Consider the following 55,985-nt stretch of genomic DNA (forward strand, 5'->3'; position numbering starts at 1 on the left):
TCCCCCATCAAGCCTGCGAGGGGCAGGCGTACGAAAGGGAACTCATCATGGCGACGGTTGACGGGAAGACGACGGCTCCGGATTCGCGCAATATCGTGCAGGGCGACGGCGGCGACGTCGACAAGATCGCGGGCGGCAGCGGCAACGACATCATGCAGGGCAACGCCGAGTTCAACCAATATTACGGCGGCGCCGGCAACGACACGTTCAAGATCATGGCGCATGTCGCTCAGTCGCAGGGCACCCATGTCGGCCAGTCGACGCTCTTCGCGGACCAGTTCGCCTATATCACCGACTTCCAGGGTGCGGGCGTCGCCGGCGGCGATTTCGTCGCATTCGACGGCTTCGACGGCAACACGCTGACGATGGAGCACAAGGGTGTGAGCGGCACCTCGGGCGCGACGCTGTATTATTATTCGGTCGAGGACTTCCAGGGCCACACCTACAATTTCATCATCAATTCGCTCAACGGCAAGGAGCTCGGCAAGGGCGACTTCGGCTTCTACAACGTGCCCAGCTTCATGCCGGTCTGATCGGCCTGGCACCGCGCAAACGAACGACGGCGGTCGAGGCAGATGCCTCGGCCGCCGCTTTCGTCTGGCCGTGTCCGGGGCGGCAGGCGGTGGTGCGCCCGCCTGCCGCGCCGCTCACTTCTTGCCGGACGCGTCGGTCACGGCCTCGCCGGCGGACTTCATGTCCTTGCCGGCACCGCTGACCGTGTTGCACGCCGACAAGGCGAGCATGACGCCCAGTCCGGCGGTCAGCATGATCCTGTTCTTCATGGCCATCTCCTCGATGAAAAAGGGGTGCGGCGGGCCGGATACGCTGGCCCGCCGCGGGCACTCAGCGCAGCCGGCGACGGGTCGCCGTCGACGCGCCAAAGGCGGACGCACCGGCGCCGACCAGCAGCGCGAGCACGAGAATGAACGAGGTGCTGGCCGCAGCGCCGGCGGCCTTGTCGGTCGCGGACTTCGCGGTGGCGATCGTGTCCTGCTTGGCGGCCTGGAAATCGGCCTTCGCGCGGGTCACCTGCGCCTGCGCCTCGGGACGGCTGATCTTGCGCTGCGCCGCGACCACGTCGACGATCCGGCTCTCGGCGCGGGCACCGGCCTCGCCGCCCCGCGCGAGCGCGGGCAGCTGGCGCGCGATCTCGCTCTGCGCCTGCTCCGGCGTCATCTGCGCCGGGTCCTGCGGCGCGTCGGACAGATAGGCGGCGGCCTCGCGGCGCACGTCGCCGGCATCGACGCCCGCGACCTGCGCGACCTGCGGCGCGGCGGCGCCGACGGTTGAACCGGCCGCACTCGCCACCGCACCCACGGTACGGAACGCGCCGCCGATGATCCCGCCCACCGCCGACGTCAGCAGGTACAGGGTCAGCATCAGCGTGACGCCCCACACCACCAGCCCGTGGACCAATGCGTCGAAGCGGTCGGTCACGCCCGACACGCGCGCCGCGGTATAGCCGCCCGCCCCCAGCGCCACGATCGTGGTGATGAGCCAGTAGATGCCCGCCCCGATCCCGAATCCGGCTGCGCCCGGCGTCGTCCCCTCGACCGGATCGACCATCGACAGGCCGATGCCCGTGCCCAGGATCCCCATCAGCAGCTGGACCGCCACCGCGATCACCACGCCGGCAAAGATCGCGCCCCACGACACGCGCTTCCCTGCGCGAACGATCACGCCATCCTCCACCGGCATCGTGCCGGCATGTAAGCTCGTCGCCATATTCACTCCTGTTTTTTGATGTTGCGGGATGGGTCGTCCCGGTCGGCCGCACGCTGCGCGCGTCGGCCGGCGTCCACCGCCGCGTCGTCGCCGATCAGCTTCCCGATCGTCTCGTACGCGGCCCCCTTCGCCCGGCGCTTCCCGGCGTCGGAATCCTTGCCCTGGCGCTTCGTCATGCCGGTACCGTCCGTTGAGCGATCGCCACCCCTTCGCCATCGAACCCGCGTGCGCGCGCCCAGGCGGCGGCGGCGGTGCGCCGGTTCACGCCGATCTTCGAATAGATCCGCGCGACATGGTTGCGCACGGTATTGCCCGACACGCCCAGCGCCCGCGCGATGCTCTTGTCGTCCAGCCCGCGGCAGATCAGCCCCAGCACCTCGCGCTCGCGCGCGGTCAGGTCGTCGAGGCCCGGCCCGCCATCGTCCGGCTGCGGCGCGCGCAGCCGCGCCAGCTTGTCCATGATCGACCGGCTGAACCAGCTGGTGTCCTTCATCACCGCCTCGATCGCCTCGACCAGTTCCAGCTCGGTCGACTTGCGCTGCGTGATGTCCTGCCATGCCCACAGCACGCAGGTGTCCTCCCCGAGCATGATCGACTCGGTGGAGACGAGGCAGTCGACCATGGCGCCCTCCTTGGTCTTCAGCCGCGCCTCGAACGCGCGCAGGTCATGTCCCTGTTCGATCGCGCGCTCGATCTCGGCGCGGACCGTATCGTCCGCCCACAGCGCCACGTCCTCCAGCGAGCGTCCGATGATCTCGGTCGACCGATAGCCGGTCAGCTGGGCGAAGCTGGCGTTGACGTCGCACAGCAGATGCCCGTCGCGCGCACCGATCGCCATCGGCACCGGCGCCATGCGGAAGGTACGGGTGAACCGCTCCTCGCTATGGCGCAGCGCCGCCTCCGCCTTCCGCCGCGGCTCCAGATCGGCGAAGGTGAACAGGATGCACGCCTGATCGCCCAGCTCGATCGGCTGGCCCGCGACGATCACCAGCTTGGTGCCGCCGTCCGGCAGCTCCAGCTCGGCCTCCATCTGCGGGATCGTCCGGCCCTCGGCCAGCCGCTCCTTCGCCAGCTCGCGCCGTTCGGCCTGGCGCAGGACGTCGACGTCGTACACCGTCTTGCACAATATCTGATCGCGGGCGTGCCCGGTCATGTCGAGAAAGCCCTGATTGACCTTCACGAACCGCAGGTCGGACAGGCGACAGATGACCGCCGGCGCCGGATTGGCGTTGAACGACTGTTCGAACCGCTCCTCCGCCTGATAGCGCGCGGTGACGTCCTGGATGACGAGGACGACGCACGAGGGCGCGTCCTCGTCCCCGTCGTTCAGCACCAGACTGCGAACCTGATGGACCCAGCGCGGCTCGACCTCGCCCGCCAGCGTGACCTCGACGACCACCTCCGAAAACGCGTCACCCGCGACGACGCGTTCGATCGGATAATCGTCCGCCTCCAGCCGGTGGTTGTTGCGATACCGCAGCTGGAAGCGCGCACGATAATCGTCGACCGTCGCCCCCAGTGCCTCCAGCCGGTCCACCCCGTGCATCGCGAGCGCGGCGTCGTTCGCCCAGAGCAGGCTCTGGTCAGGGTCGATCAGGATGACGCCCTCGTCCAGCCCGGCAACGATCTGTTGCAGGTGGCGCAGGTCGGCGGTTTCCCGCAGGGTTTTCAGCGAGGTGGCCACGCCGGGTCCGTTCAGCCGCGGCGCCCGTGGATCAGCCACCCGATCGCATAGCCCACGATCGCAGCGCCCACGGCCATGACCACCCCTTCGTTGCCGCGTACCGCCTCACGCGCGTCGCGTGCGACATCGGCGGAGCGATCCGCCGCCTTCGATGCGGTACGGGCGGTGCGCTCGCGCGCTTCCTCGATCAGGCTGGGGGTCGCATCGGCGACGTCGCCCGCGATCGACTGCGCCCGACCGAACAGGTTCTCCGCGCCGCCCGCGACCTGATCGACGACACCGGCGACCTGCCAGTCGCGGCTGTCGACCAAGTCGCCGACCGCCTTCTCGACCTTGCCGCCGACGTAGCGCGCGCCACCATGCAGCTCATGCTTGTTCATGCTGTCCTCCGAAACTGCCGGGAGCACCGCCGCGACGACGGCGACCGCCGACCGGCCACCGCGCCGCTCGGACGGACCGGACACCGGACGTGCCTCCCATTCGACCGATCGCGCCATGCGACCGGCTCGGCGACAAGAACCTGCGGTAGATTAGGTGGTTCCTGGTATCTTTGCCGGACCTGCTAGTCCCGATCTACCAGGGCGCGTGCGGCCTTGGCCGCGTACAGCTGCGCGAAGCGCGTGTGGATCACGCGTTGCGGCTCGTTCTCGGCCCGGAGCGCCTGCTGCGTATGCGACGCGGCGCGGGCGCTGAAATACGCTTGTTCGTCCTCCGACGAACGGTCGATCGGCTCGTCCATCCCGCACGGCTACGCCGCGCGCGGCGCGGGCGATATGGTGCAGATGCACCGGGCAGCGGGTACAAATGAAAAGGGGCGGCTTGCGCCGCCCCTCGTTTTCCACTCATTCTCCGCAGCGGAGAATGGCGCGCCCGGAACGATTCGAACGTCCGACCCTCAGATTCGTAGTCTGATGCTCTATCCAGCTGAGCTACGGGCGCCCTGTGGAGCGGCGCTGTTAGACGGCGAATCGCAGGGGCGCAAGAGCGTTGCGTCGATTTTTTACGCGGCCTACGAAAACGGCATGACGCGCCGTTCGCTCCCCCTCGCCGCCCTGACCGTGATGCTTGCCGGATGCTCGGCGGACACGACCGGCTATCCTTCGCTGGCCCCGCGCCCGGCGGAAACGATCGGGTTCGAGGAACCCTCGACCCCGCCACCTGCGCCGCCACGCGCCGATCCGGCGCTGGATGCGCGGATCGCCTCGGCGACGACGGCGCAGGCATCGGCCGCGCGCGCGTTCGATGCGGGCGCCACGCGGGCGGAGGCGCTCGCGACGGCGGCGCGCGGCGTCGCGGTGGGCAGCGACCGCTGGCTCGACGCGCAGGCCGCGCTCGCGGAGCTGGATTCGCTGCGCGCCGCATACGGCGACACGATCGCCCCGCTGGAGGATCTGGCGGCCGAGCGCGCCGCCGCGCTGCAGCCCGCCTATCCTGCGCTGGACCAGGCGCTGGAGGCGGCCCGCGCTACCTCGGCCGCGCAGACGCGACGGATCGATGCGATCGCCGCGATGCTGAAACCGGCCTGAGCGATCAGAACCGCAGCAGCGGCAGGATCGTCGCGGCGTCGTCGGTCCACGGCGCGAACCCCGCTCGCCCGCGCAGCGGCTTCCATTTGCCGCCGTCCAGCGCGATCAGCGCATAGCTTTCGGGATCGCGCGTCATCACGATCCACAGTGACGGCGAGGCCGATTCGTCGAGGGTCGAGGGCCGGTGGTTGAGCACCATCGCCTGCCACCCCCCTGCCTTCGCCGCGGCGGCGACCACGGGGCGCAGGTCGATGAAGCGGTTCGAGATGTGCACCGCCAATACGCCGCGCGGCGACAGCACGCGGGCGTAGCCGGCGAACGCCTCGCGCGTCAGCAGGTGCATCGGCACCGCGTCGGAGGAAAAGGCGTCGAGCGCGAGCACGTCGAGGCTTCCCGGAGCATGCCGGTCGAGCGACAGCCGCGCATCGCCCAGCACGACCCGCGCATCCGGCGCGCAGCGCGACAGGAAGGTGAAGCGCCGCTCGCGCGACAGCGTCGCCATCGCGGGATCGATCTCGTAGAAGGTCCAGCGCTGCCCGGGCTGTGCATAGCAGGCCAGCGTCCCCGTCCCCAGCCCGACGACGCCGATCCGCGCCTGCGCGCCGAACAGCGCCGGCGCCGCCAGCATCGCGCGCCCCACCCCGGAGCCGGGCGTGTAATAGGTCGTGGGCGTCCGCTCGCGCGCCGCGCTGCCGGTCAGCTGCACGCCGTGCAAAGTGGTCCCGTGGATGAGCGTGCGCCGCGCCGGCTCGTCCACGAGCGTATAGACGCCGAAATAGCTGCGCAGCCGTGCGCCCGGCTCCATCGACAGCGACAGCGAGCGCGCGCCGCCGAACAACAGCAGCGCGCTTCCCAGCACCAGCATGTACGGCAGCCGCGCGCCCAGCGTCGCCAGCCCCAGCACCGCCAGGATCACGAAGGTCGCGGTCGTATGCCGCACGATCCGCAACCCGCCCGGCTCCGCGGCATAGATCGCCAGCGTCACCGCCAGCGCCAGCACCGTCACCGCGACCGCCGCCGCCCTCGTCCCCGGGCGATGCCACCACGCGCGCAGCCCCGCGGTCAAATAGGTCTGCGGCACCAGCAGGCCCGCGCCCAGCACCAGCAGCGGATATTCCCACGTCCAGTCGAACAGCGCCGGTGCGATCAGCCCCGCGAACACCCCGCCCAGCGCGCCGCCCGTCGACATCGCGAGATAGAAGCCGGTCAGCCGCGCCGGCTCCGGGCGCAGCCGGTACAGCCGCGTATGGAGCGCGACGGACACCATGAACAGCAGCACCAGCGACATGACCACGGTCAGCGTCGGCGTCTCGGTGAAGCCGCCCATCATGATCCCGCCGAACAGCAGGATCGTGACCGGCGCGGCGGTGGTCAGCGTATCCGCCAGCGCGCGGCGCGCGGCGAACGCGATCGAGAAGCTGAGCAGATACAGCGCGAGCGGGATCACCCACAGCAGCGGCATCGCGACCAGGTCGGTACTGATGAAGGTCGACGTCGCCAGCATCAGTCCGGACGGCACCAGCCCCAGCGCGATCCACAGCCCCACGCGCCCGCGTGTCGGCGCCGGCTCGCGCGCCTGCTCCTTCGTCGGGACCGCGCCGCCCGGCAGCAGCAGCACGGCGAGCGCGGTCAGGACGACCAGCAGCAGATAGCCCGCGCTCCACAGCCAGCGCTGCTGCGGCACCGCCAGCGATGGCTCGACCAGCAGCGGAAAGGCGATGAGCCCGGCGAAGCTCCCCAGATTGGACGCGGCATACAGCGGATAGGGGTCGCCCCCGGGGCGGACGACCGCGAACCAGCGCTGCACCAGCGGTGCCTGCGCCGATACGGCGAAGAACAGCGGTCCGATCGACAGCGCGAACAGCCACGGGACCCACAGCGCGGGCTCGGCCTCCGGCGGCAGCGCCCGATCGCTCAGCCCGATCGGCAGGAACGCGCAGGCGAGGAGCAGCAGCGCGACATGGACCTGCCCCTGCCACCGCGGCGGCAACCGGCCCAGCGCATGGGCATAGGCATAGCCCCCCAGCAACAGCGCCTGATAGACCAGCATCGCGGAGTTCCACACCGCGGGCGCGCCGCCCAGCCGCGGCAGCGCGATGCGCGCGATCATCGGCTGGACCAGGAAGAGCAGGAACGATCCCGCCAGGATCGTCAGCACGAACAGCGGCCGTACCGCGCGCCCCTCAGACATGCGCCGGCCGCGCGATGGCGTAGCGGATCTGATGGTGCAGCGGATGGCCCGCCGCGTGATCGGGATGCCCGAAGTCGCCGCCGCGCAACCGCTCCATGCCCAGCCGCTCCATCAGCGCGCGACTGCGGCGATTGGCGGGAACCGTGACCGCGACGATAGCGGGGACGGAGAGATGCTCCCACGCCCATTTCAGCGTGGCGCGCGCCGCCTCGCCCGCCAGCCCCTGCCCCCAGGCGCCGCGCGCGAGGCGCCAGCCCACCTCCACCTGTCCGTCGATCGGGGGCGTCCCCGGCATCAGCCCGCAAAAGCCGATGAAGGCGTTATCCGCCCGCCGCTCCAGCGCCCAGAAGGAATGGCCGCGATTCCCGTGGATCGCGTTCATGCGCCGTCGCACGCGGACACATTCCTCGATCGACATCGGCGGGCCGAGGTAGCGCATGACCTCTTGGTCCTGCCCCATCGCGTGAAAGGGCAGGATGTCGTCGCGGCGCCAGCGGCGCAGGACGAGGCGGTCGGTGACGATCACGCCGGACGATCGATCGTATAGACGATCATCGCGCCGATCGGATCGTCCGCGGCGAAGCTCGGGTGGGTGAAGCCCAGCTCCGGCCGGTGCCGCATCCCCAGCCGCTCCATCAGCCCCCAGGAGCGCGTGTTGCCGCGGTTGGTCCACGCCGCGATCCGCCGCCGCGCCGTATGCGCCCAGCCCCAGGCGATGCTCGCCTCCGCCGCCTCACGCGCGATTCCCTGCCCCCACCAGCGCTCGCCGATGCGCCAGCCGATCTCCAGCTCATCGGGCACCGGGGTTCCGGCGTGCCCGCCGATCCGCAGGCCGCAAATGCCCGCCAGCGCGCCGCCGCGGGCCTCGACCGCCCACATGCAATGGCCGTCGCGCGCCTGGTTCGCCATCTGCGCGTCGATCAGCGCCGCGACCGCCGGCGCCTCGGCGACGCCGCCGAAATGCTCCATCATCGCGGGCGTGTTGACGAGCGCGACGAACGCCGGCTTGTCCGCCTCCACCCAGGGGCGAAGGATCAGCCGTTCCGTCTCGATCATCGCGCCGCCAGCAGCCGCGCGGCATGAGCCGCATGATAGGTCAGCACGCCCGAACAGCCCGCGCGCTTGAATGCCAGCAGCGTTTCCAGAACCATCGCGTCGCGGTCCGCCGCGCCCGCCGCCACCGCCGCCTCGATCATCGCATATTCGCCCGACACCTGATAAGCGAAGACAGGTACTTCGAAGCGATCCTTCACGCGCCGCACGATGTCGAGATACGGCAGCCCCGGCTTCACCATCACGCTGTCCGCCCCCTCCGCCAGGTCCAGCGCGACCTCGCGCAGCGCTTCCTCGGCATTGGCCGGGTCCATCTGATACGTCGTCTTGTCGCCCTTCAGCAGCCCGCGGCTGCCGACCGCGTCGCGGAAGGGACCATAGAAGGCGCTGGCGTACTTCGCGGCATAGGACATGATCTGGACATTGGCATGGCCATCGCGTTCGAGTGCCGTGCGGATCAACCCGACGCGCCCGTCCATCATGTCGCTGGGGGCGATGATGTCCGCCCCCGCGCGCGCCTGGTTCAGGCTCTGCTCGATCAGCACCGCGACCGTGGCGTCGTTCATCACATAGCCAGCGGCATCGATCAGCCCGTCGTGCCCGTGCGCGGTATAGGGATCGAGCGCGACGTCGGTCAGCACGCCGATCTCCGGTACCGCCGCCTTGATCGCGCGGATCGCGCGGCACATCAGATTGTCGGGGTTCAGCGCCTCCGCGCCGTCGTCGCTGCGCCGCTCGCGCTGGGTATTGGGGAACAGCGCCAGACAGGCGATGCCCAGTGCGTGCGCCTCGCGCGCGCGCGCCACGACCAGATCGACCGACCAGCGCGAGACGCCGGGCAAGGTCGCGATCGGCTCCTCCACGCCCTCGCCCTCGGTCACGAACAACGGCCAGATCAGGTCCGCCGCGGTCAGCACGTTCTCTGCGTGCAGGCGGCGGCTCCAGCCGTGCGCGCGGGTACGGCGCAGGCGCAATGCGGGGTAAGCGGCGGTCATGCCACGGCGTGTCCCGCATCGCGCCGCGGCATGCAAGCATTACGACCAAGCGTTACGGCAGCGGAACGCAACCTCGTGCGTTCAGCGTGCATGACCGAGATCACCCGCGCCGCCATGATCGTGAACGCCAGGTCGCGAAAGGGGCGCAAGCTGTTCCGCCGTGCCTGCCAGCGGCTGCGCGACCTGCCGTTCAAGGTCGATGCCTATGCGGTGAAGAACCCCGCGCACCTCGACCGGACCGTGCGCAAGGCGCTGGAGAAGGGGCCGCAGCTGGTGATCCTGGGCGGCGGCGACGGCACGATCAGCGGGCTGGTCGACCTGCTGGTCGGGCATGACGTCATCCTGGGCGTGCTGCCGCTGGGCACCGCGAACAGCTTCGCGCGCACGCTCGGCCTGCCGCTCGACGTCGACGGCGCGATCGACGTGTTCGCGACCGGCGAGCCCAAGCGGATCGATCTGGGCATGATCGACGAGGATTATTTCGCCAATTGCGCCGCCATGGGGCTCAGCCCGCAGATCGCGGAGACCGTACCCCACCGGCTGAAGAAGGTGCTGGGGCGCGTCGGCTATCTCGGCTGGGCGGGGTATCAGCTGGGCCGGTTCAAGCCGTTCACGCTCTTCGTCGACGATGGCACCGGCGAAAAGAAGCTGCGCGTGGTGGAGGTCCGCATCTCCAACGGGCCGTATCATGGCGGCACCTGGCTGGTCGACGACGCATCGGTCACCTCCGGCAGGATCGTGGTGCAGGCGGTGCGCGGCCATTACAAGCGGCGGCTGGTGAAGAACTGGTTCTTCAGCTTCCTGGGTCGCGACGAGCGCCATCACGACACGGTCAGCTTCTCCGGCACGTCGATCAGGGTCCGCACCGACCCGCCCCTCCCGATCTCGATCGACGGCGAGGTTCTGGCGCACACCCCGGTCACCGCCCATGTCGCCGCCGGCGTGATCGAGGTGATGGTCCCGCGGGGCACCTAGTTCCGCCTCTTTTACCCCGCCGGCTTCACCGTGCCGGCCGGCTCGATATCGGCATGACTGCGCTCCTCGCACTCATGCCCCCGGGGCACTACCAGCGCGCCCCGCCGCCAGCCGCCGTGCGCGTAATAGAGCGCCGCCAGCGTCACCGTCGTCGCGGAGCCCGCGGGAAAGCTCCACCACAGCGCATCCACCCCCAGCATCGGCCGAAGCAGCACCGCGATCCCCAGCCGCACCGGGAACATCGACAGGAACAGGATCGCCAGCGGCCCCCACACCGCGCCGTTCGCGCGTACCGTGCCGAACAGCACCATCGTCGCACCGAACAGCACGAAGCCCCATGTCGCGATGACGTTGATATGCTGCGCGATCGGCAGCACCGCGCTGCTTTCCGGCACGAACAGCATCAGCAGCGGCCGGTCGAAGATCAGCGCGACGGCGATCACCGACCCGGTGATGACGACGTTGAACAGGATGCCCGACCGCGTGATCGCGCTCACCCGGTCCCAGCGGCGCGCGCCGATATTCTGCGCCGCCATCGCGCTGACCGCCGCGCCGATCGCCATCGCCGGCATCTGGACATAGGTCCACAATTGCTGCGTGATGCCATAGGCGGCGGTCACGTCGACGCCGTTGCGGTTGACCAGCCCCACCATCGCCAGCCCGGCGCCAGAAATGACGAGCATCTGCGCCCCGATCGGCAGCCCCTTGGCCAGGATCGTTCCCACCAGCGCGCGATCGGGAACGATGTAGCCGATCTCGCGCCCCGCCAGTCGCAGCGGCAGGTCGCGCCAGCGGATGTAGAGGACCAGCGCCCCGCAGGCGACGACATTGGCGATCAGCGTCGCCAGTGCGGACCCGGCGATGCCCAGTTCCGGCGTCGGGCCGACGCCTGCGATCAGGATCGGGTTCAGCCCCGCGTCCAGCACCACCGACACGCCCATGAACCACAGCGGCGTCAGCGAATCGCCGATCCCGCGCAGCCCCATGAACATCAGCACCAGCAGCATCGACGCCGGCAGCCCCAGGAAGATGACGCGCAGATACGTCAGCGCCTCGTCATACGCCCGCCCGGGGGTGGCCAGAGCGGTGAGGATCTGCGGCGCGAAGACGTATCCGAGCACCGCGGTCAGCGCCGATCCGATCAGCACCAGCCCGATCGCGGAGCCGAACGCGCGCTTGGCGCCGTCGTGATCGTGCCGCCCCCAGCTCTGCCCGACCAGGATCGTCGCCGCCATGCCGAAGCCGAAGACCATGCCGAACATCAGGAACATGATGATGTTGGCGTTGCTGGTCGCCGCCAGCGCATCCTCCCCCAGGAAACGCCCGACCCAGATCGTGTTGATCGACCCGTTGAGCGACTGGAGGATGTTCGACCCCAGCGTCGGCAGCGCGAAGGCGAGCAGCGTGGGACCGATCGGCCCCACCGTCAGGTCGCGCTGGCCGCGATGCTGCGGCGGGGCGGCGGAGGCCACTTCATCGGACATGCGCGCTTCATCCCCCCGGCGGCCGGTTTGTTCCCGATGTGACGGAAGATGCGCGCGAGGGACAGCCCCCTACCCTCATGCTGTTACCAGTTCCCCGGCGAAGGCCGGGACCTTCGAAGCAGTCTCCACCGTGCTCCTGCGCAGGCAGGAGCACGGGGTTGCAGGTCCCACAAGGCGTTGTTCTGCCTGGCTCTGGGCTCCTGCCTGCGCAGGAGCACGGCAACCCTCGAAGGGGTCCAGCCTCCGCAAAGAAACGGGCGAAACACCCTCACCCCAGCCGCGCCAGCGCCGCCGCGAACCGTTCCGCATCCGCCGCCTTTTCGGCGTGATCCGCGCGCGCCTTCTCGACCGCCTCGGGCTTCGCGCGCTCGACGAAGCTCGCATTGCCCAACCGCCCGGCCAGCGCATCGCGCTCCTTCTGCGCCGCCGCCAGCGACTTCGTCAGCCGCGCGCGCTCGGCGTCGAGGTCGATCACCCCGTCCAGCGCCAGCGCGAACGTCTCCGCGCCCCACAGGATCGGTGCGCGCGCGCCGTTGGCCTCGCCCGGCGTCAGCGTGACGCGCGCGAGCCGCTCGACGTAGGAGGCCACCGCCTCCGGCACCGCGCCCGCGCCGGTGTGCAGCGCGATCTTCGCGCCAGGCGGCACGTTCAGCTCCGCGCGGGCGGCGCGCACCGCCTCGACCAGCTCGATCAGCCGCTCGACCTCGCGCGTCGCCGCCGGATCGAGCGCGCGCGCGTCCGGCATCGGCCACTGCCCGACGATCAGGTCGTGGCTCCGCGGCGCGAGGGCATGCCACAATTCCTCGGTGATGAAGGGCATGAACGGATGCAGCAGCACCAGGATCTGGTCGAGCACCCAGCCCGCCACCGCCTTCGTCTCGGCGTCGATATTCCCCTTGATGAGCTCCAGATACCAGTCGCAGAACCGGCTCCACACGAACTGGTAGATCGCGTTCGCCGCCGCATCGAAGCGATAGTCGGCCAGCGCCAGGTCGACGGCCTGCACCGTCGCCACCGTCTCCGCGACGATCCACTTGTTGACCGACAGCGTCGCGGCGGGCGGCTCCAGCGTATCCGACCCGCCGATGCCGTTGGCCTGCGCGAAGCGGCTGGCGTTCCACAGCTTCGTCGCGAAGTTACGATAGCCCTCGACCCGCCTCTCATCCATCTTGATGTCGCGGCCCTGGCTTTCCATCGCCGCCATGAAGAAGCGCAGCGCGTCCGCGCCATATTGGTCGATCAGCCCCAGCGGATCGACCGTATTGCCCTTGGACTTGGACATCTTCGCCCCGTCCGCCGCGCGCACCAGCCCGTGCAGGTAGAGCGTGCGGAACGGCACGTCCTTCATGAAGTGCAGCCCCTGCATCATCATCCGCGCATCCCAGAAAAACAGGATGTCGAACCCGGAGATGAGCACGTCGTTGGGATAGCGCCCGCCCAGCGTCGGGTCGCCGTTCTCCGGCCAGCCCATCGTAGCGAACGGCCACAAGGCGCTGGAAAACCAGGTATCGAGCACGTCGGGGTCCTGCGTCAGCGTGACGCCCTCGCCCGCCAGTTCCTGCGCTTCCTCCGCCGTCTCCGCGACGAACACGCTGCCGTCCTCGGCGAACCACGCCGGTATGCGGTGCCCCCACCAAAGCTGCCGTGACACGCACCACGGCTGGATGTTCTCCATCCAGTTGAAATACGTCTTCTCCCACGTCTTCGGCACGACCTGCACCGCGCCGGAGCGCACCGCCTCGATCGCTGGCTTCGCCAGCGTCGCGGCATCGACATACCATTGGTCGGTCAGCCACGGCTCGATCACCACGCCGGATCGGTCGCCGTACGGCGTCTGGATCGTGCGCGGCTCGGCATCATGCTCGACGCCGTCCGTGTCGACATGCGGGATCAGCACGCCGTCGCGCTTGAGCCGGGCGACCACCGCCTTGCGCGCCTCCGCGACGGGCAGGGCGAGGAGATCGTCGGGGATCAGCCCGTCCGCGGTCTGGACCACCTGCGCCTTGGCATCGAGCATGTTGAGCATGTCGGCGGCCTTGAACCCGGCGCGCTTGCCGACCTCGAAGTCGTTGAAGTCGTGCCCCGGCGTGATCTTCACCGCGCCGCTGCCCAGTTCCGGGTCGGCATGCTCGTCCGCGACGATCGGGATCAGCCGCCCGGTGATCGGCAGCCGCACGTTCCTGCCCACCAGATCGGTGTAGCGCGCGTCCGTCGGATGGACCGCGACCGCCATGTCCGCCAGCATCGTCTCCGGCCGCGTGGTCGCCACCTCGATGAAGCCGCTGCCGTCCTCCAAGGGATAGCGCAGCCGCCAGAAGCTGCCGCGCACCTCCCTGGTCTCCACCTCCAGGTCGCTGATCGCGGTGCCCAGCCCGGGGTCCCAGTTGACCAGCCGCTTGTCGCGGTACAGCAGCCCCTGGTTGTAGAGCTCGACGAACACCTTCAGCACCGCCTTGCTGAAGCCCTCGTCCATCGTGAACCGCTCGTTGGCCCAGTCCATCGAGCAGCCCAGCCGCCGCAGCTGGCGCGTGATCTGCCCGCCGCTCTCCGCCTTCCACTCCCACACCTTCGCGACGAATTCGTCACGGGTGAAGTCGGTTCGCTTCTGCTGCCGGAGCGCCATCTGCCGCTCGACCACCATCTGCGTCGCGATTCCGGCGTGGTCGGTGCCGACCACCCACAGTGCATCCTTGCCCTTCAGCCGCGCATGCCGCGTCAGGATGTCCTGCAACGTGTTGTCCAGCGCATGACCTATGTGGAGCGAGCCGGTGACGTTGGGCGGCGGATTGACGATCGTCCACGGCTCCGCACCGGCGCGCTCGGGGTGGAACAGGCCGTTCTCCTCCCAATGGGCGTACCATTTGGTTTCGATCGCGGCGGGGTCGAAGGTCTTGGCGAGTTCGGTCATGCGGCTGCGCATAAGCGAGGCGCCCGGCGGTTCCAACCTCCGTTCGTGCTGAGCGATGTCGAAGCACATGCGGCGACGGTGCCGCGTGCCCTTCGACTTCGCTCAGGGTGAACGGAGGTGGGGATCAGTTGGTGGGCGTCCCCTTCGTCCAGCGATCCATCCAGCCGATCACCTCGCCATACCATTGCCGCGAGTTCTTGGGCTTGAGCACCCAGTGGTTCTCGTTCGGGAACACCAGCAGCCGCGACGGAATGTCGCGCCGTTGCAGCGCGGTGAACGCCGCCAGCCCCTGCGTATAGGGGATGCGGAAGTCCTTCTCGCCGGTGATGACCAGCATCGGGGTCTTCCACTTGTCGACGTAATTCACCGGGTTCCACTTCTCGAACGCGGCGGGGTCCTCGAAATAGGCCTTTCCGCCATGCTCCCATTCGTCGAACCACAGCTCCTCGGTCTCGTATGCCATGGCGCGCGCGTCGAACACGCCGTCATGCTGGACGATGCACCTGAAGCGATCGGGCCAGCGCCCCTCGAACCAGTTCATCATATAGCCGCCGTAGCTCGCGCCCAGCGCACAGGCACGGTCCGGATCGAGCCAGTCGAACTTCGTCGTCGCCGCGGCCAGCCCCTTCTGGAGGTCCTCCAGCGGCCACCCGCCCCAATTGTTGCGGATCGCGTCGGTGAACGCCTGCCCGTAACCCGTCGACCCGTGGAAATCGACCGCGACCAGCGCATAGCCCGCGCCCGCGAACACCGCCGGGTTCCAGCGATACGACCAGCTGTTGTTGCTCGATCCCTGCGGCCCGCCGTGCACCATATAGGCGATCGGCAGCTTGCCCGCGACACCCACGGGGCGCACCGCATAGCCCCAGACGGTGTCGTTATTCGCGCCCCTGAAGCTGAACCGCTCGACCGTCGGCATCTCGACGCCGGCCAGCCTCGCCGCATTGACGCTGGTCAGCCGCACCGGCGTGCCGGCGCCGGCGACGCGATAGAAATCACCGGGCGCGGTCAGGCTGTCCATCGCCACCACGACCCCCTTCGGCCCGACCGCGACGGCGGACACATGGCCCTCCTGCGTCAGCCGGGACACCTGTCCCGTCGTCGCATCGACACGGAACAGCGGCACCTCCTGCATGTCCTCCGCGGTGACGTACAGCGAGCGCGAATCCGGCGCCCAGTTGATCGAGCCCACCGAACGGTCCCAGCGCTCGGTCAGCGACGTCAGCTTCCCCGTCGCCAGATCGCGGATGGTCAGGACGTAGCGGTCCGCCTCGTATCCGGCGCGCCGCATCGCGAGATAGGCGAGCTTGCGCCCGTCCGGCGACACCGCCGGTTGCGTATCGGTCGCCTGATTGGGCGCGGTCAGATCGACCGGCGGCGCGCTGCCGTCCGCGGGCACGGCGAAGATGTCGAGGTTGGTCGACAGCGGCTCGATCCGGCCCGCCTCGCGCAGCGCGAAATAGATCGTGCGCCCGTCCGGGCTCCACGACACTTCCTCGGCACCGCCGAACGGCTTGGACGGCGTGTCGCCGATCAGCGCGCCGACCACCGCCGTGCCGTTGCCGCGCGCACCGGAGGCGGTCAGCGGCAGCACGAACAGCTGCGATCGGTTGCCGTCGGCCCACGTATCCCAATGCCGCACGAACAGCTGGTCGTACGTCCGCCCCACGCCGGCATCCGCCGCCTTCTTCTCCATCGCCGGCTCAAGCGACGGCGCGCCCGGCTTGCGATCCGCCCAGACGACGACGCGGTCCCCGGTCGGCGACACCTTGAAGCCGTTGAACCCACCCTTGAAATCGGTCAGCCGCCGCGGCGTCCCGCCGGTGACGGGAACGGACCAGATCGCATCATCGGCGGAGAAATAGACCGTCGTGCCGACGATCTGCGGATCGTTCTCGTCCAGCGTCGCATCCGCCGCCAGCTTCGCCGGCCGCGCATTCGGCACGGTCAGGTCGAGCCGCCACAGGTCGTACCGACCGCGATCGGCGGCCAGGTCGGTCTCGCGCTGCGCCCAGACCAGCCATCGCCCGTCGCCCGACATGGTCGGCGTGCCGACGCGACTGAGCATCGTGACATCGGCGATCGTGAGCTGACGGGCCATCGCAGGGGTCGCGACGGCGGCGGAAAGCGCGAGCAGACTCGCAGCGAACATCCTCTTCATGCGCGCAGATACAGCAGATCGTCGCGACTGAAACAATCATGCGCGTTGACGAAAACTCCGCACGGCCATAGCGTGATATATAGCACGTTATGGGGCCGCGCATGCAACCGGACATCCTGCGCCAGTCGGGGCGCATCTTCCTGGGGAGCCGGCTCAAGCGGCTCGGCGAACGGATGCAGGCTGGGGCGGCGCGCGTCATCGCCGAGGCCGGTCTGCCGGTCCAGCCGACCCACATGCCGTTGCTGGCCGCGCTGGAGGCATGCCCGCTGACGATCGGTCAGCTGGTCCAGTCGGTCGGCATCAGCCAGCCCGGCGTCACCCGTGCGATCGGACAGCTCGTCGCGCTCGACCTCGTCCGCTCCGACACGGGCACCGATCAGCGCCGGCGCACCGTCTCGCTCACCGATGCCGGGCGCGCGGTCATGGCCCGCGCCCGCCTGCTCGTCTGGCCGCGCATAGAAGGCGCGGTCGATACCCTGTGCGACGGTGACGCGGCGTCGCTTCTCGCCCGCATCGCCGCGCTCGAGGAGGCGCTGGCGAGCCTCCCGCTCGATGTCCGTGCCGCCGCGGTGACGCCGCAGCCATTGCGCATCCGCGACTTCAGCGACGGTCTGGCCCACCACTTCACCGCGATCGGCACCGAATGGCTGACCGAAATGTTCCGGCTGGAGGCCACCGATCGGCAGGTTCTGGACGACCCGCGCGGCACGATCATCCGGGGCGGCGGCGCGATCCTGTTCGTCGAGGCGGAGGGACTGGGCATCGTCGGCACCTGCGCGCTGCAGCGCAGCGGCGGCGATGCGATCGAGCTGACCAAGATGGGCGTCCGCGCCAGCGCGCGCGGGTTGAAGGCGGGCGAATTCCTGCTCCACGCGACGATCGCGCGCGCGCGCGAAATGGGCGCGGACCCGCTTTACCTGCTGACCAATGCGCGCTGCGCCGCGGCGATCCACCTCTATGAAAAGGCAGGATTCCGCCACGACGCCGACATCATGGCGACCTATGGCGCGCGCTATGCGCGGTGCGATGTCGCGATGCGCCATGTCGGTGCGGGGGATGCGGGATGAAGACGATCGGGCTGATCGGGGGAATGAGCTGGGAAAGCTCGGCCGAATATTACCGCCTGCTCAATCAGGGTGTGCGTGACCGCCGGGGACCGACCGCATCGGCGCGCTGCCTTCTCTGGTCGTTCGACTTTTCCGAGATCGAGCGTCTCCAGCATGATGGCGACTGGGACGGGCTGACCGCGCGGATGGTCGATGCCGCGCGCAGGCTGGAGGGGGCCGGCGCCGATGTCCTGCTGATCTGCACGAACACGATGCACCGCATGGCGCCCGCGATCGAGGCCGCCGTCGCGGTCCCGCTGCTCCACATCGCCGACCCTACCGCCGCCGCGATCAAGGCCGCCGGGCTGACGACGGTCGGGCTGCTCGGCACCGCCTTCACGATGGAACAGGATTTCTACCGCGGGCGCCTGACCGAGCGCCACGGGCTGGAGGTCGTCATCCCGGAGGCGGCCGACCGCGCCACCGTTCACCGGATCATCTATGACGAACTGGTCGCCGGGATCGTCTCGCCGACCTCGCGCGCGGCGTATCGCGGCGTGATCGCGCGCCTGGTTGCGGCGGGCGCGCAGGCCATCATCCTGGGCTGTACCGAGATCATGCTGCTGGTTCGCGCAGAGGACAGCGCGGTCCCGCTGTTCGACACCACCGCGCTCCACGCGCAGGCCGCTGTCATCGCCGCGCTCGACTGACCGCCGCGGTCAGCCCCGTTTCAACCCTGCCCGCGCGTGATCTTCGCGATCTCGCGCGCGACCATCTGCTCGACCAGACGCGGCAGGTTGCGGTCCAGCCACTCGCCCACCATCGGGCGCAGCATCTCGCGCACCAGCCCCTCCAGCGTGCCGTCGCCGTCCGGATCGGGCTTCACCACCAGCCGCGACAGCGCACCCAGCGCATCGCGCGTCGCCTCCACCGTCCGCGGCGACACGGGAATGTCCTCCTCCGGCTCCGCGGGTGCCGCTACGCGCGGCTCTTCCGTCATCGCTGCGGCCGGGGGCGGCGCGACCGGGGCGAACGCCTCCGGCGCGGGCGGCGGCGGGGCCGGGACGGGCGGCGGGGTCGGCGCGTGAAGCGCGTCGTTCAGTTCCAGCACCGCGTCGCGGTCGCGATCGGGGAAGCGCTCGGGCGCACGTTCCGGCGCTCGCTCGGGGACCTGGCCGACGGCGGCGGCGCCATGGCCATCCCCCGCTCCACCGTGCCCGCCCAGCGGACGCGGCGCGGCCCGGCGGCCAGGCGCCTCGCCTTCCTTGATGACGCGCTTGATGGAGGCGAGGATGTCCTCCATCGACGGTTCGGCGCTCATATCCCCCATCGCGGCGGTTCCTGTGACGGCATCGCGGCCGTCACGGCCGCGGTCGATCCACACCTGTCGTCAATGCGGGCGTCCTGTCAACATTGCTGTCGAGCAACGGATCGAGCGGGCGCGTCACCGTCGCGTCCTGTGCCGGCGTGGTCGCGGTGCCCGGGGCGACCGCCGTGGCGGCCCTTCCCCCGTCGAAGTCGGTGATCCGCCCCCGTACCTCGCGGTAATGGATCGTCGGGTCGTACAGCGCCCCGCCGTCCAGCCCCAAATCCTGCGCCTGCGCATGACCCATCGCCGCCAGCAGCGCGAAGCCGGCGACATAGGCGTCGCGCCGCGCCGTCACCAGCGTCACCTGGCTGTTGAGCAGTTCCTGCTCGGCGTTCAGGATGTCCAGGATGGTGCGCGTGCCGACGCTGTTCTCCGCTCGCACGCCCTCCAGGCTCAGCTTGTTGGCGTTCACCGCCGCCTCCGCCGAGGCGATCACCTCCTGAGAGGATCGCCAGATGGCATAGGCCGAGCGCGACGACGCGACCACCTGCCGCTCGGTCGCGGTCGCCTGCTCGATCGCCTGCCCGCGCAACTCCTGCGCCTGGCGGATCCGCGCCGAGGGAAGGCCACCCTGGAACAGCGGCAGGTTCAGCTGCAGGCCGATCCCGGTCGACGTCCCCGTCTGCCCCACGCCCAGCCCCGTCCCCGACCCCAGGCTGCCGAGATAATTGACGTAATTCTGCCCGACCGTGACGCCTACCTGCGGCAGGCGCCCGGCGCGCGCGGCGCGCACGTCGTAATCGCTCGCCAGCCGCGCCCGCTGCGCCGCCAGCAGCGTCGGATTGTCGCGCAGCGCGATCTCCACTGCGGCATCGGGCGAGGCGGGCAGCGGCGGCAGCGCGGGCGGCGGCTCCAGCGTCCCCGGCGCGGAGCCGACCAGCCGCACGTAATTCTCGCGGCTCGCGATCAGCGTCGCCTGTACCGATTGCAGCTGTGCCCGCGCCAGGCTCAGCCGCGCCTCGGACTGCGCGACATCGGTACGGGTCAGGTCGCCGACCTCGAAACGGTCGCGGCTGGCACGCAGGTTGGTGTCCAGCACGCGTACGTTCTGCGCGTTCAGCGCTACGATCGCCTCGTCGCGCAGCACGTTGTTGTACGCCGCGACCACATCCGTGAAGGTCGTCGCCTCCACCCCGCGCAGGTTCGCCTGTCCCGCCTCGACGCGGATCTCCGCTGCGCGCACGCCGTTGCTGACGCGGCCACCCTGATAGATCGGCACGGTCACGCCGATATTGCCCTGCAACAGCCGCTCGGGCGTGGTGAAGCTGTTGCCGCTGCGGATCAGGTTCTCGGTCACGCCGGTGGAGGTGGACACCACCGGCAGCCCCGCCGATCGCGCGATCGGCACGTTTTCGTCATTGGCGCGCTGCGCCGCGCGCTGCGCGGTCAGCGTGGGATTGTTGGCATAGGCCTTGGCGAGCGCATCCCGCAGCGTTTCGGCGGACAGGGGCGTCGCCACGATCGCGGCGACGCAGGTCAACAACGGCAGACGCGAACGCAAGGTGGAACGACCCTTTAGAAAGTGAAGCGGCGTGGCCGCGCGAAGCCGGGAAGCGGCACGGAATCGACGTCGACGAACGGGGTGAGCGCGAACGCCGCCCCGCGGCGCGCACCGGCGGCGAGGCGGTACACGCCATTCTCGATCAGGCCGGAGACGATCCGTCCGCCATCGACCAGCTGGGTGACCAGCGTCATCGGCACTTCCTCGACCGCGCCGTCGACGATCAGCACGTCATAGGGCGACTCGGCGGGGTGCCCATGCTCCAGCGCGCCCTCCACCAACGTGACGTTGGCAGTGCCCGACAGCGCCTCGCGCGCGGCACCGGCCAGCGCCGGAAGCGATTCGACCGCGACGACCTCCGCCACCAGCCCCGCGAGCAGCGCCGCGGTATAGCCCCCGGCCGCCCCGATCAGCAGCACGCTGTCGCTCGGCTGCAACCGCGCCTCCACCAGCAACCGCGCGGTCGCCAGCGGGGTATTCATCCGCCGCCCCTGCCCCAGGTCGATCGCGGTATCGCGGTACGCCATCGCCTGCGACGCGGCGGGGACGAAATTCTCGCGCGGCACCTGCGCCATCGCCGCGACGACGCGCGGATCGGTGACGGCGACGGTGCGCAGCTGGCTGGCCACCATCGCCTGACGCATGGCGGCGTAATCGTCGTGTCGCACGGCGGTGGCGGTCGTGTTCATCGTCATTCCTGTGGCATAGCTGTTATAGGGATGCAACACACGTTGTGCGCGGCCAGCGTCCGTCTATCGCGAAGCGGCGGTTCGGCCAACCGTGCAGTGCGCGCTTGCCCGGAGCCCGGCGAGGCGCTTTCCGCCGCGGCGGGGTTGACGCGCGCGCCAAACCCCGACATTGCCCGCGCCTCACCGCATCGAGGCGCGATGGCGGAGTGGTGACGCAGAGGACTGCAAATCCTTGCACCCGGGTTCGATTCCCGGTCGCGCCTCCAAAGCGGGGCGAGATGTAGCAGCGGGCCCGGTCCTACCGCCCCCGCTGCTACATCTCGCCCCGCGCACGGCGGATCGCGTACCATTTCTTCACATTGGCGTTATGCTCGACCAGCGTGTTGGCGAACACGTGCCCGCCTGTCCCGTCCGCGACGAAGTACAGCGCCTTCGACGGCGCCGGGTCGAGCACCGCGTCGATCGACAGCCGCCCCGGATTCGCGATCGGCCCCACCGGCAACCCGGCGCTGGCATAGGTATTGTAGCCGTTCTTCGCGCGCAGTTCCGACTGGCGGATGCGACGCCCCAGCGGACGCCCCCTGGTGATCGGATAGATGACCGTCGGGTCCGCCTGGAGCGGCATCCCCAGCCGCAGGCGGTTGGAATAGACCGCCGCCACGGTGCGGCGCTCGGCCGGCTTGCCCGTCTCCTTCTCCACGATCGAGGCGAGGATGATCGCCTGTTCGGGCGACGCGACCACGGAGGCGGGCTTGCGCGCCTTCCACGCCCCGGCGAGGTAGCGGGTCATCGCCGCCTGCATCCGCGCCAGCACCGCCGCGCGCGTGTCCCCGCGCTCGTAGGAATAGCCGTCGGGCAGCACCGATCCTTCCTTCGGGGTCGCCACCTCGCCGGTCAGTTCGTCCGCCTTCATCAGCGTGTCCCGCACCATCACCGAGGGCAACCCCTCGGGGATCACGACGACCCGCTGGAGCGCCTTGCCCGATTGCAGGATGCTCAGGATCTGCGACGCGCTCGCGCCGGCGGGGATCTCATACTCCCCCGCCTTGATCGATCCGCCGCCGCCGAACACGCGCGCCTGGAGCCGGAACCGCGTGGCGGAGGCGATCGCCCCCGCCTTCTCCAGCCGCGCCGCGGCGGAGGCGAGCGTCGCGCCCTGCGGCACGGTGAAGGCGATCGGCCGCGCCGCCGGCCCCTCGCCCTTCCACCCGTGCGCGACCCACAGGCCGACCGCGACGAGCAGCGCTGCGATGATACCGAGACAGCCGATCTTGCGCATGAACCTGTTCCCCGGCGCAGGCCGGGGTCCACTTACGGCCGGCCCGATACTGGCCCCCGGCCTGCGCCGGGGACCACCCTTAGACCGCCTTCATCACCAGCGAGGCGTTGGTGCCACCGAAGCCGAAGCTGTTGTTCAGCACCGCGCGCACCTCGCGCTTCTTCGCGGTCAGCGGGACCAGATCGACGCCCTCGGTCCCCTCGTCCGGATTGTGGAGGTTCAGCGTCGGCGGCACGACCTGATCGCGCAGCGCCAGGATGCAGAAGATGCTCTCCACCGCGCCCGCGCCACCCAGCAGGTGGCCGATCGCCGACTTCGTGCTCGACATCGACGCCCCCGACAGATCGTCGCCGAACACGCGCTTCGCCGCGGCGAGTTCGATCGTGTCGGCCATGGTCGAGGTGCCGTGCGCGTTGATATAGTCGATATCCGACGGCTCCATCCCCGCCTTGCGCAGCGCCATCCGCATCGCCAGCTCCGCGCCCTTGCCCTCGGGGTGCGGCGCGGTCACGTGGTACGCGTCGCCCGACAGGCCGTAACCGACCACCTCGGCATAGATCTTCGCGCCGCGCGCCCTGGCGTGCTCATATTCCTCCAGCACGACGACGCCCGCGCCCTCGCCCATCACGAAGCCGTCGCGGTCCTTGTCATAGGGGCGGCTCGCCTCGGTCGGACGGTCGTTCATGCTCATGTTGAGCGCGCGCGCCTGCGCGAAGCCCGCGACGCCCAGCGGGTTGACCGTGCTCTCCGCACCGCCCGCCAGCATGATGTCGGCATCGTCGTCGCGGATCATCCGCGCCGCATCGCCGATCGAATGCGCGCCGGTCGAGCAGGCGGTCACGACCGCGTGGTTGGGCCCCATCAGGCCGTATTTGATCGACACCTGACCGCTGATGAGGTTGATGAGCCGCCCGTGGACGAAATGCGGGCTGACGCGGCCGGGGCCGCGCTCGGCGAGGTTGACCGACTCGATCTCTATCCCCGGCAGCCCGCCGATACCCGAGCCGATCGAGACGCCGGTGCGCAGCTTCGTCGCCTCGTCCATGTCGGCCAGCCCGGCATCCTCCAGCGCCTGCCCCGCCGCATCGATGCCATAGACGATGAACGGATCGACCTGACGCTGCACCTTGTGGTCGACGCGCTTGTCCGGGTCGAAGCCATATTCGTGATCCTTGGGCTTCACCTCGCACGCGATGGTGCACTTCTGGCCCGTGGTATCGAAGCGCGTGATCGTCCCCGCCCCCGATTTGCCCGCGATCAGATTGGCCCAGACGGTTTCCACGTCCGCTCCCAACGGAGTGACGAGACCCAGACCCGTGACGACGACGCGACGCATAGGCTTTCCTTCTTCACCGCTGCCGTGTCTCTCCTCACGGCCGGTCTTCGACAATGGTTCGGCGTTCAAAACGAAACGGCTCCCCGCCCTCTGGCCGAGGAAGGGGAGCCGCTCTGCATCGGGCTCGCGACCGCGCGGGCGGGCGGATCGCCCGTCCGCGCGTACCGCAGCTCAGCCCTTGTGCTCGTCGATGTAGGTGATCGCGTCCTTCACGGTCGAGATCTTCTCGGCGGCGTCGTCCGGGATCTCCACCCCGAACTCTTCCTCGAACGCCATCACCAGCTCGACGATGTCGAGGCTGTCCGCGCCCAGATCGTCGATGAAGCTGGCGTCCTCGGTCACCTTTTCGGCCTCGACGCCGAGATGCTCGACGACGATCTTCTTCACGCGGTCGGCGGTCTCGCTCATAACTTTCCCTCTTTCACATTGGGGGGTAGAATTCGAATTGCTGAACGCAGGTAGAACGGGGTTGGTCGCCTGACAAGTCCAACCGTTAACCCGAATGATCCAGGTCAAACCCGCTCCGGCGTCAAACCATCGCCATGCCGCCGTTGACGTGGATCGTCTGGCCGGTGACGTATCCCGCCTCCCGGCTGGCGAGATAGGCGACCGCCGCGGCGATGTCCTCGCCCGTGCCCAGGTCGCCCGCCGGGATGCGCTGCGTCAGCGCGGCCTTCTGCACCTCGGGCAGCACGTCGGTCATCGCCGAGCGGATGAAGCCCGGCGCGACGCAATTGACGGTGATGTTGCGCGTGGCCAGTTCCTGCGCCAGCGCCTTGGACATGCCGACCAGCCCCGCCTTGGACGCGGCATAGTTCGCCTGCCCCGGATTGCCGGTCTGCCCCACGACCGAGGTGATCGAGATGACGCGCCCGAACCGCGCCTTCATCATCGGCTTCGCCGCGGCGCGGATCAGCCGGAACGCGGCCTCCAGGTTGACGCGGATCACCTGATCCCATTCGTCGTCCTTCATCCGCATCGCGAGGTTGTCGCGCGTGACGCCGGCATTGTTGACCAGGATGTCGATCTTCCCCAGCGCCTCGACCGTGCGTGGCACCAGCCCGTCGACCGCCGCGGCGTCCGACAGGTCGCACGCTAGCGCGACATGATCGCCGCCCAGCCCGCTGCGGAACGCCTCCAGCTTGTCGACATTGGACCCGGACACCGCCAACCGCGCCCCCTGCGCCGCCAGCCCCTTGGCGATCGCCGACCCGATCCCGCCCGAAGCGCCCGTCACCAGCGCGGTCATCCCTGTGAGGTCGAACATGTCATTCTCCGTTGATCTGGTTCACGCGAAGACGCGAAGACGCAAAGGTGTTGTGGCCGTTCACGACACGCCGCAGTCCCTCTTTCAACGTCGCGCCACCGAAATTGATGAGAAGCCCGAGCGGTTGCTTTGTCAGCCTGAGATATGTCAGCAGTTGCTTGGCATGAGCGGCATTCAGCCGCTCGACTGACTTGATCTCTACAAGGAGGCAGCCGCCAACGAGAATGTCGATCCGAAACGCCGCTTCGAACGAGAGTCCCTCGAAGTCGAAGGACACCGGCGCCTGCCGCTGAACCTCGTATCCCAGCCGCGCCAGCTTTGCCGCCAGCACAGTTTCATAGACGCTCTCCAGCAGACCGGGCCCTAAGTCACGATGCAGCCGAAAGGCGACGTCGATGACATCCGAAGCGGCTGCCTCAATGTCCATCATCTTTGCGTCTTCGCGGCTTCGCGTGAACATCACATCCTTTTAAGCAGCGCCTCGATGTCGTCCATCGTCACCACGCTGATCGCCTCCGCGTCCGGGACGATGCGCTTGACCATCGGCGACAATACCTTGCCGCCGAACTCGACGAACTCCGTCACCCCCGCCGCCGCCATCGCCAGCACCGATTCGCGCCACCGCACGCGCCCGGTCACCTGCTCCACCAGCAGCCGCCGGATCGCGCCCGCGTCGGCCACCGCCGCCGCGTCGACGTTCGCGAACACCGGCACCAGCGGCGCGCGCAGGTCCGCGTCGGCCAGCGCCGCCTCCATCGCGGTCGCGGCATCCTCCATCAGCGCGCAGTGGAACGGCGCCGACACCGGCAGCAGCACCGCGCGCCTGGCGCCCATTTCCTTCGCCAGCGCGACCGCGCGCTCCACCGCGACGCGGTGGCCGGAGATCACCACCTGCGACGGATCGTTGTCGTTGGCGACGGTGCAGACCAGCTCCTCGCCGCCCTCCGCCAGGATCGAATCGATCGCGGCGCCCGCGATCACCTGCGCCTTCTCGACGTCGGCTCCCAGCAGCGCCGCCATCGCGCCCTCGCCCACCGGCACCGCCGCCTGCATCGCGCGCCCGCGCAGCTTCAGCAGCCGGGCGGTGGTCGACAGGTCCAGCGCCTCCGCCGCGCACAGCGCACTATATTCGCCCAGCGAATGGCCCGCGACATAGTCCGCCTTGTCGGTTAGCGTCACATGGCCCTCGCGTACCAGCACGCGCAGCGTCGCGATCGCGTTCGCCATGATCGCGGGCTGCGCATTCTCGGTCAGCGTCAGCGCGTCCGCGGGCCCCTCCGCCATCAGGCGGCGCAGGTTCTGGCCCAGCGCCTCGTCCACCTCGCCGAAGACCTCGCGCGCGACCGGGCTGGCGTCGAACAGCGCCTGCCCCATGCCGACCGCCTGGCTGCCCTGACCGGGAAAGATGAACGCGCGCATGAGGCCTCTCCTTGATACGAAGGGCTGCGCTGCTAGGCGGGGGCGGCGGGTGCGGTCAACCGTGGCGGCGATCCGGCTTGCTTTTCGGCACGACTTGCGCCAAGGGCTCATCCGCACCGGGCGGGATGGCCATGCCTCCCCGCCCGTTTGCTGTTTGTGAACGACAGCCGGAGGGGCGTGACGCATGGGGCGCACGTCAGCGATCGGCCAACATAGAAGGTACGTGCATGGCTCTGTACGAGCACGTGTTCCTTGCGCGCCAGGATCTGGCACAGGCGCAGGTGGACGCGCTGGCGGAAACCGCCACGAAGATCGTCGCCGACCACGGCGGCAAGGTCGTCAAGACCGAGACCTGGGGTCTGCGGTCGCTCGCCTATCGCATCGCGAAGAACCGCAAGGCGCATTACGTGATGCTCGAGATCGACGCACCGGGCGACACCGTCGCCGAGCTGGAGCGTCAGACCGGCATCAACGAGGACATCATCCGCTACATGACCGTCCGCGTCGACGGCCACGAAGCCGGCCCGACGGTGATGATGCGCAAGCAGGAGCGCGACCGCGAGCGTCGCAGCGATCGTGAAGGCGGGCGCGAGGGTGGCCGTGGCGAGCGCGGCGATCGTGGTGACCGTGGCCCCCGTCGTGACCGTGAAGAGGAGGCCGCATAATGGCGCGTCCGTTTTTCCGCCGCCGCAAGTCGTGCCCGTTCAGCGCCAAGGATGCGCCCCGGATCGACTATAAGGACGTGCGCCTGCTCCAGGGCTTCGTGTCCGAGCGTGGCAAGATCGTCCCGTCGCGCATCACCTCGGTGAGCGCCAAGAAGCAGCGCGAGCTGGCGCAGGCGATCAAGCGCGCCCGCCACCTGGGCCTGCTGCCCTACGTCGTGAAGTAAGGAGAAGAGCAGATGGACGTCATTCTGCTTGAGCGCGTCGAGAAGCTCGGCGGCATCGGCGACGTGGTGAAGGTGAAGGACGGGTTCGCCCGCAACTTCCTCCTGCCGCGCAAGAAGGCGCTGCGCGCCAACGAAGCCAACCGCAAGGTCTTCGAGGCGAACCGCGCCCGCATCGAGAGCGAGAACGCGAACCGCCGCGGCGAAGCGGAGAAGGAAGCCGGCTCGTTCAAGGACGCGCAGGTCACGCTGATCCGCCAGTCGTCGAACACCGGCCAGCTGTACGGCTCGGTCGCGGTGCGCGATCTGGTCGATGCGCTGGTGGCCGATGGTCACAAGGTGACCAAGAGCCAGGTCGTGCTGGACCGCCCGATCAAGTCGATCGGCCTGTACGACGTGCGCGTGCAGCTTCATCCCGAAGTCGCCGTGACCGTGAAGGTCAACGTGGCGCGCTCGCCCGAGGAGGCCGAGATGCAGGCTGCGGGTGTCGACGTCATGCAGCAGGTCTTCGAGGAAGGCCGCGACCAGGGCGGCTTCACCGAGGACTACGATCCCAATGCGGAGCCCGGCGCCACCGCCGAGGTCCAGTCGGACGACGCGCAGGGCTGAGGCTCCGCGCTTCCCCCAGCGCTTCCTTCGTCGAGGGATGCAAAAAGGCCCGCCCGGAGCGATCCGGGCGGGCCTTTCCGTTGGGCGCCGCTGTTCGGGGGGGTGGGGGCGCGACGCCCGGGGGGCTCGTGTTCAGGGCACCGCCACGCACGCACCGACCACGGCGGCGAGCGGGACCAGGGCCAACATCAGCGGAAAAAAGTGTTTCATCGTCGACCCTTGCGGTGATCCGGGCTTCGAGATGCTGAATGCGCAGCCGCGCCGAAGGTTGCGCGGGCATGAACGCAAACCGCCACGTCCGCCCCGGCGGCCGGTTCACCGATCTTGCGCCATGAGTGCGGCGGGATCGCGCGCAACATCGAAGACCGGCGTCCGGTAGGGGCGCGCGGGTGCCGCACACCCGTCACCGCCGCCCGAACAGCTTCTCGATATCCCCATGCGCCAGCTTCACCCACGTCGGGCGGCCATGATTGCACTGGCCCGAACGCGGCGTCGCCTCCATCTCGCGCAGCAGCGCGTTCATCTCGGTGACCGACAGCACCCGCCCGGCGCGGACCGAGCCGTGGCACGCCATCGTCCCCGCGACCGCGTCCAGCCGCTCGCGCAGCGACAGCGCCTCGTCATAGGCGGCGAGCTCGTCGGCCAGATCGGTGACCAACCCCCTCGGATCGCCCTGCCCCAGCAGCGCGGGCGTCGCGCGAACCAGCATCGCGCGCGCGCCGAACCGCTCCAGTTCCAGCCCGAAGTCCGCCAGTTCCCCGCTGCGCGCCTCCAGCCGGTCGCAGGCGGGCTCGTCCAGTTCGACGACCTCGGGCAGCAGCAGCGCCTGGCTCGCGACGCGCCCGCCCGACAGCGCGGCGCGCATCCGCTCCAGCACCAGCCGCTCGTGCGCGGCGTGCTGGTCGACCAGGACGAGCCCGTCCTCCGCCTCGGCGACGATATAGGTCTTCGCCACCTGCCCGCGCGCCACGCCCAGCGGGAAGTCGGTCGTCGCGGGCGGCGGCGCCCATGCCGCCTCGGCCCGCGCCGCGGGGGGCGGGGCGAAGAAGGTCGGGCGACGGTCGTGCAGCCTCAGCCCCTCCCCTTCGGAGGAGGGATTGGGGGTGGGGGATATCTCACCGAGACCGGCATAGGCGGAACTGTCCCACCCCAACCCCTCCCCCGCGGGGGAGGGGCCGGAAGACCACAGCGCCATCACGTCCGCCGGCGCGCTATGCGCCACGCGGTGCCCGGCGGCATCCAGCGCGCGCCGCAGCCCCGAGACGATCATCCCGCGCACCAGCGCGGGATCGCGAAAGCGCACCTCGGTCTTGGCCGGGTGGACGTTCACGTCCACCTCGCTCGGCGGCACGTCGAGGAACAGCGCCACCACCGCATGGCGGTCGCGCGGCATCATCTCGGCATAGGCGCCGCGGATCGCGCCGATCAGCAGGCGGTCCTTCACCGGCCGCCCGTTGACGAAGAGATACTGGTGATCCGCGACCCCGCGGTGGAAGGTGGGCAACCCCGCGACCCCGCCCAGCACATGGCCGTCGCGCGTCAGGTCGATCGCGACCGAATTGTCCGCCAGCGCGCGGTCGGTCAGCGCCGCGACGCGCGCCGGCCGCCCCTCCGCCGCGGCGACCGACAGCACGCGGCGCGCATCATGCTCGACCGAAAAGGCGATATCCGGTCGCGCCATCGCCAGCCGGCGCACGACGTCCATGCACGCCGCATATTCCGCCCGCGGCGAGCGCAGGAACTTGCGCCGCGCCGGCACCCGCGCGAACAGCCCCTCCACCACCACGCGCGTGCCCGGCGGCAGCGCCGCGGGGCCGTCGCGCTCCACCGTACCGTTGTCGACCGTCCGCGCCCAGCCCTCGCTTCCCCCCCGCTCCTTGGGCGGCCGGCTCTCGATCGTCAGCCGCGCGACCGACGCGATCGAGGGCAGCGCCTCGCCGCGGAAGCCGAGCGTCTCGACCCGGTCGATATCCTCGTCCGGCAGCTTCGACGTGGCGTGCCGCTCCAGCGCCAGCGCGATCTCGGGCGGCGACATGCCGCAGCCGTCGTCAGCCACCTCGATCCGCTCGACCCCGCCCGCCGACAGCACCACCGCGATCCGCGTGGCGCCGGAGTCGATGGCGTTCTCGACCAGTTCCTTCAACGCGCTGGCCGGTCTTTCCACCACTTCACCGGCGGCGATGCGGTTGACCAGATGCGACGGGAGACGGCGTATTGACACAGGGCAGTCCCTAGCCCAATCGGCCCTCTCCCGCGACCCCGCAGATGCCGTGTTTTCCATGACAGCCGCGGGCTGCGCGACAGGTGACCATCGCGCCGGGCACCGTCCGGCGACCAATGCAACGGACCGCACTCCCAATGGTATTCTCGCGCTTGTTCAAGATGACCTCGCACGACATGGCGATCGACCTCGGCACCGCCAACACCGTCGTCTATGTGCGCGGCCGCGGCATCGTCCTGAACGAGCCGTCGGTGGTCGCGGTGGAGACGATCAACGGGCAGAAGCGCGTCAAGGCCGTCGGCGACGATGCGAAGCTGATGATGGGCAAAACCCCCGGCACGATCGAGGCGATCCGCCCCTTGCGCGACGGCGTCATCGCCGACATCGACGTCGCCGAGCAGATGATAAAGTATTTCATCGAGAAGGTGCACGGGCGCCGGCGCTTCATGCGCTGGCCGGAGATCGTGATCTGCGTCCCCTCGGGCTCGACCAAGGTGGAGCGCCGCGCGATCCGCGACGCGGCGCAGAACGCGGGCGCCAGCGCGGTCTATCTGATCGAGGAGCCGATGGCCGCCGCGATCGGCGCCGACATGCCGGTGACGGAGCCGATCGGCAGCATGGTCGTCGACATCGGCGGCGGCACGACGGAGGTCGCGGTGCTGTCGCTGCGCGGCCTCGCCTATACCACGTCGGTGCGCGTCGGCGGCGACAAGATGGACGAGGCGATCGTCAGCTATGTGCGCCGCAACCACAACCTCCTGATCGGCGAGGCCACCGCCGAGCGGATCAAGCAGGAGCTGGGCTGCGCCAAGCCGCCGGTCGACGGCATCGGCAAGACCGTCCACATCAAGGGCCGCGACCTCGTCAACGGCGTGCCCAAGGAAATCCAGATCAACCAGGCGCAGATCGCCGAGGCGGTCAGCGAGCCGGTCGCCGCGATCGTCGACGGCGTGCGCATCGCGCTGGAGAATACCGCGCCGGAACTGGCCGCGGACATCGTCGACCAGGGCATCGTCCTGACCGGCGGCGGCGCGCTGCTCCAGGGGCTGGACGAGGTGCTGCGCGACGAGACCGGGCTGCCGGTGACGATCGCCGACGAGCCGCTGATCTGCGTCGCGATCGGCACCGGCCGCGCGCTCGAGGATCCGCTGTTCCGCACCGTGCTACAGAACGGATAACCTCAGGGGCGGGAGAAGGCGGCAATGGCGCCGTCGCGGGATCGGCGCCCGGGCTTCTCGCGGCGCGCACAATATGGGCTGTTCTTCACCTACATCCTCGGCATTGCGCTGGCCGTGGTGGGGGCGGCGTTGCTCGCGCTCTCGACGTTCAATCCCGCCGCCTTCGCCATGGCGCGCGCCGGCGTCGCCGAACTGACCGCGCCGGTGTCCGCCGTGCTGGGCGCGGGCGTCCGCGCGGTGGCCAGCGTGCCGGAGACGATCGGCACCTATTTCCGCGTCCATGACGAGAACGAGCGGCTGCGCGCACGGCTGGACCGCGCGCGCGGCGCGCTGATCGCGGGGCGGCGTGCCCAGTTGGAGAACGCACGGCTGCGCGCGCTGCTGCGGCTGCGCGACCGCTTGCCCGATGTGGTGACGACCGCGCGAATCGTCAGCACCACCGCGTCCAGCACGCGCCGCTACGGCCTGCTCAATGCCGGAGCGTGGCAGGGCGTGGCCGAGGGGCAGCCCGTCAGTGGTCCGGAGGGGCTCATCGGGCGCATCCTCTATACCGGCCCCAACACCGCGCGCGTCCTCCTCATCACCGACGCGGAAAGCGTCGTGCCCGTGGTCCGCGTCCGCGACGGTCGCCCCGCGCTGGCGGCGGGGCGCGGCGACGGGCTGATCGACATCCGCACCATCGACACCGCGGACGGACGGTTCCGGCCCGGCGACATCTTCGTCACCTCGGGCACCGGCGGCATCTTCGTCCCCGGCGTGCCGGTCGCGCGCGTGCTCCAGGCAGGGAGCGAGAATGCGCCCGCGCGCCCGTTCGCGCGCGCCGACGTGCTGGACATCGCGATCGTGCATCCTGCGTTCATGCCGCCCCCGCCACCAGCCCCCGCACCCGTGCCCTCCCCCGCCCCCTCGCCCTCCGCCACCGATTCGTGAGCCGCGCTCCCCGCCGCCCGTTCGAGGAACCGCTGCCGCGCCACGGCGCGCGGCTGCTGCCGTGGACCAGCGTGATGGCCGGATCGCTGGTGACGGTGCTTCCCTGGGGCGCGACGCTGCCGCTGCTCCCGCCGTTCGGCCTCCTGATGATGCTGTCGTGGCGGCTGCTCGCGCCGCTGTCGCTGCGTATCTGGGCGCCCGCCTTGCTGGGGCTGTTCGACGACCTCGTCTCCGGCCAGCCGGTCGGCAGCGCGATGCTGTTGTGGATGCTCGCCTATTTCCTGGTCGAGGCGATGGACGCACGGTCGGGCGTGCGCGACTTCGTGCAAAGCTGGGCGATCGCCGCGGTCGCGATCGCGCTGTGCCTGGGCGGCGGACGATTGGTCGCGACACCGCTCGGCGCGCATGTCGATAGCGTGCTATTGCTCCAGATCGTGATCTCGATCCTCATCTTCCCGGCGACCGCGCGCATGGTGGCGTGGATCGACCTCAAGCGGGCGCTGTAGATGGCGCGCGCGCCCAAGGTGATGACGCAGGCGACGCAGGCGTACAGCTTCTCGCGCCGCGCCTGGCTGCTCGGTGCGGGTCAGGCGGGGGTCGGCGCGCTGCTGATCGGGCGGATGGGCTGGCTCGCGATCGCGCAGAACGAACGCTACAGCCTGCTCTCCGAGAGCAATCGCGTGAACATGACGATGATTCCGCCGCGCCGCGGCTGGATCGTCGACCGCCATGGTCAGCCCATCGCGAGCAACCGCACCGACTTCCGCGTCGACGTGATCCCCGACCGGCTGGAGGACAAGGATCGCGTGCTCGCGCAGCTGCGCCGGCTGCTGTCGCTGACCGACGAGGATATGGCGCGGATCGACGCCGATCTGGAAAAGGCGGTCGGCTTCCAGCCGGTCGAGATCGCCGAGAATATCGACTGGGACCGTTTCGCCGCGATCCAGGTGCGCCAGCCCGAGCTGCCCGGCGTCGCCCCCACCCGCGGCTTCGCGCGGCTCTACCCCGCAGGCGCGGCGGTGGCGCATCTGACCGGCTATGTCGGCGCGGCGACGGCGGAGCAGTATAAGAAGACGCGCGATCCGCTCTACGTCACACCCGGCTTCAAGCTTGGCAAGGACGGGCTTGAAAAGACGATGGAACCCGTGCTCCGCGGCACCGCCGGTGCCAAGCGGGTGGAGGTCACCGCCCGCGGCAAGCTGGTCAAGGAACTCGCCACCCGCCCCGACAAGCCCGGGCGCACGCTCCACCTGACGATCGACGCCGGTTTGCAGGAATATGCCGCGCGTCGGCTGGGCACCAATTCCGGCTCCGCGGTCGTCTTCGACTGCCGGACTGGCGAGATGCTGGCGATGGTCAGCATGCCCGCCTACGATCCGAACAGCTTCTCCGAGGGGATCAGCCACCTCGAATGGAAGATGCTGAGCGCGGACGATCACGTGCCGCTCATGAACAAGGTCACGCAGGGGCTGTACCCGCCCGGCTCGACCGTGAAGCCGATGAACGGCCTCGCGCTGCTGGCGGCGGGCGTGTCGCCGGAGGAGCGCGTGTTCTGCTCGGGCGCGATGCGGGTCGGGACCGGCGTCTTCCACTGCCACAAGCGCCGCGGTCACGGCCCGCTCAACCTCAAACAGGCGATCGAGCAGAGCTGCGACATCTATTTCTACGAGATGGTGCGCCGCGCGGGCTACGACCGGATCGCCCCGGTCGCGCGCGCGCTGGGACTGGGACAGAAATTCCATTTGCCGTTCGCCACCCAGCGTTACGGCACGGTGCCAGATAGCGCGTGGAAGCGACGGAAATATCACGCCGATTGGACCGTCGCCGATTCGCTCAACGCCTCGATCGGCCAGGGCTATGTGCTCGCCAACCCGCTCCAGCTCGCGGTCATGTCGGCACGCATCGCCTCGGGCCGCGACCTGCAGCCGACGATCATCCGCGACCTCTACAAGCCGCAGGCGCAACCGCTCGCGATCGATCCCGAGCATTTCCGGATCATCCGCGAGGCAATGAACGGCGTCGTCAACGGCGGCGGCACCGGCGGCGCGGCGCGGATGCAGGTGCCCGGCATCGGCCTCGCCGCGAAGACCGGCACCGCGCAGGTCCGCCGCATCACCATGGCGGAGCGGCGCGCGGGCGTGCTGTCGAACGGGCAATTGCCCTTCAAGCTGCGCGACCACGCCTTGTTCGTCTGCTTCGCTCCCTACGACGACCCGCGCTACGCCGCCGCGATCGTGCTGGAGCACAACGGCCATACGGTCCGCAACCTCGACACGCCGATGATCGGACGCGACATCATGACCTATCTCTTCGACCGCGAGCGCGCGCTGAAGAGCCTGGCGGAGGTCGAGCCGACCTGGGGCGGCGACATCCGCACCCGCATGGCCGCGCAGGCGGCCGCCTATCGCGCCGCGAACGCCGCGCCCGCCGCCGTCGGCGAGGAGGCGGAGGACAAGCCGGCGACGGACGCCCGCGCGGTGGAGGCCGCGACCGACGCCTCCAACGCGTCGGCCGAGGCGATGGCGCGCGACATCGCAAACGGCGCGGGCCCTGCCCGCACCGGCTCCCCCGAGCCGGAAACCGAGGCGGAACGCCGCGCCGCACCGCTCGACCGCGAGGCTTCTGCGCCGCAGGAACCGCGATGAACGGGATCGTGGTCCCCGCCACGCTCGCGCGGCTGCCGTGGCGCGTGCTGCTGCTGGTGCTGGCGATCGGCAGTTTCGGGCTCGTCGTGCTCTATTCGGCCGCCGGCGGCAGCATCCGGCCCTGGGTCCTGCCGCAGGGGATCCGCTTCGGCGTCTTCCTGATCGGCGCGGTGGCGCTGTCGCGCGTACCAACCGAGTTCTGGAAGAAATACGCCTTCTGGATCTATGGCTTGTTTCTGGTTCTTCTGGTTCTGGTCGAGCTGCTCGGCGCGGTACGCGGGGGTAGCCAGCGCTGGCTCGGCTTCGGCCCGATCCGCATTCAGCCCTCGGAAATGATGAAGCTTGCCATCGTGCTCGCGATGGCGCGGTTCTACGACATGCTCCCCGCGGCGGAGACGCGGCGCTTCCAGGCGGTATGGCCGGCCTGCGTGCTGATCGGCCTGCCCGCCGCCTTCGTCATGCTCCAGCCCGATCTCGGCACCGGCCTGATGATCTGCGCGGGCGGCGCGACGGTCATGTTCCTCGCCGGCATCCCGCTACGCCTGTTCATCGGCGGCGCGGTCGGCGCCGCGCTCGCCATCCCGCTCGCGGTCAATTACGTTCTTCACGACTATCAGCGCCACCGCGTGCTGATCTTCATGGACCCGGAAAGCGATCCGCTCGGCACCGGCTACCACATCAGCCAGTCGAAGATCGCGATCGGCTCGGGCGGGCTGTTCGGCAAGGGGTTCCTCAACGGCACCCAGAGCCATCTCGACTATCTTCCCGAGGGCCATACCGATTTCGTGTTCGCCACCATGGCGGAGGAATGGGGACTGATGGGTGGAGCGTTCCTCATCATCGCCTTCCTTCTGGTCATCCGCTGGGGCGTGAACGTCGGCGTGCGGGCGGAGGATCGCTTCGCGAAGCTGGCCGCGGCGGGGCTGGCGACGACGATCTTCTTCTACCTCGCGATCAATCTGATGATGGTGATGGGCCTCGCCCCCGTCGTCGGCATCCCGCTGCCGCTCGTCAGCTTCGGCGGCTCGGCGCAGATGACGGTCCTGATCTCGCTCGGCATCCTGATGGGCATCGATCGCTCGATCGGAAAGCGCTCGCGCTGGTGATGGGCGAAAAACGCAAATTAGGTGTTGCCGACCACGAAAGGCGTTGCTAGAGGCGCGCTTCCCGACGCGGACGGCTCCTGACGGACCCGCCCGCTCCCGGAAAAATGGACGCATAGCTCAGTTGGTAGAGCAGCTGACTCTTAATCAGCGGGTCCTTGGTTCGAGCCCAAGTGCGTCCACCATTTTTCAACGACTTAGCGGGCGCCGAGTGGCGCTCGCGCGAGGCCAAGTAGCAAATAGGTAGCTCGGCGTTTCAGCTCGGAAGGGTAACACACTTTTTGCGCGCCAGCGTCCGGTCCTAATGCGATAGCCCCCTCCCCGGTCCAATTCCATTTTTCGCGTTTTCGGAACGGCCGGGCTGCCGTGACGAGGGCAGCGCGTCGAGCGGGCAATGGAACCTCGCCCGCTTGTCATATCTCAGCGGGGAACGGCTCAAGCGCGGCGTCCACGTTCTCAAGCGCCTGTCGGCGGCGGTGCAGGGTTTCGCGGTATTCCTGAGCCTCTACGTCCTTGAAGAAGGGGGCGTCAGGTGCGAGCCGCTGAACGGCTGCCTCAACTTCGTCCAGCGACGCGCGGAAGAACTCCTTGCGGTAGTTCTGCGCGTTGACGCGCGTCGGCTCAAACTCGGCATGGAGCGCGCGTTCCAACGATGGAGCGTCATCGCTGTAGATGATGGCGTGCGTGTCGAAAATGAACGGGACGCTGGCGTCGCCCAGCTCTCGAACGCGGTCCAACGGGTCGAGCCTTCGCGTGAGGCCGATTTTCACGACGCCTTCGCCGAACGAGCCGATGTTGCTTATGATGTAAACGTACCCGGAGCGGGTCCGCTCGGCCATAGCTTGCGCGCGTGCCACCTTGGCGCGGGCTTCGGCAAGATCGCGTTCAAGCACCTCAATCTGGTCGGCGAAGGCGTCCAGCTTCGGACCCACGATGTTCGCCGCTTCGGCCTTGGCCTTGTCGAGCAAACGGGCGTAGTACTCCTCTTGCTCTTGAGCTTCTTCCATGTCGCGCAAGAGCTTCTGTTCCTCGCGTGCCAGCCGCACGGCTTCCGCCCGCTCATCCCGTTCGGCTTTCACCTTCTCCCGGTATTCATGCGTGAGGTAAAGTTCTTCCAGTTTCAGCTTCAAAAATTCGGAGCTAACAAATATTGCATTGGACGCGTTCAGCTTTTCAATCTGTTCTTTAGCGCGAAGGATGCGCTTCTCCATCGCATTTACATTGTTCCAGCGAGTATTAGCAATGGCAGCGTCGCATTCGTTATTGAACGCACGAAGCGTCAGGCGGATGTTCCGGTTTGTCATCGACTTTCCCTTGGATGCGCTGCCGTCAACGCTCCAAGTCGTCGTGCAATAGACCGCGGTTTTGTCCGAGATCATCCGCTTCTGATTGTCGCGGACGTTGGTGATTGCCGACTTGTATGCCTCACTGTCGGAGAACTCGAAGTGCGGCTCATAGACGCCCATTTCCGCGAAAGATAACCGCTCATCGAAGATCGCAATCTCGTGCGTGAGCCGGTCGTAAACTGCGCGCTTCTCGCCGTAGCTGGTTTGCAGATCGGTGATTGCTGTTCGCGCTGCCACCAACTCGGCATTCACCTTGGCCTTTTCGTCGTCCAAGTCGACGATACCCGCGAAGCGCTCCCGTGTCTCTCCAAGCTGTTCTTCCGCCGCGCGTGCGCGCTTCGTCGCCTTTCGCCAGAGGATCAGAACGGCAATCAGCGCGAGCGGCGATAGCAACAGAAGGACTGCAATAACCGTCCCGGCAGCATCCATGAGCGTCTCCCCTTTTCGCAACACTCGCCAGCGCCTTCCCCGATGTCAAACGCTCGCGTGAGTGCGCTTGCTTCCCCGCTGCCAGCGGCCGGGCGGATGCTGTTGGGCGTGCGTTAGGCGACGCTCGCCTGAGAACAGGGCGTAGGCCGTTCCCTTGCCCTGTAGCACGTTGCGTACCGTGCCGGGCGAACAGCGGAACGCGGCGGCAATCTCGTGGCGGGAGAAGCCCCGCTTTCGATACTCACCTATCGCCAGCCGCGACCACGCAGAAAGCTGAGCGCCGCCCCTGAGGCGCGCCATTTGCAGCCCGTGTTCGGCTCGCATCGCCCAGATAGCGGCGTCAACGGCTGCCATGATCGCCGGGTCAGATTGTGCCGCGTTAATCGCTGCTGCCCGGTAGGTCGCAACCGATGAACGGGAGCGATCAAGCGCTGCCGCATAGAATGACAGGGACAGGCCGGGCAGGAGCATGAAGGCGTGGAACGCTGTCCGGTCCTGCCCTCGCTTAGGCGGGTAAACCGGCTGCCACGGTTCTCCTTCGACCCTCAGCGCTCGTTCTGAGTGAGAACTGGTCATCGAAACCGCGTTGCCACGGTGGCACGCCTCTCACTCTCATTTTTCTGAAACTGTGACAGTGTGACAGTTGGGACAGTTGACCTATTAAGTGCCGGGAAAATCAGCGGTAGGGCAGCTTCATGAGTAACGGTCCCAAACTGTCCCAACCGTCCCAACCCGTTCATGCGGCGGCGGCGAAGCTGAGATAGCGCGGGTAGAGCCGGAGCGGATCGGCGGTCTCGCTTGGCATCGGCAGCGCCAGCAACGCAGCACGGCGGTTCTGTCGCATGAACACCAGCGGGTCGAAAGGGTTGAACAGCATCAACCGGCCGTTCTTGCGTTCAAGATTGCCGATCGCGGTAACGTCGCCTGCCAGCGCCTTCGCGTTCACGGCTTCGACCCATCGGTCCACATCGGGCATGGGCCAGGCGGAAACCGCGATGCGGGCTTCATCGAAGCGCCAGTCGCTCATGCTCACCCGCATGGGAACGGAGCCGAGCGGCGCATCGAACAGAACGGACGTGCGCGGCTCGATCGGATTGCGGTTTGGCGCGGCCGGGTCGAAGCGGCCGGTTCGGATGCCCTCATTCGCGGCATGGGCGAGCAGGGCAAGGAAGGCGTGGGAGCGTAGATTCATGGCGTTCTCTCCTAAAGGCCAACGCGGAGCTTCAAGCCGACGCGGTATTTCGCGCCGCCGCCGCGCTTCTCAGTCGGGAACCCGCGCGCGCTGAGCGCCCGTCCGAACATGGTAAGGCTGACAGGCGAGCGACCGTTGTCGTTGGAATGGTGGCGATAGCGCTCATAGAGCGATGATGCCGACACGGCTGCGTCGGCTGCCACGTCGCATCGTTCCTCGATGAACTGCCCAACGGAGTCCATCTCCGAGCGGTATTCCGCGTTCGCGTCCTTCACGGCAGCGGGCGTCGGTAACCCGTTCCGATACCAGCTTGCCGCGCCGCTCACGATCCACGCGAGGATGCCAGCCTGTTCTGCTGCCAGCTTGTCGCCAAGCTCCCGGTCCTGTTCCTCAGGCGTAAAGACGCGGGTGAACGGAATCGTGCGGATGCGTCGCCAGATCGCCGGGTCGTTGCCGTTGACCTGAGGCAGCTGGTTCGTGGCGAGGAACAACTTGAACGTCGGGTGGAAGGAGATGAACTCCTTGAACAGGAACCGCGCGACAATCGGCTCATCGCCGGTGACTTGCTTTAGCAGCGCATCGGCGAGCCGCTGGTCGGCGTTCGCCTCAGAGGCGGTCACGAACCGTGTGCCAGCAAGCCGAGCCAGATCATTAGATGCGCCGCCCGCCTTGGCGACCAGTGTGTCAGTCGGCGTATGCTTGGCGTAGGAGCCGAGCACGGAGCGGACGGCGTTCAGGGCCGTGCTCTTGCCGTTCGCCCCTTCGCCGTGAAGCACGAAGAAACATTGCTCCCGCGTTTCGCCGGTAGCTGCATAGCCAATCGCACGCTGAACGTATTCGACCAGCTCGGCGTCATGTGCCAGCACGTCGGCAATGAACCGCTCGAACACGGGACAGGCAGCGGCCGGGTCATAATCAATGTCGATGATGTGGGTAGCGAAAGTGTTGCGGTCGTGCGGCAACAGCTCCCCCGTCCGCAGGTCAACCATCCCGTTCGCCACGTTCAGGAGGTGCGGCTGGCGATCGAAGGCGTCGAAGGCGATGGGCACGCCCGGTTCCGTTTTCGCCAGCTCCACCATACCCGCGATGCGGGCGGCCGATTGCGACTTGTGGGCGAAGGCGACACGGCGCTTGAGAGTTTCGGGATCATTGACCAGCTTTGCGGCGGATAGCAGCCCGTCCACCACGCGCTTGCCCAAGCGGGTAACTTGGCCTTCTTCATCACGCCCCCAGCGGCGGCCGTCCCAGACGAACCAGTCGCGCGAAGCTGGTTCATATCGCACGCTGCCGTCCATCAGCTCGACCAGCCGACGGGCATTGCCCAGCTCGGTTTCAGCGTGATCGGAACCCGGTTCGTAACGCATGGCGCTGTTGACGATGCGCTCGACTTCATCGGCGCCGAGCGGCGGCACGCAACACGCTTCGTTCTCCGCTGTTACGGCGGCACGGATCGCCTCAGGGGAAAGCCCACGCGCCCGCAACCCGCTCGCCATGCGGAACAGCGTGTCATTGCGCCCGCCCTCAGCGATTGAACCGCTGGACGCCGACGCGGCCGGTTTGATGCGCTTGCCGCCGCGTGCAAGGTCAATCAGCCAATCGGGCGCGTTGGCAATCGGCGCGTCGCTCTCCCAAGCATAGGGGTTGCCGGACTCATGGATGCTGGGAGCAGCGACAACATACCCGCCCGCCTTCACGTCAACGCCCCGGTAGCTCGCCACGTTGGGCCGATCACTCAGCCCGTCCGTCCCGGCCGGAACGCGGAAATACAGATGCCGCCCGCCGCCGCCCGTCTTGGCGCGCATGGTGTCGGGCAGCTTGCCATAGGTGCGTTCCAGCCGATCGAAACCGGCGTCGCCGTCATTGCGCGGGTCAATATCGACCACGATCAGCCGCGACTGTTCGCCGGTCACGATGCCGACGTTACGGTCGGTGTCAGGCGGGAACCAGCTCGCCACCTGTCCCGCATCAGCCGTGGCGTCATTCTTCCCGTGCCGGGTGGCAGGATGCTTGCTCCTCGACTTCAACGGCAGCACGGGGAAGCCACGCGCGGCATAGTCGGCGGCGGCGGAAGAAACCGCGTTCATCGTGCAACCGCCGCGCCGGAGATATACAAGTCGAGTTCTTCGACTGAATAGCGCACGGCCGAGCCGAGTTTATGAAATGAAGGACCTTTTCCAGCCCACCGCCACCGCGCCAGGGTCTTAGGAGCAAGGCCGAGATAATCGGCGGCATCTGTCTCACGGAGCAAACGGGCGGTTGTCATTTGGCGTAATCCTTGTGCGACTGGTTACGCACGGCACTGACAATCGCCGCTGCCCGCCGCTACTGGTTGTTGGGCAACCACCCTGCCGTTGAGTCGAACCGTTGCGCTCCATCGATAAGCCGAGTCGGAGGCGTGTTGTCCGCCGCGTTGCGCGGCATCGTTGGACGTGCGACTAAGAACGCGCGCTTGGTATGTCCTGAGCGTGGGGGCTGGTAATCCCCAGACGAACGTGGGCCGGTCACAGCTTCTGTGGCCGGGCGGCGGGCGCGCATGTCCAAGGTTTCGGCCCAAAGGCGTCCGCGCCTTGTGCCATGTGCAGGGATTACCACGCCCGGCTTCAGCCGGGCAGCGCTCCCGAAAAAGGGGAGAAGCACATGAGAACTGAAGGTAGAAGGCGGTTAGTCCGGGCGAGGGTTGCAGCCGTCGCAATCCTATTAACCAGCTACGCTGTACAAGCCGCTCCAACCGGTCAGAAAGGCAGCGCCTCTCGGCGGCACGATACGGTCGATGTAGCCGAAGCGAAAAGTATTATCCGTGCATCTTTAATTGATCCGGCGTCGGCTCAATTCGAGGTCGGTCAAACTCGATCCGCGCTGGCAGAGGACGGGACGAAGACGCCGCTGATCTGTGGATCATATAACGCCAAGAACCGGTTTGGCGGCTATGTAGGCAAAGCGTTCTTCGCATACTCAAAGTCCGCTCGCGCTGTCTTCACGTCAAATGTTGCAAGGCTTGATGCTAACGGTGGTTCTGTATCGCTTGCTGCCTTGGGCAATTCGCTGCGGGGAACGCCTTCGATGGATCAGATCAACGCAGTGCAGACACAAGGAACCGAACTGCAAAAACAGGTCAAGTTTTGGCTTGGGCAATGTGAGGGCTAGATGGGAGCTTGATCGCTTGCAACGGCAAGCCGCATCAGTTCAGCGCCGATCGCGTCGGCGGCGGTTCGCACGGGGTCCTGTGCAAGATGTGCATAGCGGCTGGTCGTTGCGGCTTGCGTGTGCCCGAGCAACCGCCCGAGCATGTGGAGCGACATGCCCATGCCCGCGCCGATGCTGGCGAACGTATGGCGTAGGTCGTGAATGCGAACGTCGTCCAGCCCTGCCAGCGCTCGAAGGGCTCGCCACGGCTTTTGCAGGTTGACCAGCGACGCGCCTTTGCGTTGCCCAGCAATGACGTAGGTGTCATCGCGGCCGCTTGCTTTCAGCTCGGTAAGCACGGCAACGGCTGCGTCGCCGAGCGATACCAGCAACGCCCCGTTCTTCGTGTCCGGCAGCCGCAACACCTTGGCATCTAGGTCGACCCACGCCCATTTCAGCCCAAGCACCTCGTTCAAGCGCCGCCCGGTGAGCATCAACAGCTTGATCGCGGCAATCGCGGCTGGCGACGCCTTCGCGGCGGCGGCATCGGAGTTCAGCACCTGCCAGAGCCGGGCAACCTCAGCGCTGGTCAGATAGCGTTCCCGCTTTTCCTCCCGGTAGCGGTCGATGTTCTTCGCGGGATTGGAGTTATCCGGGCGCAAGCCCCAGCGCTCGGCAAGACTGAACATCTTGCTCGCCATTGCCAGCATCCGGTTCGCTTCATATGGCGTGGCGCGGAGCGCATGGTGAAGCCCGGCAACGTCGGCACGGGTGACGGAAGCCACCTTCTTCGTCCCGATCGCCGGCAGGACATGGACGTCAATCAACCGCCGATCGTTGCGGATGGAGCTGTCCTTCTTCCGGGTTTCCGCGTGTTCCGCCATGTAGCGCGCGCATAGCTCCCGCACGGTCGGCGCGGCGCGGTCCTGTGTCCGCGCGTGTGACGGGTCTTTCCCTTGTGCTACGTCCGCAAGCCAGCGGCGCGCAATCTCCCGTGCCGCCTCCGGCCGCATCGGGCCATGCACGCCGATCGTGGGCCTACGCTGCTGCCCCTCCTTGGTGCGGTAATAGAGGAAGTAGGAGCGCTTGCCCTTGGGCGTCACCTTGCAGCCGAACCCGACAAGCTCGCTGTCCCAGACGATTACGTCAGTCGCACCCGGCTTGATCGCTTCGACCCCCCGAACCGTCAGCTTTGCTTTCATGCTACCCACTCCGTTCCAAGTAGCGAACAGGTAGCAGATTGCAGCGAATCACGGCAATGCCTAGCGTAGGCAACCGCAGTGCAATCCAGGCAATTACATGGTGTTAGCCAGTCTCAGCGTAGCTCGTCGCAATCGAGCGCACAACTGGTTTTAAGACTCTTAATCAGCGGGTCCTTGGTTCGAGCCCAAGTGCGTCCACCACCCTCCATCGCAGAAAACAGCCGTTTCCGGCGATGGCAGAGGTGTGCCTAGTCGACATGTTCCGACAGGCTTTCCGGCAAAACTGCCCCGATCCTCACGCCGTCGTTCCAGCGGACCGGCCTCTCGCGCTTGAAAATGGGGCGTGACCGGGAGGCCCCTGCCCGATCCGACCTCCCCCCCGGCAGTCGATCGGCACGCCGCCGGCGGAGAGATCGAGCACATGGCAGCGACGATCCGCGCCAAGGCTCCGGATCGAGGCGGCGGACAAAGGCGTCACGTGACGGCGCGCGCCGGCCGTTACCCGCGGATGCCCTTCAGCAGGTCCTGCAGCTTCTTCGCCGCCTCCTCCGCCTGCTTGCCGGTATCCTTGACGACCTGGTCGGCTGCCTGCACGACGTTTTTCAGCAGATTGTCGGCCTGCGCCTTGGCTTCGGCGGCGGCCTTTTCCTGTTCGAGCGCCGCGGCCTTCGCGGCCTTTGCGGCGGCGTCCTCCGCGTCCCGCGCCGCCTTCTCGGCCGCGGCGGCGGCGGCATCCTTCCTCGCCTTCTCCGCCGCTCTGGTTGCCTGCGCCGCCTCTTCGGCCGCCACCAGCGCCGCCTGGTCGCGCGCCGCCTTCTCGGCCTCACGCGCGGCCTGATCCGCCGCGACCCGCTCGGCATCCTTCGCGGCCTTCTCCGCGGCCTTGGCGGCGTCGGCGGCAGCCTTGGCCACGCGCTTGGCCTCCTCCGCCGCGTCGCGGGCCGCCTTGTCGGAGGCTTCCTTGGCGGCGCGCTCGCTCGCGCGCGCCGCCGCCGCGGCCTCGTCGGCGGCGGCCTTGGCGGCATCGCGCGCCGCCTTGTCGCTGGCGGCACGCTCCGCCGCCTCCGCGGCGCGCCGCGATCCCTCGGCAGCGGTCGCGGCCTGGCGCGCGGCGAGATCCGCCGCCTCGCGCGTCGCCGCGTCGTTCGCGCGTGCCGCGGCCTCGGCCGCCTGCGCGGCGATGTCGGCGGCCTGGCGCGCGGCTTCCTGCGCGGCGATGCGCGACGCCTCCTGACGCACGCGCTCCGCCTCGGCGGCAGCCGCTTCGGCGGCGACGCGCTGCGCCTCCGCCACGCGCGCCGCCGCGGCGGCTTCCGCCTGCCGCGCCTGCTCGGCCTGCTGCGCCGCCAGCGCGGCCGCGGTCCGGTTGCGATCCTCCGCCTCGCGCGCCGCAACGGCGGCATCCGCCTCGGCCCTGGCCTGCGCAGCGGCCGAGGCGAGACGCTCCGCCTGGGCGCGCTCCGCCGCGGCTGCCGCATCGGCGGCGTTCTTCGCCGCCTCGGCCGCTGCCGCCGCGCTGGCCGCCCTGGCCGCGTCGCTCCGCTCCTGCGCGGCGCGCGCGCTCGCGGCCTCCTCTTCCGCCTTGGCCGACGCCGCAGCGGCTTCGGCCGCCTGGCGTTCGGCGTCCGCCTTGGCCTTGCCGGCGGCCTGAGCCGCCGCGTCGGACGTCGCCGCGCCCTGCTCCGCCGCCGCCGACGCGGATCGCGCCTCGACGATCCGCGCCGCCGCCTCGACGATCCGCGTCGCCGATCCCGCCGCCTCGGCTGCGTTGCGGGTCGCCGCGCCCACCGCCGCGATCTCGCCGCCCACCGTGCCCGTGACCAGACCGTCGGTCGTCGTGGCGAGGGACACGGCCGGCGCATAGACCGCCTCCGTCACCGCCGGTGCCGGAAGCTCCACCGCCGACGACACGACCGGCGTGACCGGCGCGGGGGCGGCCGATGCCGGCGCGTCGGGGGATTCGATCACCCGCGATCGTCCATTGTCCTCGATCGTCATGCGCAGCCGGTCGACAGCGGACACCATCGCGATCGCGCCGGGCGTGACCAGGTCGTGCGCGCCGCCGTCCAGCGTGGCGACGTCGACCGCGCCCTCCAGCACCTGGACCGACGTGCCCTCGGCGCTCACCCCGACGGAGAAGGTCGTACCCTTCACCACCGCCGCCAAATAAGGTGTCTTTACCTCGAAATGCGGGGTCATCTTCTTCTTGATCATGAAGACGACGTTGCCGAATTCCTCGACCACGCGGGTCACGCCGCTGGCCTGTTCCTCCGCGGGCAGCCGCAATTGCGACGCGGGCGCGACCATCATCACCTCGGTCCCGCGCACCAGCACGGCGCGCCCGCCGCGTCCGGTGGTGACGACGTCACCGGCCCCGACCGCGGCACCGCGCGTCGCCACGCGGCCGATGCCGGCGCGGGCGATCGTCACCGGGCCGCTCGCCTCGCTGACGGTCCAGCCCGGTGGGCCGGCGAGGGCGGCGGTCGAGCAACCGGCCGCGAGAAGGGCGAGGAAGGGGCGGCGCATCGAAGTCTCCCGTGACCGACAGCATGCCCTGCCCGGCCGTTCTCCCCCGCATCGGCGCGCCGGTCTTGAGATCGCGTTCGTCTTGATGGTGAAGCGGCGTTAGCCACGTTTTTCGCCGCTCTAACGAAATCACAAGACATTGCGCGGCAGGACCGCAAGCCATAGCGCTTGGGGTTGATCGAATATGCGTCGCGTACTGCCGTGGGTCGTGGCTCTGACGATCGCGATCATTCCTGCCACGGGATCGGCGCAGACCGCGCTCGATCGCGCCGATCCGACGCTGATCGAGCGCACCCTCCCCGCGCCGGTCGCTCCGGCGGAGGCACCGACGCCCCCGCCCGCCGCGGATCTGCCCGTCGCCCGTTCGGACTCCGCCACGACCGGCGTCGTGCGCGCCATCGTCGTGGAGGGGCAGGACCGCCTTTCCCCCGCGCTGTTCGCCGATGTCATCGCATCGTCGCTGGGCCAGGCGATGAGCCGCGCCGACCTGTCCCGCCTCGCCGGCCGCATCGCCGACGTGGCGCGCGCGCGCGGCTATCCCTTCGCCACCGCGATCGTCCCGCCGCAGGCGATGGCGGACGGCGTCCTGCGCGTCCGGCTCGAGCTGGGCCGCGTCGACGCGGTGCGGGTGGTCGGCGTCCGTAGCATCGCTGCCGACCGTATCCTGTCCCGCGCGCTGGCGACCGGACGCCCGGTGCGGCGGGACGAACTGGAGCGTGCGCTGCTGCTCGTGGGCGACCTGCCGGGGATACGCATCACCGGCAGCCGGCTGACCCGGCAGGACGGCTTCGGCATCCTGCTGGTGACCGCGCAGCAGGACCGCTTCTCGGCCTACGCACAAATCGACAACCGCGGCAGCCGGGAGGTCGGCCCGGTCCGGTCGACGCTGATGGGCGTGGTGCGCGATACCCTTCACTCGGGCGACGAGCTGACGCTGATCGCCTCGCAGACGCCGCTGCAACCGACCGAATTCGCCTTCCTGCGCGCGCGTTACGCGACCAACGTCGGGACGTCGGGCAGCGTGCTGTCGCTGTCCGGCTCGGTCGCCCGGTCGCAGCCCGGCGGCGCGATCAAGGCCTTCGATATCGAGGGGCGCAGCCGCGACCTCGCGATCACGTGGCAATATCCCGTCGTGCGCACCCGCGCGCGCAGCCTGTGGGCCGGGGTCGAGCTGCGCACGCTCGGCACCGATCAGACGATTGCGGGGCAGCAGTTGCGCCGCGACCGGCTGACCACGCTGTCCGGCACGCTGAACGGTGCGGCGCTGCTGGGCGGCGGTACGCTGCGTGGCGAGCTCGCCGGTATCGCCGGCCTGCCGGTGTCGGGCGCGACCAGGGCCGGCTCGGTGCTGGCGTCCCGCTTCGACGGCGACGCGCGCTACGTCGCTGCCAATTTTGTCGCGGACTGGACGCGCCCGCTGGGCGGTCCCTTCAGCCTCGTCGTCGCCGGCGCCGGGCAGGTCGCGTCGCGGCCGCTGCTCGCGACCGCGGAGATCGGGCTCGGCGGCCCGGCCTTCGTGCGCGGCTACGACTATGCCGAGCGGACGGGCGACAAGGGCATCATGGCCTCGGCCGAGGTGCGCGCGACCATCGGCGGCATCGAGGGCAGCGTGGTCGACCGGCTGCAGCTGTACGGCTTCGCCGATGGCGGCACGGTCGGCAACCTGCGCGGCGGCTCGGGCGGCGGGACGCTGGCGTCGACCGGCGTCGGCGCCCGCATCGGCACCGGGCGGTTCGACTGGATGGTGGAGATGGCACTGCCGCTCAACGCCGATCGCTTCGACACCGGCGACCGCCGGCCGCGCATTTCGCTGCGCCTGTCGCGGGCGTTCTGATGCGGCGCGCCGGCACCTGGGCGATCCTCGCCGCGGTCGCGCTGCCGGGGCTGCTGACGCTCCTGCCCGCCATCGGCGGCCCGCTCGACCGCGCGCTCGACCCGCTGCGCTACGGCGTGCGCCAGCATGCCGCGAGCGGCGAGGTCGTCCTGGTCGAGATGGACGCGCGCAGCGTCGCGGAGATCCGGCGCTGGCCCTGGCCGCGCGGCCATTATGCGAGCGTCGTCGACCGCCTGCACGCCGCCGGCGCCGCGACGATCGCGTTCGACGTCGACTTCTCGACCCCGTCGGAGCCGGCGGAGGACGCGAAACTCGCCGCCGCTTTGGCGCGGGCGGAGGGGCGGATCACGCTGCCGACCTTCGCCCAGGTCGCGGGCGCGGGCGACCGGCGCAATCTGGACGCGCTGCCGCTTCCCGCCTTCCGGGCGTCCAGCAGCCTCACCTCGGTCAGCATCGCGCCCGATGCGGACGGCCTGGTCCGCGCGATGCCCTTCGCCACCATCACCGCCGGCACGCCGCGTCCGTCGCTGTCGGCCTATGTCGCCTCCCGCGCCGGCACCGCCGACACCACCTTTCCCATCGACGTCGCGATCGAGCCGACCACCATTCCCCGGCTCAGCTTCGTCGCCGTCGAACGCGGCGCGTTCGATCCCACGGCGGTGCGCGGGCGCCACGTCGTCATCGGCGCGACCGCGATCGAGATGGGCGACCGCTATCCCGTCCCGCTGTGGGGCGTGCTGCCCGGGGTCACGATCCAGGCGCTCGCGACCGAGACGCTGCTCGCGGGCATACCCGTGCGCGGCAGCGGGCTGATCCCCATCGGCATCGCGCTGCTGCTCGCCCTCGCCACGATCCGTGCACGCCGCAACACGCGGGTCGCCGTCGCCTTCGTCGTCGCGACCGCGGCGCAAGCGGCGCTCGTGCTGGCGGCGCAGCACCAGGCCGACCTGATCCTGCCGCTTGCCCCCGGCTTGGTCACGCTGGTCGCCGCCGCGATCCTCGCTGCGACCCGCAACGTCATGCGCGAGATGCACGCCGCGCGCCTCACCGACGAGGCGACCGGCCTGCCCAACCGCCGCGCCTTCCCCGCCACGACCCGCCCGGTCGCGGTCGCGCAGATCACGAACCTCGACGCGCTGGGCGCGGTCCTCGGCAGCGATCTGGTCGCGCAGGCGATCGTCCGCACCGCGGAGCGGATGCGGCTGGGCGCGGCCGACAACGCCGCCTTTCGCATCGGCAGCGATCAGCTCGCCTTCGCGCTGTCCGACGATCAGCCGGTCGAGGACAGCATCGCCGCGCTGCGCGCCATCCTGCTCGAGCCGGTCGAGGTCGCGGGACGCAAGGTCGACGTGGCCGTGGCGATCGGCGTCGCCGAACAGGGCGACCTCGCCGCCGCGGCGCTCGCGGCCGGCACCGCCGCCGGCGAGGGGCGCTTCTGGATGCTCTCCGCGATCGATCGCACCAGCCTGGAGCGCGACATTTCGCTGATGGGCGAGCTGGACCGCGCGATCGGCGCCGGGGAGATACTGGTCCATTACCAGCCCAAGCTCGCGCTCGCGACCGGCCGCATCGCCAGTGTCGAGGCGCTGGTGCGGTGGCGCCATCCCGTCCGCGGGCTGGTCCGCCCCGACCTGTTCATCCCGCTCGCCGAGCAGACCGATCGCATCGCGCCGCTGACGCTCCACGTGCTGGAAACCGTGATCCGCGACGTGCGCCACTGGCGCGACGCGGGCGAGACGATGACCGCGGCGATCAACATCTCGGCCCGGCTGCTGACGTCCGCTGCGTTCGCCGCCGCGGTCGACCGGCTGCTGGACGCGGCCGTCGTCCCCCCCGACGCGCTCATCTTCGAAGTGACCGAGTCCGCCGCCATGGCCGACACCGATGCCGCGGTCGCGACCCTCCACCATTTCCGCGACCGCGGCATCGCCATCTCGATGGACGATTACGGCACCGGCCAGTCGACGCTCAGCTACCTGCGCGAGCTGCCGCTCAGCGAGGTCAAGATCGATCGCAAGTTCGTGCAGTTCGCGCACGTCCGCGGCGACGACGCGGCGATGGTCCGCTCGACGATCGACCTCGCCCACACGCTCGGCCTGCGCGTCGTGGCGGAGGGGATCGAGGATGCCGCCAACCTGGCCTTCCTGAAGGACGCCGGCTGCGATTACGCGCAGGGCTATTTCGTCGCGCGTCCGATGGGCTTCGACGATCTGCTGCGCTTCGTCGGCACCGCCCCCGCCCGCGACGTCGCCTGACGTGGCGCCCCGTTGACGCACCGCAGCGACTGCGCCTAAGGGCGCGCCTGCGACAGGTTCCCCGCCGGGGATCAAAAGGGAACGGGGTCGAAGCCCCGGCTGCCCCTGCAACTGTGAACGGCGAGCCATCGCGCCACATGCCATTGGGACCGATCCGGTCCTGAGAAGGCGGCGCGATCCGGCATCGACCCGTAAGCCAGGAGACCTGCCCGTCGCGGTCGTTCTTCGACCGGCCAGGGTGCGCCGGACGGACGGGGGTGAACCCGCGAAACGACGAGGCCATCGACCTCCCCCGCATGTCCGGGTGGGGGCGTCGCGACGTGGGGGACTGAATGAAGAACCATCGACTGCTCAACGGGATCGCATCGATCCTGCCGGCCCTGCTGCCCGCCGCTGCGGTCGCGCAGGCGAATATCACCGCCAGCGCGCCCGATGCCGCGGCGGCGCCCGTCGTCGACACGGCGGAGGACGCCCCCGCCGGCGCGATCGTCGTCACCGCGGCGACGCGTACCCCGACCAGCATCGACCGCGTACCCGCCTCGATCACCGTGCTCGACAAGGCGACGATCGATCGCATGGGCGACCTGTCGGTGGCCGACCTGCTGGTGCGGACCCCCGGCGTCTCGCTGTCGCGCAACGGCGGCTACGGCACCGCGACACAGGTCCGCATCCGCGGTGCCGAGGCCGACGAGACCGTGGTCGTCATCGACGGCGTGAAGCTCAACGATCCCTCCGCGATCGGCGGCGCGTACAATTTCGCCAACCTGCTGACCGGCGACGCCAGCCGGATCGAGGTTCTGCGCGGCGTGCAGTCGACGCTCTGGGGCAGCCAGGCGATCGGCGGCGTCGTCAACGTCGTCACCCCGCTGCCGGAGCGCGCGCTGGAGGGCAGCGTCGACCTGGAGGGCGGCAGCCGCGATACCGTCAGCGCGCGCGCCGCGGCCGGCGGGCGCACCGGGCCGCTGGCATGGCGCGTCGGCGGACAGACGTTCTACACCCGCGGCATCTCCGCCATCGCGCCGGCCTATGGCGGACGGGAGCTCGACGGCTACCGCAACCAGTCGGTGGCGGGGCGCGCGGTGCTGGACCTCGCCTCCGGGGTCAGCGCCGACGTGCGCGGCTATTATTCGAACGGCCGCACCGATACCGACGGCTTCGGCGGCGATACGCTCGACTATGCGCTCAACCGCGAATTCGTCGGCTATGCCGGGCTGAACGTGGCGCTGCTCGACGGGCGGTTCCGCAATCGCTTCGCCTATACCTATACCAATACCGATCGCGACGATATCGACCCGACGCGTGCGCGTCCGCAGACCTTCGACGGCATCGGCCGCAATCATCGGCTGGAATATCAGGGCACGTTCGCCGTCGCCCGCGGCATCGACGCGGTCTTCGGCGTGGAGAACGAGGTCAGCCGCTTCCGCACCGTATCGCCCCCCGCCAGCCTGTCGCAGCCCGTTCCCGCCCCCGATCGGGGTCGCGCGGAAATCACCAGCGTCTACGGACAGCTCAACGCGCAGGTGCTGACCGGGCTGACGCTGACCGGGGGCGTCCGCTACGACGACAACGACCGCTTCGGCGGGCAGACGTTGTTCTCCGGCGGCGGCGTCTGGGCGCTCCCCACCGGCACCGTCATCCGGGCCAGCTATTCCGAGGGGTTCAAGGCGCCGACCCTGTATCAGCTGCTCTCGATCTACGGGAATCAGGCGCTGCGCCCCGAACGGGCCAAGGGCTGGGAGGCGGGCGTCGAGCAGCGCTTCCTCGACGGCGCCGTCACCATCGGCGGCACCTATTTCGAGCGCCGCACGCGCGACCGCATCGACTTCGCCTATTGCCCGGCGGCCGACCCGTCGCTGTGCGTGATCCCCGGCACCACGACGCCGCGTTTCGGCTATTATGCCAATGTCGTCCGTGCCTTCGCCAAGGGTGTTGAGGCGGTGGGTCACGTCGCGCTCGGCGAGCGCCTGTCGCTCGACGCCAATTACAGCTGGATCGCATCGGAGGATCGCTCGCCTGGCGCGATACCGCAGCAGCTGCTCCGCCGCCCGCGCAACACCGCCAATGCCAGCGCGAACTACAGCTTCCCCGATGCCGGGCCGTCATTCGGGGCGGCGGTGCGCTGGTCGGGGGAAACGTTCGACTTCAACAACACCGACTTTTCGCGCACCCGCCTGTCGCCCTACACGCTGGTCGACCTGCGCGCGGAATATCCGCTGTCGCGCGACGTGCGCGTCTTCATCCGCGGAGAGAACGTGCTCGACGAATCGTACCGCACGATCTTCGAATACGGGACGCTGGGCCGCAGCATCTACGCCGGGCTGCGCGGTCGCTTCTGACCGGACGGACGCCGGCGGGCGGCAATGCGTCGCCCGCCGGTCAGACCCCTTCGCGCGCGATCGCGACGATCGCGTCGATGTCCAGATGCGCTTCCAGCCCCGCCGCCAGCTCGTCGAGTGCGGCATCGACCGCCGCCGCATGGTCCGGCCCCTGCGCGTCGGCCCCGATCCGCGCCAGCCAGGCGGCGCGCTGCGTGGCCTTGCACAGCAGCCCGTGGATATAGCTGCCCGCGACCAGCCCGTCCGCGCTCATCGCCCCGTCGCGCCGGCCGTCGTCCAGCCGCGCCACGGCCCGGGCGGTATCGGGGCCGTCGGTGCGCCCGACATGGATCTCATACCCGCCGAAGCGGGCGCCGAGCGCCTCGCCCGCGACCTGCGTCACTCTCTTGTCGCCGGTCAGCACGGTATCGACCTGCAACAACCCCAGCCCCACGCTGTCGCCGGGCTCTCCCTCCACGCCGTCCGGATCGGCGATCCGCCGCCCCAGCATCTGATAGCCGCCGCACAGCCCCAGCACCGGCCGCCCGCGCCGCACGTGCGCGCGAATGTCGACGTCCCACCCCTGCGCGCGCACGAAATTCAGGTCGGCACGCGTCGCTTTCGATCCCGCCAGCACGATCATCGCCGCCTCCGGGATCACCTGTCCCGGCGGCACCATCACCAGATCGACCGACGGCTCCAGCTTCAGCGGGTCGAGATCGTCGAAATTGGCGATCCGCGGCGTGATCGGACAGGCGATCACCCGCCGTCCGTGCGACGCGGGCGCGGCGCGCTCCAGCACCACCGCATCCTCGCTCGGCAGGCGCCGCGCCGCCGCCAGCCATGGCACGATCCCCAGCGGGCGCCAGCCGGTGCGCGCCGCGATCGCCTCCATCCCTTCGCGGAACAACGCAGGATCACCGCGGAACTTGTTGACAAGAAAGCCACGGATCATCGCCGCATCGGCCGGGTCGATGACCGCATGCGTTCCCACCAGCGAGGCGATCACCCCGCCGCGATCGATATCTCCCGCCAGCACCACCGGCACGCCGGTCGCGCGCGCGAAGCCCATGTTGGCGATGTCGCCGTCGCGCAGATTGGTTTCCGCGGGCGAACCCGCCCCCTCCACGACGACGACGTCCGCGTCCCGCTCCAGCCGGCGAAAGCTCCCGATCACCTCGGGCAGCAGCCCGTCGCGCCCGCTGCGCCACGCCGCGGCGTGGAGCACACCGCGCACCCGCCCCCGCACCACCATCTGCGAGGTACGGTCCCCCTGCGGCTTGAGCAGCACCGGGTTCATGTCCACGCTGGCGGGGGTGCGGCATGCGATCGCCTGCGTCGCCTGCGCGCGCCCGATCTCGCCGCCGTCCGCGGTCACCGCGGCGTTGTTGCTCATGTTCTGAGGCTTGAATGGCCGGACCCGCATCCCGCGGTTGGCAAGCGCGCGACACAGCCCCGCGACCAGAACCGACTTGCCCACGTCGGATCCGGTTCCCTGGATCATCACCGCGACCATGCGACCACCCCCGCCAGTACCACCAGCAACACGCACGCCCGGCGATAGACCGCCAGCGCCCGCCACAGGTCGCCCGTCGCGGCCGCGCGCCCCCCATCACCGATCCACGCCTTGTCGTGCGCCACCCCGTCATAGGCCACCGGCCCCGCCAGCGCGATGCCCAGCACCCCCGCCATCGCCGCCTCCGGCCAGCCTGCATTGGGGGAGGCATGACGCCGCGCATCGCGCACCATCACGCGCCACCCGCCGCCGCCCGCCATACAGACGAGCGCGCCCGCCAGCCGCGCGGGGACGAGGTTCGCGCCGTCATCGATGCGCGCCGCGGCCCAGCCGAACGCGCGCCAGCGTTCCTCGCGGTGCCCGATCAGGCTGTCCGCGGTGTTGATCGCCTTGTACGCCCACACCCCCGGCAGTCCCGCGACGACCAGCCAGAACAGCGGCGCCACGACCCCGTCGCAGAAGCTCTCCGCCAGGCTTTCGATCGCCGCGCGGGCGACCCCGCCCTCGTCGAGCGCCGCGGTGTCGCGCCCGACGATCATCGCCACCGCCCGCCGCGCCGCGGGAAGGTCTGCGTCCGTCAACGCGCGCGCGACCGGCACGACATGGTCGTAGAGGCTCCGTACCGCGAGCGCCGGCCAGGCGAGCACGGCCACCGCGACCCACGCATATCCCCCGAGCAACTCCCGCGCCGCCAGTTCCGCCGCCCAGCCCGCGACGATCACGCCACCGATCAGCAGCACCATCGTCACCAGCCCCAGCCGCCGCCGAGCGGCCTCGGATCGCGTCGCACGGTTCCAGCGCCGCTCCGCCATCCCGATCGCGCGCGCGAACGCGCCGACCGGATGCCCGACGCGCGCATACAGCCACGCCGGCCATCCGCACGCGGCATCGATCAGCAACGCCGCGACGGCGACGGGATCAGCCATCCGCCAGCGCCCGGTCGAGCCGCGCGAACTCCGCATCGTCCGCGGGCAGACCGAACCGCAGCCAGTCCGCCCGGCCGGCAAACGGCCGCGTCAGCACCCCGGCCTGCGCCAGACGCCCGAAGATGGCGCGCGCATCGTCGTGAACGACCAGTCGAAACAATGGGCTGGAACCCACAGCTGCCAGACCATGCGAAGCGAGCAGCGCATCCAGCCGCCTCGCCCGAGATGCGAGCGTTTCTCGTGTCCGCGCGATCCATGCCATGTCGGCATAGGCCGCCGCCCCCCACGCGATCGCCTGCGCCGACACCGGCCAGTCGCCCAGCAACCCGCGCAGCCGTGCGAGGATCGCGGCCGGCGCCACCACGAAACCCAGCCGCACACCCGCCAGCCCGAAGAACTTCCCGAACGAGCGCAGCACCACCACCGGCGCCGCCTCGTCCACCAGCGGCAGCACGCTCGCCTCCGGCTGCGCATCGACGAACGCCTCGTCCACCACCAGCCAGCGCCCTTCCCCCATCGCCAGCAGGCCCGCAGGCGGGATCAGTCGACCATCGGGGTTGTTGGGATTGGCGAGCAGCAGCGTTCCCCCCGCACCCTCCTGCGCATCCGCCACGTCGCGGTGCGTCGCATAGCCCGCGCCCGGCGCCACGATCGGCCGCGGCAGCCCCATCGCCGCCAGCAGGCGAAGCGCGATCTCGCTTCCCGGTACCGCCGCGACGCGCTCCGCCGCGACGCCGAACGTCCGCGCCGCGCTCGCCTCCAGCGCCGCCAGCGCCGCACGGGAGGGGAGCGGGGCCGCGTCGACCGTCAGGCCCGCGGGCGGTGCCCATGGCTGCGGATTGATCCCCGTCGACAGGTCGAGCCACGGCCGCGGTGCCTCCGGCCACGCGCGCATCGCCGCGTCGATCCGCCCGCCATGTCCAAGGAAATCCGCGATCATCGCCGCGGCCATCGCCGCTCACGGCCACGACCGCAAGAGACCAGTCTCGTGGAACAAGGGGTTCGGTTCCTTACCGTCACCCCGGGCTTGACCCGGGGTCCCGCTCCTCCCGCACGGTAGCCGAAGAAAAAGCGGGATCCCGGGTCAAGCCCGGGATGACGGCATCCATGAACCGAACGCCGGATTCGGGGGATTAGCCGA

Annotated in this window: 51 protein-coding genes, 3 tRNA genes and 1 riboswitch (1 of these 55 only partly in view); of the genes, 19 read left to right on the plus strand and 35 right to left on the minus strand. The window is 69.3% G+C overall.

Annotated elements, in window-relative coordinates; all coding sequences use genetic code 11:
* The first annotated feature begins 47 nt into the window (after nt 1–47).
* Nucleotides 48–533, plus strand: a complete 486-nt coding sequence (locus PGN23_RS12600; protein ID WP_335303260.1) for a hypothetical protein — start codon at nt 48–50, stop codon at nt 531–533.
* 114 nt (nt 534–647) lie between these two features.
* On the opposite strand, the gene PGN23_RS12605 is transcribed toward PGN23_RS12600, so the two are convergent.
* From PGN23_RS12605 to PGN23_RS12635, 7 genes are all read right to left on the minus strand, one after another.
* Nucleotides 648–782, minus strand: a complete 135-nt coding sequence (locus tag PGN23_RS12605) for an entericidin A/B family lipoprotein (RefSeq protein WP_335303261.1) — start codon at nt 780–782, stop codon at nt 648–650.
* 61 nt (nt 783–843) lie between these two features.
* Nucleotides 844–1,725 (minus strand): hypothetical protein, encoded by an 882-nt coding sequence (locus tag PGN23_RS12610; protein WP_335303262.1) that lies wholly within the window; start codon nt 1,723–1,725, stop codon nt 844–846.
* Nucleotides 1,726–1,727: 2 nt separating this feature from the next.
* Nucleotides 1,728–1,901, minus strand: a complete 174-nt coding sequence (locus tag PGN23_RS12615; protein ID WP_335303263.1) for a hypothetical protein — start codon at nt 1,899–1,901, stop codon at nt 1,728–1,730.
* A complete protein-coding gene (locus tag PGN23_RS12620) occupies nt 1,898–3,409 on the minus strand; it encodes a helix-turn-helix transcriptional regulator (protein ID WP_335303265.1) in 1,512 nt (503 codons plus the stop codon). The genes PGN23_RS12615 and PGN23_RS12620 overlap by 4 nt, the downstream gene beginning before the upstream one ends.
* Nucleotides 3,410–3,420: 11 nt before the next feature.
* Complete coding sequence (locus PGN23_RS12625; RefSeq protein WP_335303266.1) at nt 3,421–3,906, minus strand: CsbD family protein; 486 nt, start codon at nt 3,904–3,906, stop codon at nt 3,421–3,423.
* Nucleotides 3,907–3,971: 65 nt separating this feature from the next.
* The gene (locus PGN23_RS12630; protein WP_335303267.1) at nt 3,972–4,148 is read right to left on the minus strand and encodes a hypothetical protein; all 177 of its coding nucleotides are present in this window, start codon (nt 4,146–4,148) and stop codon (nt 3,972–3,974) included.
* Between the two features lie 123 nt (nt 4,149–4,271).
* Nucleotides 4,272–4,348 (minus strand) — tRNA-Arg (locus PGN23_RS12635).
* A gap of 83 nt (nt 4,349–4,431) precedes the next feature.
* Between PGN23_RS12635 and PGN23_RS12640 the strand changes: the two genes are divergently transcribed.
* On the plus strand, nt 4,432–4,935 hold the full coding sequence (locus PGN23_RS12640) for a hypothetical protein (RefSeq protein WP_335303268.1): 504 nt from the start codon (nt 4,432–4,434) through the stop codon (nt 4,933–4,935).
* A gap of 4 nt (nt 4,936–4,939) precedes the next feature.
* Here PGN23_RS12640 and PGN23_RS12645 read toward each other — a convergent pair whose 3' ends face one another.
* The 4 genes from PGN23_RS12645 to hemB are packed head-to-tail and all read right to left on the minus strand — an operon-like array spanning nt 4,940 to nt 9,174.
* Entirely contained in the window at nt 4,940–7,126 is a 2,187-nt protein-coding gene (locus PGN23_RS12645) for a spermidine synthase (protein WP_335303269.1), read from the minus strand.
* The gene (locus PGN23_RS12650; RefSeq protein ID WP_335303270.1) at nt 7,119–7,652 is read right to left on the minus strand and encodes a GNAT family N-acetyltransferase; all 534 of its coding nucleotides are present in this window, start codon (nt 7,650–7,652) and stop codon (nt 7,119–7,121) included. The genes PGN23_RS12645 and PGN23_RS12650 overlap by 8 nt, the downstream gene beginning before the upstream one ends.
* On the minus strand, nt 7,649–8,182 hold the full coding sequence (locus tag PGN23_RS12655) for a GNAT family N-acetyltransferase (protein ID WP_335303271.1): 534 nt from the start codon (nt 8,180–8,182) through the stop codon (nt 7,649–7,651). The genes PGN23_RS12650 and PGN23_RS12655 overlap by 4 nt, the downstream gene beginning before the upstream one ends.
* Nucleotides 8,179–9,174, minus strand: coding sequence for a porphobilinogen synthase (gene hemB / locus PGN23_RS12660; protein ID WP_335303272.1), 996 nt, complete (start codon nt 9,172–9,174; stop codon nt 8,179–8,181). Before hemB ends, PGN23_RS12655 begins: the two co-directional genes overlap by 4 nt.
* Before the next feature lie 90 nt (nt 9,175–9,264).
* Here hemB and PGN23_RS12665 point away from each other — a divergent pair, with 90 nt between their 5' ends.
* Nucleotides 9,265–10,149 carry a diacylglycerol/lipid kinase family protein gene (locus PGN23_RS12665; RefSeq protein WP_335303274.1) on the plus strand — a complete coding sequence of 295 codons (885 nt, stop codon included), beginning with the start codon at nt 9,265–9,267 and terminating at the stop codon, nt 10,147–10,149.
* An 11-nt stretch (nt 10,150–10,160) separates the two neighbouring features.
* On the opposite strand, the gene PGN23_RS12670 is transcribed toward PGN23_RS12665, so the two are convergent.
* From PGN23_RS12670 to PGN23_RS12680, 3 genes are all read right to left on the minus strand, one after another.
* Nucleotides 10,161–11,633, minus strand: a complete 1,473-nt coding sequence (locus PGN23_RS12670) for an MATE family efflux transporter (protein WP_335303275.1) — start codon at nt 11,631–11,633, stop codon at nt 10,161–10,163.
* Between the two features lie 268 nt (nt 11,634–11,901).
* Nucleotides 11,902–14,541, minus strand: coding sequence for a valine--tRNA ligase (locus tag PGN23_RS12675; RefSeq protein WP_335303276.1), 2,640 nt, complete (start codon nt 14,539–14,541; stop codon nt 11,902–11,904).
* Between the two features lie 124 nt (nt 14,542–14,665).
* On the minus strand, nt 14,666–16,702 hold the full coding sequence (locus tag PGN23_RS12680; protein WP_335303277.1) for a S9 family peptidase: 2,037 nt from the start codon (nt 16,700–16,702) through the stop codon (nt 14,666–14,668).
* Between the two features lie 101 nt (nt 16,703–16,803).
* Between PGN23_RS12680 and PGN23_RS12685 the strand changes: the two genes are divergently transcribed.
* The gene (locus PGN23_RS12685; protein ID WP_335303278.1) at nt 16,804–17,769 is read left to right on the plus strand and encodes a bifunctional helix-turn-helix transcriptional regulator/GNAT family N-acetyltransferase; all 966 of its coding nucleotides are present in this window, start codon (nt 16,804–16,806) and stop codon (nt 17,767–17,769) included.
* Complete coding sequence (locus PGN23_RS12690) at nt 17,766–18,458, plus strand: aspartate/glutamate racemase family protein (RefSeq protein WP_335303279.1); 693 nt, start codon at nt 17,766–17,768, stop codon at nt 18,456–18,458. Before PGN23_RS12685 ends, PGN23_RS12690 begins: the two co-directional genes overlap by 4 nt.
* Nucleotides 18,459–18,478: 20 nt before the next feature.
* On the opposite strand, the gene PGN23_RS12695 is transcribed toward PGN23_RS12690, so the two are convergent.
* From PGN23_RS12695 to PGN23_RS12705, 3 genes are read right to left on the minus strand one after another with little or no spacing between them, the layout of a single operon-like run.
* Nucleotides 18,479–19,069: a DUF2497 domain-containing protein gene (locus PGN23_RS12695; RefSeq protein ID WP_335303280.1), complete on the minus strand. Its 591-nt coding sequence runs from the start codon at nt 19,067–19,069 to the stop codon at nt 18,479–18,481.
* A 40-nt stretch (nt 19,070–19,109) separates the two neighbouring features.
* The gene (locus PGN23_RS12700; protein ID WP_335303281.1) at nt 19,110–20,618 is read right to left on the minus strand and encodes a TolC family outer membrane protein; all 1,509 of its coding nucleotides are present in this window, start codon (nt 20,616–20,618) and stop codon (nt 19,110–19,112) included.
* 14 nt (nt 20,619–20,632) lie between these two features.
* Complete coding sequence (locus PGN23_RS12705) at nt 20,633–21,313, minus strand: protein-L-isoaspartate O-methyltransferase family protein (protein ID WP_335303282.1); 681 nt, start codon at nt 21,311–21,313, stop codon at nt 20,633–20,635.
* 186 nt (nt 21,314–21,499) lie between these two features.
* Here PGN23_RS12705 and PGN23_RS12710 point away from each other — a divergent pair.
* Nucleotides 21,500–21,573, plus strand: a tRNA-Cys gene (locus tag PGN23_RS12710).
* Nucleotides 21,574–21,620: 47 nt separating this feature from the next.
* Here PGN23_RS12710 and mltG read toward each other — a convergent pair.
* The 6 genes from mltG to fabD all read right to left on the minus strand — a co-directional run bounded on the left by mltG (nt 21,621) and on the right by fabD (nt 26,608).
* Nucleotides 21,621–22,586, minus strand: a complete 966-nt coding sequence (gene mltG / locus PGN23_RS12715; RefSeq protein ID WP_335303284.1) for an endolytic transglycosylase MltG — start codon at nt 22,584–22,586, stop codon at nt 21,621–21,623.
* 79 nt (nt 22,587–22,665) lie between these two features.
* Nucleotides 22,666–23,922, minus strand: a complete 1,257-nt coding sequence (fabF, locus tag PGN23_RS12720) for a beta-ketoacyl-ACP synthase II (RefSeq protein ID WP_335303285.1) — start codon at nt 23,920–23,922, stop codon at nt 22,666–22,668.
* Between the two features lie 171 nt (nt 23,923–24,093).
* On the minus strand, nt 24,094–24,330 hold the full coding sequence (locus tag PGN23_RS12725; RefSeq protein ID WP_066486348.1) for an acyl carrier protein: 237 nt from the start codon (nt 24,328–24,330) through the stop codon (nt 24,094–24,096).
* A gap of 121 nt (nt 24,331–24,451) precedes the next feature.
* A complete protein-coding gene (gene fabG / locus PGN23_RS12730; protein WP_335303286.1) occupies nt 24,452–25,189 on the minus strand; it encodes a 3-oxoacyl-[acyl-carrier-protein] reductase in 738 nt (245 codons plus the stop codon).
* 1 nt (nt 25,190) lies between these two features.
* Nucleotides 25,191–25,619 (minus strand): GxxExxY protein, encoded by a 429-nt coding sequence (locus PGN23_RS12735; RefSeq protein ID WP_335303288.1) that lies wholly within the window; start codon nt 25,617–25,619, stop codon nt 25,191–25,193.
* A gap of 29 nt (nt 25,620–25,648) precedes the next feature.
* Entirely contained in the window at nt 25,649–26,608 is a 960-nt protein-coding gene (fabD, locus tag PGN23_RS12740; RefSeq protein WP_335303289.1) for an ACP S-malonyltransferase, read from the minus strand.
* A gap of 227 nt (nt 26,609–26,835) precedes the next feature.
* Between fabD and rpsF the strand changes: the two genes are divergently transcribed.
* From rpsF to rplI, 3 genes are read left to right on the plus strand one after another with little or no spacing between them, the layout of a single operon-like run.
* A complete protein-coding gene (gene rpsF / locus PGN23_RS12745; protein ID WP_335303291.1) occupies nt 26,836–27,273 on the plus strand; it encodes a 30S ribosomal protein S6 in 438 nt (145 codons plus the stop codon).
* A complete protein-coding gene (rpsR, locus tag PGN23_RS12750; protein ID WP_007403456.1) occupies nt 27,273–27,497 on the plus strand; it encodes a 30S ribosomal protein S18 in 225 nt (74 codons plus the stop codon). The genes rpsF and rpsR overlap by 1 nt, the downstream gene beginning before the upstream one ends.
* A gap of 12 nt (nt 27,498–27,509) precedes the next feature.
* Entirely contained in the window at nt 27,510–28,103 is a 594-nt protein-coding gene (gene rplI / locus PGN23_RS12755) for a 50S ribosomal protein L9 (RefSeq protein WP_335303292.1), read from the plus strand.
* 403 nt (nt 28,104–28,506) lie between these two features.
* On the opposite strand, the gene mutL is transcribed toward rplI, so the two are convergent.
* Nucleotides 28,507–30,324: a DNA mismatch repair endonuclease MutL gene (mutL, locus tag PGN23_RS12760; protein ID WP_335303293.1), complete on the minus strand. Its 1,818-nt coding sequence runs from the start codon at nt 30,322–30,324 to the stop codon at nt 28,507–28,509.
* 137 nt (nt 30,325–30,461) lie between these two features.
* Between mutL and PGN23_RS12765 the strand changes: the two genes are divergently transcribed.
* The 6 genes from PGN23_RS12765 to PGN23_RS12790 all read left to right on the plus strand — a co-directional run bounded on the left by PGN23_RS12765 (nt 30,462) and on the right by PGN23_RS12790 (nt 36,365).
* Nucleotides 30,462–31,502: a rod shape-determining protein gene (locus PGN23_RS12765; protein ID WP_335303294.1), complete on the plus strand. Its 1,041-nt coding sequence runs from the start codon at nt 30,462–30,464 to the stop codon at nt 31,500–31,502.
* A 24-nt stretch (nt 31,503–31,526) separates the two neighbouring features.
* Nucleotides 31,527–32,432, plus strand: coding sequence for a rod shape-determining protein MreC (gene mreC, locus PGN23_RS12770; RefSeq protein ID WP_335303295.1), 906 nt, complete (start codon nt 31,527–31,529; stop codon nt 32,430–32,432).
* Nucleotides 32,429–32,938 carry a rod shape-determining protein MreD gene (locus tag PGN23_RS12775; protein ID WP_335303296.1) on the plus strand — a complete coding sequence of 170 codons (510 nt, stop codon included), beginning with the start codon at nt 32,429–32,431 and terminating at the stop codon, nt 32,936–32,938. Before mreC ends, PGN23_RS12775 begins: the two co-directional genes overlap by 4 nt.
* Nucleotides 32,939–35,077, plus strand: a complete 2,139-nt coding sequence (mrdA, locus tag PGN23_RS12780; RefSeq protein ID WP_335303297.1) for a penicillin-binding protein 2 — start codon at nt 32,939–32,941, stop codon at nt 35,075–35,077.
* Nucleotides 35,074–36,183, plus strand: a complete 1,110-nt coding sequence (rodA, locus tag PGN23_RS12785; RefSeq protein WP_335303299.1) for a rod shape-determining protein RodA — start codon at nt 35,074–35,076, stop codon at nt 36,181–36,183. The genes mrdA and rodA overlap by 4 nt, the downstream gene beginning before the upstream one ends.
* Before the next feature lie 106 nt (nt 36,184–36,289).
* Nucleotides 36,290–36,365: transfer RNA gene (locus tag PGN23_RS12790), tRNA-Lys, on the plus strand.
* Between the two features lie 228 nt (nt 36,366–36,593).
* Here the strand turns inward: PGN23_RS12790 and PGN23_RS12795 are convergent.
* The 5 genes from PGN23_RS12795 to PGN23_RS12815 form a co-directional block, all read right to left on the minus strand.
* Nucleotides 36,594–37,955, minus strand: a complete 1,362-nt coding sequence (locus tag PGN23_RS12795) for a DUF4041 domain-containing protein (protein ID WP_335303300.1) — start codon at nt 37,953–37,955, stop codon at nt 36,594–36,596.
* A 45-nt stretch (nt 37,956–38,000) separates the two neighbouring features.
* Entirely contained in the window at nt 38,001–38,531 is a 531-nt protein-coding gene (locus PGN23_RS12800; protein WP_335303301.1) for a hypothetical protein, read from the minus strand.
* 160 nt (nt 38,532–38,691) lie between these two features.
* Nucleotides 38,692–39,147: a hypothetical protein gene (locus tag PGN23_RS12805; protein ID WP_335303302.1), complete on the minus strand. Its 456-nt coding sequence runs from the start codon at nt 39,145–39,147 to the stop codon at nt 38,692–38,694.
* An 11-nt stretch (nt 39,148–39,158) separates the two neighbouring features.
* Nucleotides 39,159–41,231: a phage/plasmid primase, P4 family gene (locus PGN23_RS12810; protein WP_335303303.1), complete on the minus strand. Its 2,073-nt coding sequence runs from the start codon at nt 41,229–41,231 to the stop codon at nt 39,159–39,161.
* Nucleotides 41,228–41,410 (minus strand): helix-turn-helix transcriptional regulator, encoded by a 183-nt coding sequence (locus PGN23_RS12815; protein WP_335303304.1) that lies wholly within the window; start codon nt 41,408–41,410, stop codon nt 41,228–41,230. The genes PGN23_RS12810 and PGN23_RS12815 overlap by 4 nt, the downstream gene beginning before the upstream one ends.
* A 374-nt stretch (nt 41,411–41,784) precedes the next feature.
* On the opposite strand from PGN23_RS12815, the gene PGN23_RS12820 reads away from it, so the two are divergent.
* Nucleotides 41,785–42,291, plus strand: coding sequence for a hypothetical protein (locus PGN23_RS12820; protein ID WP_335303305.1), 507 nt, complete (start codon nt 41,785–41,787; stop codon nt 42,289–42,291).
* Here PGN23_RS12820 and PGN23_RS12825 read toward each other — a convergent pair.
* Together PGN23_RS12825 and PGN23_RS12830 are read right to left on the minus strand one after the other, a co-directional pair.
* Nucleotides 42,288–43,472 (minus strand): tyrosine-type recombinase/integrase, encoded by a 1,185-nt coding sequence (locus PGN23_RS12825; protein WP_335303306.1) that lies wholly within the window; start codon nt 43,470–43,472, stop codon nt 42,288–42,290. The two genes, PGN23_RS12820 and PGN23_RS12825, sit on opposite strands and share 4 nt — an antisense overlap.
* Before the next feature lie 498 nt (nt 43,473–43,970).
* Nucleotides 43,971–45,998 carry a FecR family protein gene (locus PGN23_RS12830; RefSeq protein ID WP_335303307.1) on the minus strand — a complete coding sequence of 676 codons (2,028 nt, stop codon included), beginning with the start codon at nt 45,996–45,998 and terminating at the stop codon, nt 43,971–43,973.
* Nucleotides 45,999–46,182: 184 nt separating this feature from the next.
* Here PGN23_RS12830 and PGN23_RS12835 point away from each other — a divergent pair, with 184 nt between their 5' ends.
* The 3 genes from PGN23_RS12835 (at nt 46,183) to PGN23_RS12845 (ending at nt 52,423) form a co-directional block, all read left to right on the plus strand.
* Nucleotides 46,183–47,832 (plus strand): ShlB/FhaC/HecB family hemolysin secretion/activation protein, encoded by a 1,650-nt coding sequence (locus PGN23_RS12835; protein ID WP_335303308.1) that lies wholly within the window; start codon nt 46,183–46,185, stop codon nt 47,830–47,832.
* Nucleotides 47,832–50,087 carry a putative bifunctional diguanylate cyclase/phosphodiesterase gene (locus tag PGN23_RS12840; protein WP_335303309.1) on the plus strand — a complete coding sequence of 752 codons (2,256 nt, stop codon included), beginning with the start codon at nt 47,832–47,834 and terminating at the stop codon, nt 50,085–50,087. The genes PGN23_RS12835 and PGN23_RS12840 overlap by 1 nt, the downstream gene beginning before the upstream one ends.
* 37 nt (nt 50,088–50,124) lie before the next feature.
* Nucleotides 50,125–50,314, plus strand: a riboswitch (cobalamin riboswitch).
* 105 nt (nt 50,315–50,419) lie between these two features.
* Nucleotides 50,420–52,423, plus strand: coding sequence for a TonB-dependent receptor plug domain-containing protein (locus PGN23_RS12845; RefSeq protein WP_335303310.1), 2,004 nt, complete (start codon nt 50,420–50,422; stop codon nt 52,421–52,423).
* Between the two features lie 40 nt (nt 52,424–52,463).
* Here PGN23_RS12845 and PGN23_RS12850 read toward each other — a convergent pair whose 3' ends face one another.
* The 4 genes from PGN23_RS12850 to PGN23_RS12865 all read right to left on the minus strand — a co-directional run.
* The gene (locus tag PGN23_RS12850) at nt 52,464–53,918 is read right to left on the minus strand and encodes a cobyric acid synthase (protein ID WP_335303311.1); all 1,455 of its coding nucleotides are present in this window, start codon (nt 53,916–53,918) and stop codon (nt 52,464–52,466) included.
* Nucleotides 53,906–54,844 carry an adenosylcobinamide-phosphate synthase CbiB gene (gene cbiB, locus PGN23_RS12855; protein WP_335303312.1) on the minus strand — a complete coding sequence of 313 codons (939 nt, stop codon included), beginning with the start codon at nt 54,842–54,844 and terminating at the stop codon, nt 53,906–53,908. The genes PGN23_RS12850 and cbiB overlap by 13 nt, the downstream gene beginning before the upstream one ends.
* Nucleotides 54,837–55,784 carry an aminotransferase class I/II-fold pyridoxal phosphate-dependent enzyme gene (locus tag PGN23_RS12860; RefSeq protein ID WP_335303313.1) on the minus strand — a complete coding sequence of 316 codons (948 nt, stop codon included), beginning with the start codon at nt 55,782–55,784 and terminating at the stop codon, nt 54,837–54,839. Before PGN23_RS12860 ends, cbiB begins: the two co-directional genes overlap by 8 nt.
* A gap of 193 nt (nt 55,785–55,977) precedes the next feature.
* On the minus strand, nt 55,978–55,985 hold the 3' end of the coding sequence (locus PGN23_RS12865; RefSeq protein WP_335303314.1) for an XrtA/PEP-CTERM system amidotransferase. Its footprint extends 1,885 nt past the window's final position; 8 of the gene's 1,893 nt are visible here — the last part of the coding sequence; its start codon lies beyond the right edge, outside the window; its stop codon occupies nt 55,978–55,980.

This window comes from Sphingomonas adhaesiva (genome assembly GCF_036946125.1).
Classification (GTDB): Bacteria; Pseudomonadota; Alphaproteobacteria; order Sphingomonadales; family Sphingomonadaceae; genus Sphingomonas; species Sphingomonas adhaesiva_A.

Excerpts from the sequence above, each read along its gene's own strand:
- PGN23_RS12600 (WP_335303260.1), top strand. The coding sequence starts at position 48 with ATGGCGACGGTTGACGGGAAGACGACGGCTCCGGATTCGCGCAATATC.
- PGN23_RS12795 (WP_335303300.1), bottom strand. The coding sequence starts at position 37,955 with ATGGATGCTGCCGGGACGGTTATTGCAGTCCTTCTGTTGCTATCGCCG.
- cbiB (WP_335303312.1), bottom strand. The coding sequence starts at position 54,844 with ATGGCTGATCCCGTCGCCGTCGCGGCGTTGCTGATCGATGCCGCGTGC.
- PGN23_RS12675 (WP_335303276.1), bottom strand. The coding sequence starts at position 14,541 with ATGACCGAACTCGCCAAGACCTTCGACCCCGCCGCGATCGAAACCAAA.
- rpsF (WP_335303291.1), top strand. The coding sequence starts at position 26,836 with ATGGCTCTGTACGAGCACGTGTTCCTTGCGCGCCAGGATCTGGCACAG.
- fabF (WP_335303285.1), bottom strand. The coding sequence starts at position 23,922 with ATGCGTCGCGTCGTCGTCACGGGTCTGGGTCTCGTCACTCCGTTGGGA.
- rpsR (WP_007403456.1), top strand. The coding sequence starts at position 27,273 with ATGGCGCGTCCGTTTTTCCGCCGCCGCAAGTCGTGCCCGTTCAGCGCC.
- PGN23_RS12815 (WP_335303304.1), bottom strand. The coding sequence starts at position 41,410 with ATGACAACCGCCCGTTTGCTCCGTGAGACAGATGCCGCCGATTATCTC.
- PGN23_RS12690 (WP_335303279.1), top strand. The coding sequence starts at position 17,766 with ATGAAGACGATCGGGCTGATCGGGGGAATGAGCTGGGAAAGCTCGGCC.
- PGN23_RS12830 (WP_335303307.1), bottom strand. The coding sequence starts at position 45,998 with ATGCGCCGCCCCTTCCTCGCCCTTCTCGCGGCCGGTTGCTCGACCGCC.
- hemB (WP_335303272.1), bottom strand. The coding sequence starts at position 9,174 with ATGACCGCCGCTTACCCCGCATTGCGCCTGCGCCGTACCCGCGCGCAC.
- PGN23_RS12665 (WP_335303274.1), top strand. The coding sequence starts at position 9,265 with ATGACCGAGATCACCCGCGCCGCCATGATCGTGAACGCCAGGTCGCGA.
- PGN23_RS12610 (WP_335303262.1), bottom strand. The coding sequence starts at position 1,725 with ATGGCGACGAGCTTACATGCCGGCACGATGCCGGTGGAGGATGGCGTG.
- PGN23_RS12655 (WP_335303271.1), bottom strand. The coding sequence starts at position 8,182 with ATGATCGAGACGGAACGGCTGATCCTTCGCCCCTGGGTGGAGGCGGAC.
- PGN23_RS12805 (WP_335303302.1), bottom strand. The coding sequence starts at position 39,147 with ATGAATCTACGCTCCCACGCCTTCCTTGCCCTGCTCGCCCATGCCGCG.
- mltG (WP_335303284.1), bottom strand. The coding sequence starts at position 22,586 with ATGCGCAAGATCGGCTGTCTCGGTATCATCGCAGCGCTGCTCGTCGCG.
- PGN23_RS12645 (WP_335303269.1), bottom strand. The coding sequence starts at position 7,126 with ATGTCTGAGGGGCGCGCGGTACGGCCGCTGTTCGTGCTGACGATCCTG.
- PGN23_RS12625 (WP_335303266.1), bottom strand. The coding sequence starts at position 3,906 with ATGGCGCGATCGGTCGAATGGGAGGCACGTCCGGTGTCCGGTCCGTCC.
- PGN23_RS12850 (WP_335303311.1), bottom strand. The coding sequence starts at position 53,918 with ATGGTCGCGGTGATGATCCAGGGAACCGGATCCGACGTGGGCAAGTCG.
- rplI (WP_335303292.1), top strand. The coding sequence starts at position 27,510 with ATGGACGTCATTCTGCTTGAGCGCGTCGAGAAGCTCGGCGGCATCGGC.
- PGN23_RS12810 (WP_335303303.1), bottom strand. The coding sequence starts at position 41,231 with ATGAACGCGGTTTCTTCCGCCGCCGCCGACTATGCCGCGCGTGGCTTC.
- PGN23_RS12800 (WP_335303301.1), bottom strand. The coding sequence starts at position 38,531 with ATGACCAGTTCTCACTCAGAACGAGCGCTGAGGGTCGAAGGAGAACCG.
- PGN23_RS12765 (WP_335303294.1), top strand. The coding sequence starts at position 30,462 with ATGGTATTCTCGCGCTTGTTCAAGATGACCTCGCACGACATGGCGATC.
- PGN23_RS12695 (WP_335303280.1), bottom strand. The coding sequence starts at position 19,069 with ATGAGCGCCGAACCGTCGATGGAGGACATCCTCGCCTCCATCAAGCGC.
- PGN23_RS12685 (WP_335303278.1), top strand. The coding sequence starts at position 16,804 with ATGCAACCGGACATCCTGCGCCAGTCGGGGCGCATCTTCCTGGGGAGC.
- PGN23_RS12630 (WP_335303267.1), bottom strand. The coding sequence starts at position 4,148 with ATGGACGAGCCGATCGACCGTTCGTCGGAGGACGAACAAGCGTATTTC.
- PGN23_RS12705 (WP_335303282.1), bottom strand. The coding sequence starts at position 21,313 with ATGACGATGAACACGACCGCCACCGCCGTGCGACACGACGATTACGCC.
- PGN23_RS12825 (WP_335303306.1), bottom strand. The coding sequence starts at position 43,472 with ATGAAAGCAAAGCTGACGGTTCGGGGGGTCGAAGCGATCAAGCCGGGT.
- rodA (WP_335303299.1), top strand. The coding sequence starts at position 35,074 with ATGAACGGGATCGTGGTCCCCGCCACGCTCGCGCGGCTGCCGTGGCGC.
- PGN23_RS12605 (WP_335303261.1), bottom strand. The coding sequence starts at position 782 with ATGAAGAACAGGATCATGCTGACCGCCGGACTGGGCGTCATGCTCGCC.
- PGN23_RS12845 (WP_335303310.1), top strand. The coding sequence starts at position 50,420 with ATGAAGAACCATCGACTGCTCAACGGGATCGCATCGATCCTGCCGGCC.
- PGN23_RS12615 (WP_335303263.1), bottom strand. The coding sequence starts at position 1,901 with ATGACGAAGCGCCAGGGCAAGGATTCCGACGCCGGGAAGCGCCGGGCG.
- mreC (WP_335303295.1), top strand. The coding sequence starts at position 31,527 with ATGGCGCCGTCGCGGGATCGGCGCCCGGGCTTCTCGCGGCGCGCACAA.
- PGN23_RS12820 (WP_335303305.1), top strand. The coding sequence starts at position 41,785 with ATGAGAACTGAAGGTAGAAGGCGGTTAGTCCGGGCGAGGGTTGCAGCC.
- mrdA (WP_335303297.1), top strand. The coding sequence starts at position 32,939 with ATGGCGCGCGCGCCCAAGGTGATGACGCAGGCGACGCAGGCGTACAGC.
- PGN23_RS12860 (WP_335303313.1), bottom strand. The coding sequence starts at position 55,784 with ATGATCGCGGATTTCCTTGGACATGGCGGGCGGATCGACGCGGCGATG.
- PGN23_RS12835 (WP_335303308.1), top strand. The coding sequence starts at position 46,183 with ATGCGTCGCGTACTGCCGTGGGTCGTGGCTCTGACGATCGCGATCATT.
- fabG (WP_335303286.1), bottom strand. The coding sequence starts at position 25,189 with ATGTTCGACCTCACAGGGATGACCGCGCTGGTGACGGGCGCTTCGGGC.
- PGN23_RS12725 (WP_066486348.1), bottom strand. The coding sequence starts at position 24,330 with ATGAGCGAGACCGCCGACCGCGTGAAGAAGATCGTCGTCGAGCATCTC.
- PGN23_RS12735 (WP_335303288.1), bottom strand. The coding sequence starts at position 25,619 with ATGATGGACATTGAGGCAGCCGCTTCGGATGTCATCGACGTCGCCTTT.
- PGN23_RS12680 (WP_335303277.1), bottom strand. The coding sequence starts at position 16,702 with ATGAAGAGGATGTTCGCTGCGAGTCTGCTCGCGCTTTCCGCCGCCGTC.
- PGN23_RS12840 (WP_335303309.1), top strand. The coding sequence starts at position 47,832 with ATGCGGCGCGCCGGCACCTGGGCGATCCTCGCCGCGGTCGCGCTGCCG.
- PGN23_RS12640 (WP_335303268.1), top strand. The coding sequence starts at position 4,432 with ATGACGCGCCGTTCGCTCCCCCTCGCCGCCCTGACCGTGATGCTTGCC.
- fabD (WP_335303289.1), bottom strand. The coding sequence starts at position 26,608 with ATGCGCGCGTTCATCTTTCCCGGTCAGGGCAGCCAGGCGGTCGGCATG.
- PGN23_RS12670 (WP_335303275.1), bottom strand. The coding sequence starts at position 11,633 with ATGTCCGATGAAGTGGCCTCCGCCGCCCCGCCGCAGCATCGCGGCCAG.